Consider the following 54,208-nt stretch of genomic DNA (forward strand, 5'->3'; position numbering starts at 1 on the left):
TTCATCCGTTCAACAGGGAAGTACCGAACGCCTACTTCTATAGAAGATAAACAAAACTGACAGGAGTAAGGGCAGCCACGGCTAGTTTCAACATATGTTACACGACGGCCAAGCTCCGCTCGGTCTTCTTCAAAGCGAAATGGAGATGGAATATCACTTAATGAGAGCTTAGTGGCTGGAGGGTTGATATGATTCTTACCGTCTTTTCGAAAAGCGATCCCCTTCACTTTTTCAGGCGTTTTTCCCTTTTCAATCGATTGAAGAAGCTCTTTAAACGTAACTTCACCTTCGCCCATGACGATATAATCGACTTCCTGGATACGATCAAGCCACTCATACACATCGTACGAAACTTCGGGTCCTCCCAAAACAATTTTCAGTGATGGATTTACCTTTTTTAGCATTTCAATAACAGGGATGGTTTCTTCGATATTCCATATATAACAGCTAAATCCTAGTACATCTGGTTTCATGCTGTGAAGATCGCTAACGATATTCATAAGAGGGTCTTTGATCGTATATTCAGCCATCTTCACATCAAATTCTGGAGCTGCAGATGCTTTTAGATACCTTAAAGCAAGACATGTATGAATATATTTGGCGTTCAGCGTACTAACAATAACGTTCATTTTTCCAACTCCTGCATAATTAATCTTTATAATTATAGCACCTCTCTATCGAAAGTAATCAGTGAAATAGAAGATTTGTTGTTGGATTATTCAGAAAAATAGTTGAAGCGAAAAACGCTCCGTGAGATGATAAATGAAAAACGAGGAGGAACTGTATTGGAAATCGCTTCTGTTACGAGGGAACACCCGTTTACAGAACAGGACCTTGAGTACACGGCGCTTTTACCACAGTATCGAGTCGATTTGCGGAATGCGAAGGATGAAAGGTTAGACCGCTTTTTCAATGCCAATATGGTCAGTGATTGGTCCGAGCTTTCCTGGGATAAGGTTGGAAGACCGTTCGAAGTGAAGAAACTAGCAAAGGAGCGCGTCGATTGGGAAAGTGAACATGGACAAGCGATGCCTGTTAAGACCTCCTGGGAGCATTTTAATCGATCGTTTCACAGTCTGTTCATGCAGGACGTCCCGGCAGAACAGTACCGACTCAAAGCAACGTTGAAAAATAGTTTCAAAGGTTTAAGGTTGCAGGATGTGAAGCACGGACTCGGTGAGATGGTTCGTTTATCCCTTTGGAATTACGTTCATCGGATTGAAGACGGAATCTGGGACCCTCGAGGGAAGCGAGCGTTGTTTAAAGGACTCGATGTCACGAACCCTAGAATCCTATTTCTGGGAGCAGCTGAAGGGTATGAAGCGATGCAGCTTCATGCGATGTATCCAGGTGGAGAAGTCGTGATGGTCGATTATGATGAATTTTGTAAGACCGATCGTTTCGGTCATTTTCCTGAAACGTATCCATTTCTAGGCACAAATCCCGAAACAGGTGGAACAAAAGTCTGGTACAAAGACCAGATGAACATTACGTATCTTGTAAAAGATATTCGAGATCTCGATTTTCATAACGAGTTTGATATCGTGTTAAGTGTCGGTTTACTAGAACACGTTCCTGATGAACATAAGCCTGCCATACTAGATTGGCATCGGAAATTTGTTAAACAGAACGGTTACGTCATCATGACGACTCCTCGAAATCAAGTGAAATCGAAACTGTATTATCACATCATGGCAGATATGATGAACCATACGTATCGCGAATTGATGGATATCAGGCAGATGGGGCTGTACGCATATGAAAACGGGTTTGATATTCTTCGGCATGGCTACATTAAAGTGCATAATGGAATCGTCGCAAGAGCACGCTGAGATTGGTGATTCTCTCACATTTGTGGTACATGTTAAATGAGAGTAACCAATAGGAGGGGTAGTATGACTGTACATTCATTCACTGTAGAAACGATTAAAGGGGAAGAAATTCCATTATCTGAGTATGATGGGAAAGTGCTTCTAATCGTTAATACCGCAAGTAAATGCGGACTAACACCTCAGTATGAGGGACTTCAAGACCTCTATTATTCGCTAAGAGATCGTCCATTCGAGATCTTAGGATTTCCGTGTAATCAATTTGGTGCACAAGAACCAGGTTCAGAAAAGGATATCGAAGAGTTTTGTTCTCTTAACTATGGCGTAAGCTTTCCAATGTTCTCAAAAGTTGATGTGAACGGTGAAACTGCACACCCACTTTACAAATACTTAACTCATCATGCGCCTGGAGTAGAACATAAAGATATTCCATGGAACTTCACTAAGTTTCTAGTCGACAAGGAAGGGAACGTAATCAAGCGTTATTCTCCAGAAACAGATCCACAAGATTTGAAGAAAGATGTCGAAGAAATGCTCTAAATAGGTTCAATAATTGACGAATCTGGGTATATCACCTTTGAGGTGATATCAAAATGAAATGGTGGATTCCGTTTTGCTATATGATAGGCACGTTTTCAGGAGCGATGCTCAGTGGCTGGGGCATGGATCGAGAATGGGATGTGTTTCCTTCATTTGCAATGGCAATTACAGCATTCTTCATTAGTGTTTTATACATGGTCATTCGAGACATCGTTCCGAAAGTTTTTCAAGAAACCCTGCGAAACGAATAAAGCGCGGGGTTTTTATGATGAATATAGAGTACAATCTACTACCTCTAAAGAGGACTTTATAAGGATGCCAAGGCACCATACAAAGAGTAAGCTTACATTAAATCCAATAAAATGAGGTGCTTTTAATGAAAAAGTTGTTGCTCAGTATAGTGGTTATCTTTATGATCGCAGGCTCAGGTATCAAAGGAGATTCTGCAGAGGCAACTAGTGCGAATGAGTCATTAAAAAAGAACCCAACTCTCAACAAAATGGATGTAAGTGAATTTTTCAATGATCGAGAAGGGACATTTATTTTCAAAGATATTAAGAAAGAAAAAACCTACATATATAATGAAAAATTATCAAAAGTTCGCGAGACGCCGGAATCTACTTTCAAAATTGCTAATGCATTAATAGGTCTTCAGGTAGGCGTGGTGGAAGATGAGTATGATATTAAGCGATGGGACGGTGTTAAAAGAGAGTTTGATAGTTGGAATCAGGATCATACGCTCGGATCGGCAATGAGAGATTCCGCAATCTGGTATTACCAGGAAGTTGCACGTGATATCGGATCTGACTCTATGAACTTGTGGCTTGATAAACTATCATATGGAAACGGTGATAGTAGTGGAGGTATCGATCAATTCTGGTTAGATAGTACACTTAAAATATCGCCTTTGGAACAAGCAAACTTTGTCGAACGTTTATATAAAGAGAATCTACCTCTTGACCAAGCTACAATGAAAACAGTAAAAAGAATGATGATTCAAGATGAGAAAAACACATATACACTCCACGGGAAGACAGGCACACGCTTATCCGACTTCGGCCTTGGTTGGTTCGTTGGTTATTTAGAAACAGAGGATAACTCATATGTATTCGTGACCCAGATTAATGGCTCTGGATCGAGGGCTAAAGCAATAACGACTGATATATTAAATAAATACGGGTTCATCAAAGAGTAAAAGGATGATACCAAAAGGCCCTGCGAGTTTGCAGGGCCTTTTTAAGTGTATGAATTGGCAGTGGATGTGATTCTTGACGTCATTTCATGTAGTAGTGAACGTTCATTACCACTTCTGTGCAACTCGAGTAACTGGTCTGCTGTTGCATAATCGACTTGATAAGTCAGTCCTGTGTGGTAGTCGATTAGAAAATACGCTTTTTCACCGTTGTGATATCCTGACAGTAGCTCATACTTCTCATACTCGTAATACACTTCTGTACCGTGTTGCGTCTTTTCTAAATACGTTTCGAATGGTGCAATCGTAAACACCGCTTTCTTGATCATCATACTTCCTCCTCTATATGAACTAAACTTATTTGCTAGTTTGTCCAGAGGATACTATTTTTATACATAAAAAAATAGATTAAGAGAATATTTAGTAACCGCCTGACTTAACAACTGATCTCAAATGGATGAATCGGTGGCTCAGGCGGAAACGAGAATGAAGCTTTTCCATGATGCCACTTCCATGCCGCATACGCTGCTAGACAAGCATCGAACGAATGTGTCGATTGAAGCGTGTGTTCTGGAATATCTATGACTCTCTCATTTTCTAAAAAAGTGTGTATCGCCTTTCTTGCAGCTATGTCAAATTTATAGGTTAGTACCGAGTTGATGTCGGACAATCTAAGCCCAACTGCTGCTCCAGGGTGAACTTCTACGATACTAGCAGAAGTCGTTGCAAGCCCTCTTGATAATGAGATACCTCTTAATGTGAGATAGACCATGCGCGTCATCGTTGGTGTCATGATCGATCCACTCTTCATTCCAGCTTCTTTTATGCAATTCCTCATTGCTCGATCTCCAGGGCGATCGCCTCCACCAGGTTGATAAGAGAGGGGTGCATCGATTCCGATGACCATAACTTCTTGTTCGTTCTCAACTCGTCTGTAGATGTCGTGGTCAGACGCTCCCTCCATCAATTCCTTAAAATGCATTTCTTCTTGATTTCCAGAAAAGATGGCGACAGAAGTGTCTTTCGTATTCGAGGGACCAGACAGGTCGACGCCAATATAGAGTGTCATCACGTTCCTCCTTATGCTTGATAAAGTAAGAGTAAGCGCATAGCTTGTTTATGTAAACTCTTGTGTACGATATAATGATTGTACAGAAATGGACTGATTAATGATGAATAACCTTAAACAAAAGTTATTTAAATTTGTAGGCGGACGGATATTAAAAACGGGTTTAGCCGCATTTATTACGGCTTGGATTTGTGATGCGCTTGGGCTACCCGTACTTTTTGCTGTCATTACAGCGATTGTCACCGTCGAGCCTACCGCTTCTGACTCCATAAAAAAGGGAATCGTTCGTTTTCCAGCAGCTGCGATCGGCGCTGGCTTTGCCCTTCTCTTCGGCTCGTTTCTCCACCAATCTCCTTTTACATATGCACTTGCAGCAACACTCACACTCATCGCCTGCCACAAGCTCCATCTTGACTCGGGGATGCTTGTTGCAACATTAACTGCTGTTGCCATGATTCCTGATATGACAGGTGATTATATGACCACTTTTCTGATTAGGTTGAGTACCACGTTAATTGGTATCCTTGTTTCAACCGCTGTAAACTACTTTGTCATGCCGCCTAAATTTCATCCGATGATCAATCAGAGCGTCGAAGGACTTTACCATAGCGCAGGAGATCTGCTTGATCAGATTATGAGAGACCTTCCACATGCAAGGAAACAAAACCTTGTATACCAACGCGTAAGTCGAGAACTTGAGCGAACGTATAAGTTAATCGAATACCAAAGAGAAGAGTGGAAGTATCGACGCCACAGCATGCAGGAAGTAAGGAGCTTTTCTGTCGTTCTTAAGAAGCTTGAGTATCTGCAGAAAATTCTCTACCACTTAGGAAACATGCTTTACGTCGACACGAAGAAAGGTTTCGAAGAAAAAGATTATGACACGATTATTCAGGCTGGATGCTCGATTTCAAATGCGTTTCATAACCCAACAAACCAGACAAGAGAAGAGCACCTCGAAAAAATCGAACAGCTTGATCAGCTTTTCCATGACCTCGATGATACGAGAACAACCTCGTCGAAGTCGCGGCATCACTTTGACGATAAGATGATCATCATCTTTGAGCTTCTATCATTGAATGATGTGCTAGATGATCTTTATATGCTTGAGCAAAAAGAACTTCGTCATTACAAAAGGAGTCCATACAATGACGCTGAAATTTGAACATAAATGGCAGAAGACGATTTCTTCGAAAGATCGAAAGCTCATTATCCAAACCTATATGCACAATCCAATTCAAGAAGAGACAGTGTTATTTGCACCCGTTAGAGCTGCACGTAACCATAGGGGAGATCTCCTTGCTACAGTGTTGATCGTAAACGGATATCAATCCGAATGGAAGCTACACGAGAGGATCCTTCACTATTACGAAAAAGGTATAAGGGTTGCAGAAAATAAGTTTACACACCCGTCTCTCATCATTCCACCTCAATGTGCGATGCCGTGGACGTTTATTTTTCATTCTAATTCACTAAAAAAAATCCCCATTTTGGCTGATTGGCAGATAATTTTTTTGTAAAAAGGAAATGCTTAAGTAGGAAATAGAGGTAGTGTGTTAGAACAGTATAGAACAAGGCTTCTGTACCATAAGCCTGTACCAAAAACAGTACAAATGTGTTACAATTGTTTTTGGAATGTGTCTAAAATTACAAAAAGGGGGACAAATGAATGGCGAAGAAAAGAATATTCAGTTTGTTCGTAGCATTATTATCGATTTCAGTGGTTCTTGGAGCATGTGGATCAGGAGGTGGCGATGGAGCTAGTGGTTCACCTAAAGAATTAAGCCTGTTAACAGGTGGTACTGGTGGTACATATTTCCCGCTCGGTGGTGAAATCGCTACTTCGATTCAAGAAAACACTGACATTGAAAGCGCTAACGCTCAGTCTTCTGGAGCTTCTGTAGAAAACATGCAAACACTTCAGAGTGGAGATGCTGACGTGGCATTTACTCAAACAGATATCGCAGCTTATGCGACAAAGGGCGAGCTAATGTTTGAAGATGGTAAGGTTGATAATGTACAAGCGATCGGAACGCTTTATCCTGAAACAATTCAGGTTGTTACACTGAAGGAAAGTGGCATTTCTTCAATCGAAGACCTTAAAGGCAAGAAGGTATCTGTTGGAGCACCTGGTAGTGGAACATATGCGAACGCTGAGCAAGTTCTTGAAGTTCATGGAATTACAATGGATGATATCGATGCGCAGCACCTTGCATTCGATGAGTCTACTGAAGGTATCCAGGATGGTAACATCGACGCAGCATTCATTACTTCTGGAACACCAACTGGTGCGGTAGAAGGACTGTCTGCAGTGAAGCCTGTTAACGTACTACCGATCGAGCAAGATATGATCGATAAGCTGATTGAGAAGTACCCTTATTATGCAAAAGACACGATTAAGAGCGGTACTTATGGACTTGAAGAAGATACGACAACCGTTGCTGTACTTGCAATGCTTGTAGCTCGTTCTGACCTTGATGAAGAGTATGTTTATAACATCACGAAATCTATTTTCGACAACGCAGATAAAATTACACATGCTAAAGGTGAATTCATCACAGCTGATAGCGCACTTAATGGTGTAGGAATCGACCTTCACCCAGGTGCAAAGAAGTATTTCGATGAAAAAGGAATCAAAAGCGAGTAAGCTTCTTTATAATCTATTTAAAAAGGATGTGATGGACGCAGGCTGCTAGCAGCCTGCGTCTTCTTACAATGATATTATCAACCTCAACCAGACAATTTCTGTTTCACACAAGTTTGGCGCTCGTTCTGATTATGGTTGTTTTTACTTATCCCTTTTTTACGGTGATGGGTCTTGAGAATGGGAAGACTGGTAAATTTCTAGCCTATGTTCCGATCGATTCTGCCCCAGAAAGCTTTGATATACGTTACACGCATTCTGTTCACCGCACGCCAGTCCTAGAATCCTACTACATTTCAGAAAACGGCACTATTATTCAATATGAACTTTCATATGAAAACTTTGCAGTTGGAATGCCGGCGAATGCAGGTGAAGGAGAGCGATTCATTCAGGATGAAGAGGGCTATAAAATTAAAGACATGAACCGTGAGCTACCGTCGATCGACTTGCGTACAGGTCAGGTTGTGGCTGATCATACACTCCTCGTGCAGAATGAAGAAGTGAAGTTAAGCAAGGTTATTGAACCTGGCTCATGGCTTCATATCGAATCAGGTACAATAAGTTTGTGGAAGTGGATGAAAGGAGTTAATTTGCTTGAGTGACAAAGATAAAGATAAACCAGTAGATCATGAAGAACATGAAGAATTTACAGAAGAACAATCGAAGGACTTAATGGCGAAATTTGATCCTGAAGCGAGTCACCGAACGTTGACTGGCGTGCTGGGATGGATTTCAGTTATTGGACTCGTAGGATTCTCTGTATTCCAACTGTATACAGCAATATTTGGAGTATTTACCGCTCAGCTACAGCGTTCAATCCACTTAGCTTTTGCGCTTGGACTGATCTTCTTACTGTTTCCTGCTTCAAAGAAGCGAGTGAAGGATAAAAAAAGAAGGTTTCAAGTTGCCTGGTATGATGGACTGCTTGCGCTAGTTGGTGTTTATGTCGGTATGTACTGGCCACTAAACTTCGAAGAGCTTGTCTTTCGTGTTGGGCGTTTGACGACACTCGATTTAATCGTAGGTTTCCTAGCCATCGTGCTTGTGCTTGAAGCCACAAGACGTGTCGTTGGATTGCCAATCACGATCATTACATCGATCTTCCTTCTTTATGCTTATCTCGGCCCTTATATGCCTGGGTTCTTACAGCATAGAGGACTTAGCATCGATCGTATTATTCGTTCGATGTATTTTACAACAGAAGGAATACTCGGTACGCCGCTCGGAGTGTCGGCAACCTTTATCTTCCTGTTCCTCCTGTTTGGAGCTTTTCTCGTCAAAACCGGTGTTGGTCAGTATTTCAATGACCTTGCACTGGTGATTGCTGGGAAACGAGTAGGTGGACCAGCGAAAGTTGCGATTTTCTCTAGTGCATTACAGGGAACAATCAGCGGAAGCTCGGTTGCGAACGTTGTTACTTCAGGTTCCTTTACGATTCCGATGATGAAACGTCTCGGTTACAAGAAGGAGTTTGCTGGTGGGGTCGAGGCAGCGGCTTCAACAGGTGGACAACTTATGCCACCGATCATGGGTGCCGCCGCCTTCTTAATGGTAGAATTTATTGGTGGAGGCATCACGTACTGGGAGATTGCAAAGGCTGCAACAATCCCAGCAGCTCTTTATTTCACAGGTATTTGGATCATGACCCACTTTGAAGCAAAACGAATCGGACTACGTGGTCTATCAGAAGATGAAATGCCAAATCGTAAACAGGTACTGATGAAAATCTACCTCTTGCTTCCGATCGCAGCAGTTATCTTCTTCTTGATGTCAGGAACGTCCGTAACGAGAGCAGCGCTCTATGCGATTCTAACATCGATCATCGTAGGTGCGATCAATAAGGAAACAAGAATGGGTATCGGTGATTTCATCGATGCGCTAGCAAATGGTGCACGAACTGCGCTAGGTGTAGCAGCTGCAACTGCAGCTGCAGGTATGATCGTAGGCGTCGTAACGTTAACAGGACTTGGGTTAAAGCTTGCGAACAGTCTCGTGTCATTGTCAGGTGAGAACATCTTGCTCACATTGTTCTTTACAATGATCGCCTCACTCATCCTTGGTATGGGATCACCGACGACGGCGAACTACGTTATCACGTCAACGATCGCAGCGCCAGCACTCATCGTGCTTTCAGTACCTGAGCTGTCAGCTCATATGTTTGTGTTCTACTTTGGTATTGTGGCAGACATTACACCACCAGTAGCGCTTGCGGCCTTCGCAGCAGCAGGTGTGTCTGGGGGTGAACCGCTCCGAACCGGGGTCAATTCAGCCAAACTCGCGATCGCCGCGTTTATCATTCCATACATCTTCGTTCTTTCGCCGGAACTGATGATGATCGATACAACGTGGCAAGAACTTCTTTGGGTACTGTTCACATCACTCACTGGTATGATCAGTATCGGTGCTGGTATGATCGGTTACTGGTACAGAAGAACGTATGCGATCGAACGGGTTGCCGGTGTAGCAGCTGGTATCATGCTGATTTATCCTGAAGGATCAACTGATCTTTACGGACTAGGTCTTTTCATCGCACTACTCGTTCTACAATTTGTTATCAAAAGAGATGACCAAGATAAAAAGCAAGTCGCAAACGCGTAATAAGAAAAGCCGCTCTGATTCGAGCGGCTTTTTTGTATGTAAAAAGTACGATAACGCTGAAAAAATATGATATGATGAAAGCGTCGTCATCAAATGGGAGAAGGATTAGCCTTCTTTTTATGGAAGTGAAACTTGTTAGTTTTTTACTTAAAGGAGGATCACAATGGACTATAGAATTGAACGCGACTCAATCGGAGAAATAAAAGTACCTAGCGACAAAATGTGGGGTGCTCAGACGCAGCGAAGCAAAGAGAACTTCAAAATCGGCAACGAAAAGATGCCGTCTGAAGTTGTAAAAGCATTCGCTATTCTAAAAAAGGGTGCTGCTCTTGCGAACCAACGTCTCGGAAAGCTTGAGGACGAGAAAGCCGAAGCGATCGTACAAGCTGCTAACGAAGTGATCAACGAAGAACATAACGAGCACTTCCCACTAGTTGTTTGGCAAACAGGAAGCGGTACGCAGTCAAATATGAATATGAACGAAGTCATCGCATTTCGTGCGAATGAAATATTGAAAGAAAAGGGTAGTGACGCTACTGTTCACCCGAACGATGATGTGAATAAATCACAATCATCTAACGATACATTCCCTACAGCTCTTCACGTCGCAGCTGTATTGGCAGTAGAAGATCATCTTTATCCGAATTTGATCGAATTAAAAGAAACGCTCTATCAAAAGATGCAGGATTTCGATCACATTATCAAAATCGGTCGTACGCACTTGCAGGATGCAACGCCACTTACGCTTGGACAGGAAATCAGTGGCTGGCATCGCATGCTTGTGAAATGTGAAAACATGCTACTTGAAAGCGTGAAGTACATGAAGGAGCTTGCGATTGGTGGGACGGCAGTTGGTACGGGACTTAACGCTCATCCTGATTTTGGAGACATGGTAGCTGAAGAGATCAGCAAAATGACTGATCGCACGTTCAGCTCTGCTCTGAACAAATTCCATGCCCTTACGAGTCATGATGAAATCGTCCACGTACATGGGACGCTCAAAGCGCTTGCTGCTGATCTAATGAAGATCGCAAACGATGTACGCTGGTTAGCGAGTGGTCCACGTTGCGGTATTGGCGAAGTGACGATCCCAGCAAATGAGCCGGGTAGTTCCATCATGCCAGGTAAAGTAAATCCAACTCAAAGTGAAGCACTTACGATGGTTTCCGCTCAAGTTATGGGTAACGACGCGACGATCGGTTTCTCAGCAAGTCAAGGTAACTTTGAACTTAACGTGTTCAAACCGGTCATCATCTATAACTTCCTTCAATCTGCAAGATTGCTTGCGGACGGTATGAAGTCATTCAACGATAAATGTGCAGTAGGAATCGAACCGAATGAGGAAGTAATCGGTGAATACTTAAAGAATTCATTGATGCTCGTTACGGCACTTAACCCTCACATCGGGTATGAGAATGCCGCGGCAATTGCGAAGAAGGCTCACCAAGAGGGGACGACACTTCGTGAAGCTGCTCTTGAAAGTGGTCATCTTACAGCTGAGCAGTTCGATGATATCGTACGCCCAGAAGAAATGATTTCACCTAAATAAGCACGAAAAAGCGGGATCGCCTATGATCCCGCTTTTTTCTTTCTCTTTCAAAACCAGGAAAGCGCTTACGATTTTGACGGAAGAACAGCCCTGATGCCTTTGTAGATCAACACAAGTGCAAATAGCAGCGCCGCTAAGTATCCAACAACTTCGAATACCGGATTCAGACTCGATAGGAAAGAATCAGCCTCAGATAATCGAAGCATTGCAAAACCAGCAATCATAGCAGCTACGAAAAGCAATGTACGATCCAACATAATCAGCACTCCCTTTGAAAGAAGAATTTTTTATTGCCCTACAAATATATGCAGAGACAGGAGTGGGCAGACCGTAATTGTCCTAAATCTTGAAGAAATTTTTTGTGGAGGGGGTCAGGTAGGGGCCAGACCCGTTCCAGGCCCGTTCCAGGTACGTACCTGGAACTACAAGAAAAAACGAGGTCAGTCACCAGACTGACCCCGCCATTCATTTATTTCCACTGTGCTACCTTATCTGTATCTGTCACAAACATGAAGATCTTCCCTTTGTCCATTTCAGATTCATAACGCTCCGCTTCCTCTTTCGAAAAGCCGATTTCTTTCATCTTGGTACGCAGTTCGTCACCTTTTCTGCTAAATACGTTCTTCAGGGTGCTTAAGCCCATTTCTTTTCTATCGATCGTGTTGGCATCAACGCCGTCAGCTACGCGCTCCGTGCGATCATCGTCGTGAGAGAGGACATAAATATCGTCCTTCGATACACCGATGTTACTTAGCTCTTCAATGTCAGCCTTTAGTTTCTCATCGTTCTGATATTCTCGGACTAATGGTCTACTCATAACAAAATGCCTCCTTAAATATCTGATTTCATAGGTAATATAGACGCTAGAAGGGAAGATTAAACGTATGTTTATTCGTGGATGTGCAGATTCAATGTGTACATGATGTGCATAATCCGTTCGAAAAGGGTATAACAAAGAGGAGACGGTAAAAGGAGGCGAATGACATGAGTAAAGAGCAATTAGGTGTGAAAGATGGAAAGTTAGCTCCTTGTCCAAATAAGCCAAACTGTGTGTCGACACAGAGTACAGATGAGAAAAATAAAATGGAGTCTTATTCATATAGTGGGACAGAAGGAGAAGCGCTTGCAAAGCTAAAAGAAATTTTATCGAACAGAAAACGTACGAAAATCGTGAAGGAAGAGGAAAACTACATAAGAGCTGAAGAAACTTCGAAGCTTCTAAAGTTTGTAGACGATATCGAATTCTATCTCGATGAACAATCAAAAACAGTCCACTTTCGTTCTGCTTCTCGTACTGGTTATTCAGATTTGGGCGTGAATAAGAAAAGGATGGAAGAAATCAGAGAGGCGTTTTTAAACTAAAGAAACAGGTGCCAGGCGGCACCTGTTTCTTTCGTATTTAGTAATCCTTCGCTTCTTCACTTTCTTCTTCTAGCGTATCTTCGTTCTCATCTTCACGTTCGGTCTCTTCTCGTTCAGAGGATAAGAACCATCCTCCTAGTGCGATTGCGACAAGGACGCCCCAGAATGTTATCTTCCAGCCTGGTTCTTTTGGAAAGGATTCTTCAAGAACACCAAGGTTAGGGTGAGCGAGAGTATAAACGGCGAGCTTTATACCGACCCAACCAACGATGAGGAATGCAGCCGTTTCAAGTCCTGGTTTACGGTGAAGCAGTTTTACGAAATAGTTCGCTGCAAAACGCATGATGATCAGACCGATAATTCCACCTGTAAGGATAACGGCAAATTGAGCACCATCGAGTCCACCGACTTTTGGAAAGTTTGTTGCGGGCAGTGTGAGTGCGAGCGCAACTGCAGCCAGAATGGAATCGACTGCAAACGCAATATCTGCTAACTCAACTTTCAATACGGTTGTCCAGAATCCTGAGCCTTCACTGCTTGGCTTTTTCTCTTTTTTGGTTTTTTTCTTATCGTCACTCAACATGAATTTCTTCACGACGTGATTAATACTTAAGAATAAAAGGTAGAGAGCACCAATCGCCTGTACCTGCCAAATATCAACTAAGAAGGAAATGATGAAGAGTGAACCAAAACGGAAAACAAAAGCACCACCAAGACCATAAAATAGCGCTTTTTTGCGTTTTTTTGGTTCAAGATGCTTGACCATAATGGCCATAACAAGAGCGTTATCTGCTGCGAGTATGCCTTCGAGTCCAATCAGGACAAGAAGTACCCATGCGTATTCAAGTAGTAGACCAGCATCCATGATTATCTCTCCTTTAATGCTATATAGTCTTCCCAATTCCTAAGACCTTACTATGGCCATTAGGTTTGTCCATATCTCTCTAACCACATTCCTAAAGGTATGTACGAAGCATGGTAAAAAATACGCTTTGAGGGAATGCTTACATTATCTTTTTAATACCCTCATTTATTTCCAAGAAACCAGACGTTTTGAAATAAACGCAAAATGGGTTATCGTAAAAGACGGAGGTGAAAGCATGCGTTTATCTAATAAAAAAGTAATTAGTCTCGTTCATCATGAATTTGAGGACCTTGAGTTAACGTATCCTTACTACCGCTTGATCGAAGAAGGTGCGACCGTTCATTATGTAGGTGAAAAAGCAGGAGAGAAGTATATCGGAAAGTACGGCGTTCCTGTCGTTTCCGATTATGCGTACGGCGACATCAACCCTAGAGACTACGATGCGATTCTCGTGCCTGGTGGTTGGGCGCCTGATAAGATTCGTCGTTTCCCTGAGGTAATAAATATGGTGAAACATATGGAAGAGAACAAGAAGCCGATTGGCCAGATTTGTCATGCAGGTTGGGTGTTGATCTCAGCACGTATTCTAGAAGGGAAAAAAGTAACGAGTACACCTGGTATTCGTGACGACATGGAGAATGCAGGTGCAACGTGGATCGATGAACCGGTTGTTGTTGATGGTCATCTTGTGTCAGCAAGACGTCCGCCAGACCTACCGCCTTATGGGAAAGCATTCGCAGATCTATTGGCATCACAATAAGAAAAAGCTCACTCGATCGAGTGAGCTTTTTCTTATGAAAGGTTATTCTTCTACAAGATCTAGCTTTCCAGTCTTTGGATCGATCACCAATCCGTGAACGGGCGTGCCTTCTGGTAGAAGAGGATGATTTTTGATGGTAGCGACACTTTGGCGAACGCCATCCTGAACGGTCGAAAAACCTTGGAGCCAATCCTCGATATCGATCCCAGCATGTTCGAGTGTTGAAACGACTTCTTTCGAAACGTTGCTCGCCATTTTTTCACGAAGTTTGGAAGGATCAACTTTCCCCATTCCGCAATCATGATGTCCAATAACGAGAACAGCGTCAGCCTGAAGTTCGTAAACTCCTACAAGGATAGAGCGTACAACAGTGTCAAACGGATCTGTGACGAAAGCCCCTGCGTTTTTAACCATCTTAACATCGCCGTTTTTTAAGTTCATCGCACGTGGAAGCAACTCGACTAAACGAGTATCCATACAAGAGAGGATTACCATGCGTTTTTCAGGAAGACCTGAAGTTATGTATGGTTCATAATCCTTGTTCTCAACAAATTTCTCATTAAATTCTAGAATGTCACTTAATGTTTCCATTAGATAAACTCCTCCTACATTGATAATTTTTTCATTTCCCATTTGTTCTGGTACACTAAAAGCACGAAATCCCTTCTTAACGAAAAAGGAGTATGCATAAATGAAGGATATCCCTATTGAACAGCTAGTTCAACAGATGAATAGCAAAATGAAGCAGCTTACTTATAATGTTGAAGAAAATGATGCCGATGTCAATGGCATTCGAGAAGATTTGATCGCGATTAAAACGTATTGCGATATGTTGCTGCAGGCTTCAGAAGGTGTGAAGCCTAGCCCCAAACATTCTCCAAAGCAACCAGCCTACTCGGCTCCAGTGCAGCCAACGCCGATCTCATCCCCATCAAAGCCAATGGAAGATGATGATGCGAATGAAGATTCGATCTTTGATTTCTGAAAGCGTATGTCCCATGGGACATGCGTTTTTTTATATGCCAAAGGAAGTGGGATAGCGAACGTGCCCCTTCTTTAGCGCGTCTTTCTTTAGTTCTTTTACCATGAACGCATCTCCTGCATCATCAAATGGACCTGTAACATTTTTTTCAGAAGCTGGTACAAAACCAAATCTTGAATAATAACGGTTGTCACCAAGCACCACAACGTGACGATAGCCAAGTGCAGTCGCCCTCATAAGTCCATCTCTTATCATCATGCTGCCAATTCCTTCGTTTTGTAACTCTGGAACGACAGAAACGGGTGCGAGAGCAAGTGATGGAAGTGTCTCGTCGTCAGTCTCGATGGTTATCTTACTAAACATGATGTAACCGACAGGCGTGCTCTGATTATGTAGAGCGATAAGAGATAATTCTGGAATGTAATTCGGTGATTTTCTAATGCGGTGAATCAAAGAAACTTCGTCTTCCCCATCGAAAGCTCTTCTTACGATGTCATCAATTTCCTCATCTTCACTCGCTGCCTCTTCACGTAATTCAATCAAGCGATTTCCTCCTTTCATAGCCAGCTTTCTCGTGCCTAAGCAATATAATTCGTGCAGTGGATGCAGCGCTTAGTGAAAGTTTTCCAACATAAAAAAAGTCTGACGGGACAAATTTATAGTAATCCCAAAGAAAGGAGGGAGACAGAATGCCGGATCTATATCCATATTCTTCGGATGATTCTATAAATAACGGACACGAGAGCTACAATGTGTATGTGAATGATAATTATATCGGCAATAAAATTTTGGTCTCTCAGCAAGAAAACATTCAAGATGTAAGCGACTATTTAAATAACAAAGGCTTCTATAATTTCCAGGCGGAGGTTGAAGGCGATCACTATCGTCTCCAAATGGCAGAGCTAGATCAAGGTGAGCTTGTGATCGATGAGCTTCACAGTTACCTTGGCGCTAACGAACAATCCTTTCCCATATCCTAAAGATTCGTTCCTGATCGATGGCGAGCTCCTGAGCTTCTTCAACACTAATTTCCTTGAAACGAATCGTACCGCCTGGTGGCATTTGAGCAATCAGTGGAAGGTCTGGGCCGATCACGGTGCCGATACGAGTGTAACCTCCTGTTGTTTGACGATCAGCAAGGAGAATGATCGGCTCCCCGTTTGCTGGCAACTGGATGCCGCCAAGAGGAACAGCATCAGATATAATATCGCCTTCATGATCTGTTTTGATTCCGTCGCTCACTAAACGGTATCCCATTCGATTCGATTGAGGGGACACCTCGTGAGGAGTCGTAAAGAATTGCTCTAACACGTCAGAGCTAAGCTTGTGATCGTGAGGTCCTTTTATAACGCGAACTTCAACCTCGCGCCCATATGCAGGAATCTCGGTATGGAAGAGCCCGATTCCTGTTATTTGATTTTGAGGATTACCATTTAGCTCATCTCCAGCTTCTAACTTCCGTCCAAGACCTGCAGGTTCATAAACCGACTTGCTCCCCATGTATTCTTCTGCTTCAAAGCCACCATTTACGGTTAAATACGCACGGACCCCAACGTTAGGTCGACCAAATTCAAGAACTTGTCCTTTTCTTATTGTCTGAGACTTCCACATATGAATACGTTCACCGTTGATCATTGGAGATAAATCTGCACCTGTAATCGCAATAACACAGTCGACTTCTGCCACGAGCTCTGGCCCCTGCATCGTTATTTCTAGTCCTACAGTATTCCTTTGATTACCAACAAGGATGTTCCCTACCTGAAGTGCAAAGCGGTCGAGTGCACCTGAAGCAGGAACTCCGTACTTTAAATAGCCTGTTCTTCCAAGATCTTGAAATGTTGTATATACGCCTGGTTTTTCTACTGAAAATAACTTCAACGGTTTCCGATCCTTTCCATCGTGATATTTTCTGCTTTAAATCTTTTTCTTAATGATTGAATAAAGGCGAGCGCTGAAGGCTCATCGCCGTGAACACATACTGTATCTGCTTCGATCGCGATTTCTGATCCATCCACCGCTGTCACAGTGCCGTGTTTAATCATCGAGATCACTTGATCGATCGCGGCATTCTCATCCGTTATTATCGCATGTTTTTCCGTTCGTGGAGTAAGGGTTCCATCAGGCTGATATGTACGGTCAGCAAACACTTCAGAAGCATACCGAACGCCAGCGAGTTTCGCAGCTTGAATAAGCTCAGAATTCGCAAGGCCGAACAAAATCAACTCTGAATCAAAGTCCTTCACAGCTTGCGCGATTGCGTTTGCAAGCTCCGCGTCCTTCGATGCCATGTTATAAAGCGCGCCATGAGGCTTAACGTGCTGTAGCTCAACTTCGTGAGCACTGCAAAACGCATGCAGTGCACCGATCTGATAAAGCACAAGCGTATAAGCTTCTTCAGGTGAGATGATCATTTTTCTTCTCCCAAATCCAGTTAGGTCAGGAAAACCAGGATGAGCACCAATGCCTACGTGATGCTCTTTTGCCCATTTGACTGTCCTGTTCATGATGCGTGGGTCACCTGCATGAAAACCACACGCTACGTTTGCTGATGAAACAAGCTCAAGTACTTTTTCGTCCTGTCCAATTGAATACGCACCAAAGCTTTCACCAAGATCACAGTTAAGATCGATTATTGTTGTCACATCGATACCTCCTCACGTTGCACCTCATATGAACCTTTTTCAACTTCCTCTAAAATATGCTCAAATTCTTCCTCCGTAACCGATCGAAAACGAAGATAATCTCCTTGATTTAGTAAAAATGATTCATCTTTTTCGGGCTGAAACAGTTGGAGTGGCGTACGACCGATAATGTTCCATCCCCCAGGAGATTCAAGAGGGTAAACGCCAGTCTGCGCTTCAGCGATTCCAACCGATCCAGCAGGAACCTTCTGCCTTGGATTATCAAGACGAGGTGCCGCGATTCGTTCATCCAGACCGCTGAGATATGGAAAACCAGGTAAAAAGCCAATCATGTTTACGAGATAGTCTTCGTTTGTATGTATCTTTATGATGTCCTCATGCTGCATCCTTTTTTGTTTTGCAAGATCTTCAAGGTCTGGTCCGTATTCACCCCCATATAGCGTTGGAATGGTCACAATCATTTTCTTATGTGATTCCTCTATCGCAACAGCTGTGATATCTTCTAGTATTTCAGTAAGCTCAGCATACGTGTGCGTCCACGGTTCGTAGTAAACAGTAACGGAATCGTAAGCAGGCACCCATTCTGTAATCCCGTCTATGTTTATGGATGCAAGCTCACGGCAAAAAGCCTGAATCCGACTCGTAAGAGAGGGTGATACTTCTTCATTGTAGGAAAGCTTTACTGCAGCTTCCCCGAGCGGGTGGAAGGTGATGTTCATAGAAATCGACTCCTTTCATAATTACAGGAACAGTTCTAGTATTCCGAGTGAATGAAGCGCAAGAACGAGTGTGACAAGTAGGACGATCCCACCTAGAATATTGGATAGTGTGCGATTAACGTATTCGCCAAGTAGCTCTTTGTTGTTCATAACATATAGCAAGAAAATCGAGATGATCGGAAGCATCAAGCCGTTTGCATACTGTGCAAACAAAATGACCGTAGTAGGGCTCATGCCGAGAGCTGATCCGACGATTCCGATTAAAATAACGGCCCCCCAGATCACACGGAACTTTGTTGCCTTCATGTCCATCGACCATCCGAACACACCACTGATCGCGTAAGCCGCTGCAAGCGGGGCAGAGATAGATGATGTGATCCCAGCTGATAATAATCCGATCGCAAAAAAGATTTTCGCCCATGAACCAAGGAGAGGTTCTAACTGAATGGCCATCTCAGAAGCATCCGTAATGTTTGTACCGAGTGGAAAGGCAACGGCCGCTGATACGACGATCGCAAGTGAGATCAATCCTCCTACGATAATCGAGAAAACAGTATCGAATCGACTTTCTTTTAACCCCTCTTTTCCTCGCCAGTGTTCCTGGACAGTAGAAGAATGAAGAAAGATATTATACGGTACGACCGTAGTTCCAATTAAAGCGATCGCAAATAACGTACCACCACTAGGAAACGTTGGGACAAATGCGCCTTTAAGCATTGCGCCAAGATCAGGCTTAATCACGATTGCAGTAGCTACAAAGCAAACGCTCATGACGAGGACGAGAACAACAAAAACTTTTTCAATCGCTTTGTAGTTTCCTGAGTATAGAAGCAGTGCTGCTGTAATTCCGATGACTGGACCCCAAATGTTTACGGATATGCCTGTCATCGTAGCAAGTCCAAGCGCACCGCCGAGAATGTTACCTGTTTCGTATGCGGCCGTTCCAACCCCAATCGCGGCAAGGACAAGAATGATACTGAGCCCTTTCATAACCGGATTGCTGAACTGTTTTCTCATTGCTTCACCAAGCTGCATTCTAGCAGTGATACCAAGACGTGCTGACATTTCATGTAGCGTAATCGTCGCAAGTATCGAAAAGACGAGTGCCCACATCAACGCAAATCCAAATCCAGCCCCTGCCTGCGTCGCGGTCGTGACGGTTCCAGGTCCGATGAAAGCAGCGGCAACGATAGCCCCAGGTCCTACGCTTTTAAGTTTCTTTAGAAACGTGTTTTGATCGCTCATAAGCTCCTCCTTTAAGTGTATCGAATTTTAAAATTTTCAACAAATTCAACCTGTTAAAAGACGACAAAAGACTTATAATGAGGATAGACTTTTACAGATAAAGGAGTTTTTTCTATGAAAATCCTCACGACCCGCTTCGGTGAACTAGAAGTGAATGAAGAGAGCCTCATCACATTTACGAACGGAATCCCCGGACTTGAACAATACACGACATATTGTCTATTACCCGCTGATGAAGAGAATGAGTCGCCGTTTTTCTTTTTGCAATCAACGGAGGAAAGCAGTTTGTGCTTTATACTAGCTGATTCATTTTCCTTCTACCCGGACTATGAAATACATCTGGAAGAAAACTTACTGAAAGAGTTATCAATCGAAGAGCCAAGGGACGCGATGGTACTTTCCGTTCTCACCGTTCAAGGATCATTACAAGATGCAACGATGAATTTAAAAGCCCCAATCATCCTTAATCTTTCGAGCGGAAAAGGGAAGCAAATCGTACTCAGTAAGGATTTTCAAATTAAAGCGCCATTGGTGAGTGCGGTAGAGGGAGGCAGATAAGATGCTTGTACTCGGACGGAAAAAAGATCAGTCGATCATCATTAATGATGAGATCGAATTAAAGGTCATCAGTATTGAAGGCGATACGGTAAAGCTTGGGGTGGAGGCTCCGAAAAACATCAGCATACATAGAAAAGAAGTGTACGTAGAGATTCAAGAGGAGAATAAGCTAGCATCCTCACAAGAAATCAGTCTAAACGAATTAAAAGGTTTCCAATTGAACCGCTAGGCAAAGAACCGCTATTAAGCACATAGCGGTTCTTTTTAATTTATTTTTCAAAAAACTATAAACAACTGAAATTTCCAGCCGATAATGAAAATATCAGGAAGTCCAAACGGATGTGGACTTTCTAGAAAACACATTACACGGAGGTAATTTAGAATGAGAATTAACCATAATATTAGTGCTATGAACACGTACAGACAGATGGGTGTTAACCAAGGGGCAGCAAGTAATGCCATGGAAAAGCTATCTTCTGGACTAAGAATTAACAAAGCAGCAGATGATGCAGCTGGTTTAGCAATCTCTGAAAAAATGCGTGGTCAAATTCGTGGATTGGACCAAGCTAGCCGAAACGCTCAGGATGGAATTTCACTTATCCAAACTGCTGAAGGTGCATTAGGTGAAACACAATCTATTTTGCAACGTATGCGTGAGTTGGCAGTACAATCTTCAAACGGTACTTCTACAGACTCTGATAGAAAGCAGATTCAAGAAGAAATCAACCAACTATCTCAAGAAATTTCTAGAATTGGTGAAACGACACAATTTAATACACAGAATTTACTAAAAGGTGATTTTTCAAGCAAGCTTCAAATCGGTGCTAATGAAAATCAAAACTTAAGTATTTCAGTTGGAGATATGAGAGGCACTGCTTTAGGTGTTGCAGATGATATTTCTTTAACTGCATCTGGCACGTACACTGGAAGTGATGGTACGGTGGCTAATAGTATTGTAAATGGTAATTACACGGTTAATGAAAATGGTGGAAATTACGAATTAGTGAATGGTGCAGGGAGCGTAGTGGCAACAAGTACTGATGGGCTTACCTATGTTGGAGATGGTGAAAATAGTGGTGGTGCAGCTGGTGACGAAACGCTTGTTTTTGATGAAGCTGTTACTTCAGGAGAAGTCGTAGTAGACACTGGTGGGACCTCAACTGGCACAGCTAAAATTACAAATAATGGTCTAGAAGCAGGAAATTACACAGTGAAAAATAATGATTTATTAGATAGTAATGGACAAGTCGTAGCAACTCATGATGGTTCTACAGGCTACTTGAATACTGATGGGACGAATGTACTTGCGACAAATGCAGCATTAACTTCTGACGTCAGTGTAAAAGGGATAGATATTTCCACTCAAGACGCAGCGGGTAAAGCTATAACTACTATAAATAATGCAATCGATACAGTATCTACAGAGCGCTCAAAGTTAGGTGCTAATCAAAACCGCCTTGAACACACTATCAACAACCTAAACGCTTCTTCTGAAAACCTAACAGCGGCTGAATCACGCATCCGAGACGTAGACATGGCAAAAGAAATGATGCAAATGACGAAAGAAAACATCAAGTCTCAGGCAGCTCAAGCGATGCTTGCACAGGCTAACCAGAATCCACAGCAAGTACTTCAACTTCTTCGTTAATTTAGCTTAACGAAAGGTCTTAGATCTCTCATCTAAGGCCTTTTTCTTTGAAGGGAGTGACTTATTATGGATATTGCTGCGCTTTCAATGGTGTTGAATCAAGCAAAGGTTCAGCAGCAGGTTAGTGTGTCCTTAACAAAAACCGCTATGAACCAAGCTCAGGAGAATTCTAACAGCCTCGTGAAGATGATGGAGCAAGCCGCACAACCGCATCTTGGTGGCTCAATCGATATTAAGAAATAAATCTCATTAGAGGTCGGGTTTTACGTAACTCTTATTGAAGGGGATCGGACCATGGAAATAAAGACAATTTCAAATCAACTACCTGGTATAGGGAAGCAAGTTCAACAGCCCGTTGAAGGTAAAGAAGTAAAGGAATTAAAAGAAGAGAAGAAGGAACAGAAAGATAAGGTTCACACAAAAGAACAGGTCGTTCAACAGATCGATCAGCTGAATGATTTTATCATGCCAGTGAAAACGAACCTTAAATTTCAGCTGCACGATAAGTTGAATGAGTTCTATGTTCAGATTGTAGATAGCACGAGTGATGAAGTGATCAGAGAGATTCCGTCGAAGGATTTTCTCGATCGGTATGCAGCAACTGCTGAACTACTTGGTTTTATGGTGGATCAAAAAATATAGAGTCTTTGAGAACCTTCTACAATGAGGGTTCTCTTTTTATAGTACTATTTACATCTTAAAAAGTAGTGGATCTTTGCCGATAGTAAGTGTATGAGTGATGAACGGAGGAGATGTTCATGAGGATTTCCGGGATGGCATCGGGAATGGATATCGATCAGATGGTGAAAGATCTGATGAGAGCGGAACGGATACCGCTCGATAAATTATCACAACAAAAACAAACGGTTGAATGGCAAAAAGACTCGTATCGTGAATTGAATACGATGATGTCTGATATGAGAGGCGCGGCTTCTAAGTTAAGACTCCAGTCAACCTTTAACGCATATAAAGCAGGTTCATCGAACGATAATGCCGTTACTGCAGAAGCTACCCCTAATGCGGCGCCTGGATCTTATTCTGTTGTCGTGAACGGGCTTGCTGAGAGCGCCAAGTTAACATCAGCTCAAGGGATCAAGACTGAAGCGGGGGCTGCTGCAAAAGGAACTGATAAAGTCCTTCACACAGGTGATACAGAAACAACGTTTACCCTTACGAACGGAAAAGGACAGGAAGCAACCATTACGATAGCCTCTGCAGACACATTTAAGAGTCTAGCCACGAAGATCGCTGAGGCAACAGACGATACAACCGGTGAAACGCTTGGTATGAGAGCGAATTTCGATGATACGACATCACGGTTTTTCCTCTCGACAAAAGCGATGGGTGCAGATGAATCGATTACCCTTTCAAATTTCAGTGATGCCACTGTCGAGAACAGACTCTTTGGAGGAGCGACTACTGCGAGTGGTGCGTACGGTTCGGTCACATTCGATGGCATTACGGTCAATGATCTAAAAAAGAACGAAACGACGATTAATAATATCAAGCTTAGCCTTGCAGAGAAGGGAACATCGACGGTTTCGATTCAAAGTAACCCTGATGCCCCTTTTGAAAGCATTAAGTCCTTCGTTGAAAAATATAACGATCTTGTTGAGAAAACACAGGGGCTACTTACTGAAAAGCGCCACAGAGATTTTCCTCCTTTAACTGATGCGCAGCGAGAGGACCTTTCTGATAAAGAAATCGAGCTCTGGGAAGAGAAAGCGAAGAGTGGATTACTTCAAAGCGATGCAACGGTGAGAGGCATCGCGAGCGATCTTCGAAGTGCTTGGATGAATCCTGTGAGCGGTATACCAGCTGGGGAGCTCTCAATGCTTTCAGAAATCGGCATCAATACTGGCTCTTATCGTGACGGCGGAAAGCTTTTTATCGATGACGCGAAACTGAAAAATGCCATCTCACAAAAGCCAGAAGAAGTGATGAACCTTTTTACAAAAGGGGACGCAGGAATTGGAGACCGCATCTACGAGAAGGTGAATGAAGGAATTGATCGTCTTGGAAAAAAGGCAGGCACACCTGGCGTGCTTGTGGACACTAGTTTTCTATCGAAACGGTTGGATAACATTAACGAACAGATGGATCGCTGGGAAGATAAGCTCGGCTCTATCGAAGATCGGTATTGGAAGCAATTTACCGCGCTAGAAACCGCGATGGATCGCATGAATCAACAAAGCTTGTGGGTACAACAAAACTTACTTGGTGGGATGTAAACATGAAAAGAATTGATGCCTTGAATCAAATGCATGTCGTGACGAATCAAATCGTAAAGTCGCTCGATGAGCTAAAGCCTTCTATGGATGAGAACGGCCCTGAAGATCTTGATGGAATCAACAATATGATTACACGTCGTGAAGAAACGATTCAACTTCTAGATAAGGCGATGAAGCAAGAAGGAACTGTATGGTCAGAGGAAGAGCAGGTAATGCTTCAGCAGTTGAATAAGCTTGAAGGAAAAATCCAACCGCGACTATCTGATCTTTATGCAGCGTTTTCTGAGCAGATGAGACGCTTGCAGCAAGGAAAGACGGCAGCTTCTAAATACAATACCGGACAAGCTTACACAGACGGCGCATTTTTCGATAAGAGAAAATAGGAGGAACGTTCGATGGCTATGCAAAATCCTTATCAAACCTATCAGCAAAATTCAGTCACTACTTCATCTCCACAGGAACTAACACTAATGCTGTATAACGGCTGTCTCAAGTTTATTCGTATGGCAGCGATCGCGATGAAAAAAGGAAATGTTGAAGGCAAGCATACAAACATTATGAAAGCACAAAACATTCTAGAAGAGCTACGTGCAACGTTAAATATGGATATGGAGCTTTCAAAATCGATGGATTCCCTTTATGAGTTCATGATTGGTCAGCTTGTATCTGCGAATATCAACAATAGTATCGAGACCCTACAAGGAGTAGAAGAGTTAGCTGAAGAATTTCGGAATACTTGGAAAGAAGCTATGGAACAGAAATAAGCGCTAAACAAAGAGGGTGAAAGCATTGGAAAAAACATCTCTGTTCGGATTATTGCTCGGATTTTTCGTCCTCGTTGGCGGATTGATTTTGAAGGGAGCCAATCCAGCTGCTCTACTTAATCCAGCTGCCCTCGTTATCATTTTTGTTGGGACAGCTGCAGCGCTGTTGATCGGTTTTCCATTTTATGAGATTAAGAAATTTCCGGTTTTATTAAAAATCATTTTTACAAACCAAAAGTTAGTATCACCAAAAGAAATCATTCCAATGTTTCGTGAATGGGCGACGGTCGCTCGTCGGGATGGTTTGTTGTCACTAGAAGATAAACTTGAAAACCTTGAAGATGACTTTCTGAAAAGAGGCTTTCAGATGGTCATAGATGGTCATTCAAGGGAAATAATCGAAGAGATATTAATTGAAGATATTGAAGCGATGAAGGAACGTCATCGTGCAGGAGCGGGAATCTTCACACAAGCAGGGACATATGCACCTACGCTAGGTGTACTTGGCGCGGTTGTAGGACTTGTTGCAGCGCTTAGTCACCTCGGTGATATGGAGTTGTTAGGTAAATCGATCGCAGCCGCATTCATTGCAACCCTATTTGGTATTTTTACAGGGTATGTCCTTTGGCACCCATTCGCTAATAAGCTGAAAAGAAAGTCTAACGCAGAAGCGAAGATTAAGATGATTATGCTTGAAGGGTTACTAGCCGTACAGTCAGGGGCAACACCTACGATGGTCGAAGATAAACTACTCGTCTATCTTCCTGAGAAAGAGCGAAATCTTGATGAAGTTAAGAAATCAGGTGACGTCAAAGTCGGAGAAGGAGTAGGAGCCGATGCGTAAGAAAAGGCATGAAGAGCATGAAGAACACGTCGATGAAAGCTGGCTTATTCCTTATGCCGATATGCTAACGTTGCTTCTTGCTCTTTTCATCGTTTTATTTGCAGCGAGCACGGTCGATGCAAAGAAATACGAAGCGATCACTAGGTCTTTTGAAGAAGTGTTGAACGGTGGTACTGGCGTGCTTGAAAGTGAGCCTTCTGTCATGCAGCCTGAGGATGGCTCGTTCGTTGGATTATCAGAAGAAGAGCAAGACAACAACAGTGAAGAAGAATCAGAGAATCTCGATGGTAATGACGCTGAGGAAGAAAAAGAAGAAGAAGATTTAGAGGAAGACCTTAATAATTTGCAAGAATTAAAGGAACGAATCGATCAATACATCTCAAAGCAGAGTCTTGATTCGTACTTGAAAACGGATTTAACGGAAGAAGGCTTATTGATCACGATCAAGGAAGCTGCTCTTTTTAATAGCGGGAAAGCCAACTTAACGAGTGATGCAAAAGGACTAGCTAGTGAAATTTCGAGTTTCCTCGTAACAGATCCTGCGAGAAACATTACTGTAACAGGACATACAGATAACAACCCGATTAAGACTTCTCAGTATCCGTCAAACTGGCACCTTAGCTCAGATCGAGCGCTGAACTTCATGACGGAGCTTTTAAAGAATAGTAAGCTAGATCCAAAGCTTTTTAGTTTCACAGGTTATGGAGAGTACCGTCCGGTCGCCTCGAATGATAGTGAAAAAGGCAGAACAAAGAATAGACGCGTTGAAGTGTTGATTCTGCCTTATGATGTTGAAAATTAACGTTAGAGGTGTATAGATGAAACGTATACTATTGATTATTTTAGCAACCCTTGGTGTGGTTGGAGGGGGAGCCTTTGCAGCAGTGTTTTTCTTAGATATCGATCTTGGAAAAGTACTCGCTCAGGAGGAGAAAGAGCCGACTGCAGAAGAACTTGCAGCAAGAAGTTATAGCATGGAGCCGATTACGACGAACCTTCTGTCTGATCATTATGCTGTCGTTCAGCTGAATTTACTCGCAGACGGGGAAAAAAGCTACCATGAACTTGAAGTCCGTAACCCCGAACTAAAGTCGATCGTTATATCGACCTTAGCAAATTTATCTAGAAGCGATTTAAAGGGTGCAGAAGGTCTCAAAACGTTTGAGGAGAGCATTAGAAAACAAATCAATGACGTACTTCAAGATGGGGACATAGAGAGAGTATTAGTCATAGATTTCAAAATTCAGTAAAAATTTATAAAGAATTTTCCGATATTAACGGTAAGATGCTCAAAATAGGGTACGAATAATAGAATAAGGAGTAGTATTACTATTATCGGAGAGGGGTGAACGGATTGAACGTTAATAAACCGTCAGCACCGCCATTTGTTAACCCTTACAAAAAGCACAATCCTGTTACGAAAGTCGAGCAAGCAAAAAAAGCTCCTCGTGAAGATGAGCTGCAAATCTCAAGCAAAGCGAGAGAACTATACACTATGAAGGCAGAAGAGAAGCGGGAAGCCAAGATAAATTCAATTCAGAAGCAAATTGATGAAGGAACGTATAGAATCGACAGTAAGAAAACAGCCGAAAAACTGTTTGATCAGTTGTTTTAACAGGAGGAAGCAAGATGGGGCAACAATTACTGGCTACAATGAGCAACATGATAACTCTGCATGAGAAACTAATGTCGCTCGGAGAGTTAAAGAAAGAGGCGCTCATCGAGCGAGATGTGAACAGCTTGTCAGAGATGATGAAGAATGAAAGAGAACTCCTACAAGCTCTAAGCGTTGAGGAAGAAAAGCGGCAGGAGCTTGTGGAGAGGCTTGGTGGATCAGGTCAAACGCTTAAAGAGGTGCTCACAAAGCTTAGCCCTGCTGTAAGAAGAATGATCGAAAGCCGAGCAATTACCTTAAAGGAGAAAGCGGAAGCCTTGCGTACACTAAATGAACAGAATGATGTTCTATTGAAAGATGCGATGGCTTTCGTACATCATATGATCGGACATCTGACAGCTTCACCAGAACAATCTCTTACATACACAAGGCCAAACCAAAAACCAGCCTCATCGACACCGAGAGGGTACTTCGACACAAAAGCATAGGCTTTAGAAAGGAACGTGACAGTATGACGTCTACATTTCATGGGTTAGAAATCGGAAGGAGAAGTTTGTATACGCAGCAAACGGCACTATCGACTACAGGTCACAATATCGCGAATGCAAACACTCCGGGTTATTCCAGACAGCGTGTGAATATGGAGGCGACGTCATCCGTCACGAATCCTTATCAAACCGGTGGCTCATCGTCTGAACTTGGAACTGGAGTTAGCGTTGAATCCATCGAGCGAATTCGTTCAGAGTATCTAGATACACAGTATCGTGGTCGAAACGCTACGCTAGGTTCTGAGTCTATGAAGCTAGAAACGCTACAGCAGATCGAGATGATGTCAGCAGAACCTGGCGAGAACGGACTGAATGCGTCACTAAACAAACTCTGGTCTGCTTTCGAAGATCTCTCGGCTAACCCAGATAGCCTTGCAGCACGTTCTGTCGTCGTTTCACGAGCAGAAGAAGTATTGGATAAAGGGAAGGCGTTTAATAAAGACCTTAAGAATCTATCAGAAAGCCTACAATCACAAACTGATGCAGTACTGAAAGATATCGAGTCTCTTTCGAAGCAGATCGATGAATTAAACAAGGAAGTCGTTCGTACGAAGGGCTCCAATGATATTAAGGACAAACGCGACATGCTGATCGATGAACTTTCTAGTCTCGTAGACGTAGAAGTGAAAGAGAAGAGTAACGGTGAACTAGAGGTCAAATACGATATTGCAGATGCAAAGGCAGGTAAGCTCAAGGGTCTCAGAGATTCAGCAGAGCTTACAGAAAATGTTCAAGAAAATCTTAACGCTGTATTTGAAAAACTAGCTCCTGAGATCAATAAACTTGCCGAATCTGGTTACTCTCTCGTGAAAGTAGACGGCGCGATGCAAACAGGAAAACCTCTTTTTGATGTAACGGAGGGTGAGGAAAGCTACCTCGAGCGCATCAGTGTTAACGAAGAGGTCAAGTCGAACCCCGCTAATCTAGCAGCTTCTTCTACACAAGGCACAGTAAGTAACGGTGACCTCGCTGCAAAGATCAGTGGCTTGAAAAACACATCACTATCCTTCGATCTAGCTGGATCAAATGACAAAGTAGATGCGACGACAAACGATTTCTACAGCATGCTCATCTCAGATATCGGTTCAAAAGCACAGTCTGCAGAACGTACTGTTGCGAACAATGATACCGTGCTTCAGTCGATTGAATCAAACCGTCTTTCAATCAGCGGTGTATCGCTCGATGAAGAGATGGCGAACCTCGTTCAGTTTCAGCACGCGTATAATGCGGCTGCACGGTATGTAAGTACAACAGACGAAATCTTAGATGTCATCATCAACCGAATGGGCGTCTAACGGGAAAAGGAGTAAGATGATGAGAATCACACAACAAATGTTAACTCAAAATGTTACGAATCAGATGAATCGAAACTTGACCCGCTTAGAACGAGCGAATGAAGAAGTATCAACAGGGAAGCGTATCAACAAGCCTTCTGACGATCCGATGGGAACTGAAAAATCGTTGAAGCTCTCCTCTGAGCTTGAGAATAACGTACAGTTCGAGCGAAATGCTGACTACGCACAATCCTGGTTAGAAGTAACCGAACAGTCACTTAGCAGTGTTTCTAATCTTCTTCAACGAGCGAATGAGGTTGGACTTCAAGGAGCAAACGGAATTAATTCTCCTGATGAGTTGAATAATCTTGGAAAAGAAATCGATCAGCTTCGTGATGAACTTGAGAATCTAGCAAATACAAAACTCGACGGTAAATATATATTTAATGGCCAGAAAACAGACCAGCCGATTGAAATTAGCCAAAACGGCGACATAATGTATGATGACCAGCCTCTCAAACAGCGGTTATCACCTTTCAGTTCAATGACGATCAATGTTCACGCTGGTGATGTGTTTGGTGGAGAAAACAACTTGTTTAAGTCACTCGATGATTTATCTCGAGCACTTAAAAGTGGAGATAAAAGTGGTCTTAGTGATGTGATCGGTAGAATCGAAAAAGGGTCTGATCAAGTGCTTAACAAGTGGACATCTCTTGGAGCGAAACAATCGAGGGTGGAGAGCTTGTCACAGAGACTGAAAGAAGAAAACGTGTCGCTACAAAAGCTCGTCTCAAAAAATGAAGATGTAGATATCGCTGAAGCGATTATGAAGCTGAAGTCTGAAGAAAGTGTGTATCAAGCTTCACTTGCATCGAGCGCAAAGATTATACAGCCTTCTTTAATGGATTTTCTTAGATAAAAAACACTCATCCAACGTGGATGAGTGTTTTTTTGCTATCGTTTAATCGTATTCGCAAGGCCCATCATTTCATCAGCCATCTTCATCGCTCTACTTTGGAACTGGAGAAGGCGCTGCGTTGTGAGCATTTCTGTCGTTTCATTTGCAAGATCAACGTTGGACATTTCAAGGAATCCTTGTTTCACCTTATAACCAGAATCTACGGTTTCACCTTCGCCTTCACGTAATCGGAATTCATTTCCGCCTTCGTTAAGTAGGGACTGAGGACGGTCGATTCTAGCTACGCTCAACTCGAAAGTTGCTTCGTTATCACCACTAACTCTGATTTCACCAGAATCAGAGATCACAATCTTGGAAGGTTCACTATCAAAAGAAATTACTTCACCATTTTTATCGAGGACATTGCTACCGTTACTAGTTACAAGGTTGACTCTGCCATTCTCGGTATTTTGAAGTTGAAATGCACCGTCTCTCGTGTAATGGGTAGTGTCACCGTTTAGCACGCGAAAATACACATTTTCTCCCTCAAGCATCACATCGAGGTTTCGCCCCGTTTCATTTGCTGCGCCTTGGTCAGTTCGGAGGTTTGTCATCGCGACTTTTGCACCGAAACCAACTCGTAAGTTATCGGGAGTTAGTCTACCTGGTTCTTGTGTTTCACCAGTATTATTCTGATATTGCTGGGTTAATAGGTTCTGAAAGCTTGCTTCACGTCGTTTATATCCAGCTGTGTTTACGTTTGCGATATTATTTGCGATCGAATCCATTTTCTTTTGCGTCTGGCTCAATGATGAAGATGCAATATTCATCTGGATGTTCATTCAAAACCCTCCTAATACACTCTACCAATGTCATTAACAGATTTGTCGATACTTTGATCGTAGGTTTGGAGAACGCGTTGGTTCGCTTCGTACATTCTGTAAGTGTTGAGCATATCTGTCATCGTAGTCGTTAAATCTACATTCGAACCTTCAAGAAATCCTTGCTCAACAGTATACTGAGTAAACTCCGTAGTACGGATGTCACGCGGAGCATTATTATCATCACCAGCCCATTCGAAAACACCGTTTCCACGCTGAGTTAAGCCCTCAGGATTCCCCGTATACCCAATCCAAATGTCTTGCTCATTTCCGTTCGCTTCGGTTAGCTTTCCGTCCTTAACCGAAAATTCCTCACTCGAAAGTTGAATGGGTTCGAGATTCGTGTTCAACACACGATAGCCTTCACTAGTAGTTAGGAACCCTTCGTCGCTTAGTGTGAAATTGCCGTTTCTCGTATATCGGATACCGTCATCATCTGTCCGAACACCAAAAAGTGCAATGCCTTTTTGTCCTGTCTCTTCATCTGTCGGGAGACTCTCATCAAGAAGAGCAAGATCTGTGGTATTGCCAGTTTCCTTTAACGTGCCGCTAGAAAAAAGCGGAATGCCTTCTTGAGTATAGACACCGTGAGAAAGTTCTCCGACTTTCTTGTCACTTTGTGGTGATGTCGTATTTCGTTCTTTTAATAAGTATTCAGGAAATGAACGAATGACAGCTTGATCTTGTTTAAAGCCAGGAGTCTGTGCATTTGATAAATTATTTGTGAGGTATTGCTGCTTTCGTTCACTCGCCATCATTCCCGAGGTTGCAGTGTACATTCCTCTAAACATATTTTCCTCCTCGATAGTCCCTTTTAACTATAATTATTGGATTAATTCTCATTATAACGTTGAAAATTGGAAAAAATAAGTGTAAAAAGTAGTTTATTAGGTTAAAACTCTCATTTACTATTAATTTTGACAGTGCTATGCTAACAACAGAGAAAATATTGTCGAATGAAGATTAATATGGAACCAATACCATTTATTTACAAAAATAATATTAGTTCATGAGGAGTGTGAAATGCTTCGTGAAGGTATTTCAATCGATAAATCCGCTACAAAATGCTTTGAACGCGTCGATGACTCAGCAGCGGACGATCACATCAAATATCTCAAATGTTGATACCTCTAATTACAAACGGAAAACCGTTTCGTTCCAGGAAAACCTACAGGAGGCCGTAAGCCAGCGCTTCCAAAGCTACAAATCAAACCCCAACCATGTGTCTTTTAGTACAGAACAGAAATCGCCAGCAAACGTCACAGTGAAAACTGACAATAATACCTTAAGTAAATCAAACAAGAACAATGTTGATATGGATGTTGAGATGGCAGAGCTCGCTAAAAATCAGCTCTGGTATAATTCGATGATTGAAAAAACAAACAGCCAGTTTCGTGATCTGCAAACTGCTATTCGAGGGAGCTAAACGAGATGAAATTGTTTAATGGATTCAATACAAGTGCTTCGGGCCTTACCGCAAATCGTTTACGAATGGACGTCGTTTCTTCCAACATCGCCAATGCTGAAACGACAAGGTCAGAGTTAGTTGATGGAGAGTGGCAACCATATAAGAGAAAAGTCGTACAACTTCAGGAAAATTCTTTTGAAAACCAGCTTCAAGCTGCGATGGGGAAAGGGAAATCATCTTCTTCAGGAGTGAAAGTTTCTGAGATAACCGAGGATCGTGCACCGAATAAGCTCGTCTACCAACCTACTCATCCAGATGCAAATGAAGATGGGTATGTAGAAATGCCGAACGTTGATATGGTAAAAGAAATGGCCGATCTCATGTCTGCTTCACGATCATATGAAGCAAATGTGACGGCACTTAATGCGACAAAAAGTATGTATATGAAAGCCCTTGAACTTGGGAAGTAGGTTAATAGCCTTTTGGGAGGAAAAACATGAACACGATTAATGCGCTTCAAAGCACACCGCTTCAAACAGCTAAATCATCTCAACCAAAAGAAGCTACAGGGGATTTTGGCAATATGTTAAAAGATGCAATTCAGCAGGTGAACAAAACTCAGGTCGAATCTGAGCAAATGTCACAAAAGCTCGTAACGGGTGAAGTACAGAACGTTCATGAAGTGATGATCGCAGCTAAAAAAGCTTCGCTCTCACTCAATTTAACAGTAGAGGTTCGAAACAAGGTGATCGAATCTTATCAAGAAATCATGCGTATGCAAATGTAGTTCTTCAGGGATGGATGGCAGATGAATGAACAATTACAAAAAATAAAAAGCCGCTGGGGCGAAACATGGACTAGTTATTCCGCTAAGACGAAATGGCTAATAGGTGGAACCTTTTTAGCAACGCTACTAATCCTTCTATTCCTTGTTTTCTGGATGTCTAAACCAAATTTGACACCTATTTATTCCAATCTCACACCAACTGAGGCTGGAGAGATCAAGGGTGCGATCGAGCAAAAAGGGATTGCAGTAGAAGTTTCAGCAGATGGCACGACCATTAGTGTCCCAAAAGCGGAGGCTTCTGATTTAAAAGTGAGTCTAGCAGCAGAGGGAATCCCTAAAAGCGGTAATGTTAACTATAGTATCTTTAGCGAAAACATGGGGATGGGAATGACAGATAAGCATTTTGATGTCGTTGAACGTGATGCGATGCAGAATGAGCTTAGCTATCTCATCGAGCAGATCGATGGCATTCAGCAATCCAAAGTCATGATCACCCTTCCGAAAGAAAGTGTTTGGTTAAATGAAGAGGGCGATGTTGCGACTGCTTCGGTTGTGGTAACGAGAGAACCTGGGTTTAGTCTCGATCAGTCCCAAGTGAACGGACTTTATCACGTTATTAGTAAAAGTGTACCGAACCTTCCAATTGAAAACATCGTTGTGATGGATCAGAACGGTTCCTCATTTGATTATGGTGAAAATAAGTTAGATACGACGTTATCGGCTTATCAGCAACAGGAACAAATTCGTCGTGATATCGAAAAAGATATGCAAAAAGACCTTCAGCAGATGCTTGGCTTACTTCTTGGTCAAGACAAAGTAGTCGTGTCTGTCATGACCAGTGTCGATTTCACTAAAGAGAAAAGAGTCGAAGATTTAGTTGAACCTGTCGATGAAGAAACTGGAGAAGGTATTGATATAAGTGTTGAAAAAATCATGGAAACCTACTCCGGTTATCCTAATGCCGCTATTGATGGCACTGGTACGGCAGAGGGAGAAATTCCAAATTACAACGCTGATGACCCAAATTACGAAGGCGACGGTTCATACGAGAAGGTCGAAGAACGCATCAATCGAGAAGTCAATCGAATTCATAAAGAGATAGAAGAAAGTCCCTATGTGATTGATGATATTACGATCAATGTAGGTGTTGAACCTCCGATTGCCGACGACGTAACGTCTTTAACAGCAGCTCATGTAGAAGATATTCGCACTGTACTAAAAAATGTTGTCCGTACGTCTTTAAGTGGAAGTGACGTACCTCTTGAAGATGCAGATCTAGAAGATCGCATCTCTGTATTTCCGAATGAGTTCAGAGGAAAACCTGGTTACGTAGCACCAGAAAAGAGTTTCTTCTCTAGTACTCTCGATACGCTTCCGATGTGGGTCATTTATGCAGCAGGAGCAGGTGTCGGAATTCTTCTCATAACAGGTACGATGCTTCTTTTCAGAAGAAAAGGTAAGCGTGAGGAAGAGTATGAAGAATTTGAAAGAACCTATACACCTAGCGAGTCAGAAGACCATTATCTTCCTCGCGAAGAAGAAGTAAAAGAAGTCGATCTTACTCCTGATGTGATACCAGGTAGAGATCAAATTGAGAAACTAGCAAAAGAAAATCCAGAGGATTTTGTTAAATTACTAAGGTTATGGATGAACGAAGACTAGGAGGGGCTATCTATGGTGAGTAAAACAAAGGAAATATCGGGCACGCAAAAAGCAGCAATTTTACTTACATCTCTTGGCCCCGATCTATCGATTCAAACGTTCAAGCATCTGACTGAGAAGGAAATCGATAAGCTTGCGCTTGGGATTTCAAAACTTAGTAGGGTAGAGACTGAGGATCGTGAAAACATTATGGATGAGTTTATTCAGATGGTTAAAGCAAAGGACTATATTGCTGCAGGTGGGATAGACTTTGCTAGACACGTGTTGGTCGAAGCGCTTGGACCTAAGAAAGCAGAGGAAATTCTAGCTAGATTACAGTCCAGTACCCAGACGAAGCCATTTGCATTTGCTAGAAAAGCAGATCCAGAGCAGATTCTTAACATCGTTCAACAAGAGCATCCTCAAACGATCGCACTTATTCTTTCTTATTTAGATTCACAGCAGGCTTCAAAGATCTTGTCCTCACTTCCTCAAGAGCGACAGGCGGATGTTGCTAGACGGATCGCCTTGATGGAAAGTACTTCACCAGAAGTAATAAGCAAGCTAGAGGACATCATCGAAAGAAAATTAAATGCCAGCGGCTCACAGGATTATACGTTTACGGGAGGAGTAGAATCGATCGTAGAAGTACTGAGCGGTGTTGACCGAAGTACAGAAAGAACGATACTCAGTTCACTCGAGAAGGACGACCCGAAGCTTGCTGAAGAAATTAAGCAGCGTATGTTTGTATTCGAAGATATTGTACTACTAGATGATCGTTCGATTCGTCTTGTGATCAGTGAAGTGAAGGATGATGATCTATCGATCGCGCTTAAGGTAGCTAGTGAAGAAGTGAAAGACCTTATCTTCAGGAATATGTCGAACCGCCGTGTTGAAACAGTGAAAGAAGAACTCGAGTTGATGGGACCACTCCGCCTTAGTGAAGTTGAAGAAGCTCAAACAAGAGTCGTCTCTGTCATCCGTTACCTCGAAGATACTGGAGAGATCGTGATCGCACGTGGTGGAGGAGATGATGTGATTGTCTAATATCATTCCGAAGGCTTACAAAAGTACAGGTGATGGACCAAAAGTACTCGGTCAAAGAGAGATTGTGGAACCTAAGAAACAACGAGTTTTACAATCTCGAACAGGAACGATTGAAGAAAAGAAATCGCACTTGCTTCAACAGATGATCCGGCTCGAAGATCAATACCATACGATCCGAACTCGGCTGCAGAATGAGGAAGATCGCGTTTTATCAAGTCTTGAACAGCGGCAGCAACAAAAAGAGCAAGAGTGGAAACAGCTTGCTGAACAGAAGTATAGAGAAGCCGAAGACAAAGGTTTTGAAGCTGGGTATCAGGCTGGACTTCAGCAAGTACAATTTGAGTTTGAAGATAAACGAAAAGAGATGGAATTAATTTTAACCGGTGCATATGAGAAGAAAGAAGAATTGATCGAAAGTGCTGAACCGTTCCTTCTCTCGCTGAGTACCGAGATTGCAAAGAAGATAATGTTAAGTGAATTGAAACAACATCCTGAAACGTTTTCTCAGATGGTCCGCCAAACATTGCAAAGCGTCCAAGATCGCGGTGAAGTTGTTCTTCACGTTTCAGTTGAAGATTACACCCATATTACCCCGATGGTAGAGGAGCTTGAGAAGCAGCTTGATGGCCATGCAAGCCTGAAACTCGTTCCGATGAGTGATTTACCTCCTGGGTCAGGAATGATACACACCCCGAGCGGTAGTTATGATATTTCGATTCACAATCAGCTAAAAGAAATCAAAAAGCAGCTATTTGCACTTTATGAGGAGAATGGAAGCGATGAGCATTAAGGTAGATCGTTATCTGTCGCGGCTCAACTCGATCCAATCTGTGCAAAAGTATGGAAAAGTTACGCAAGTTATCGGGTTAACGATTGAATCGATGGGTCCTGAGGTGAAGATGGGTGAGCTATGCTATTTAGATCCTGGTCACGGCCATACACCTATCGAAGCAGAAGTCGTAGGTTTTCGAGAAAACCGCGTCCTGCTTATGCCGATGGACGATCTTTCAGAAATTGGCCCAGGTTGCCTCGTTGTGGCAACAGGAAAGCCGCTAGAAGTGAAGGTAGGATACTCGATTCTAGGCAGTATTCTTGATGGCAGAGGAAAGCCACTTGATGAAACTTTTTTACCAGGAGGACTGAAATCAGTCACGACACACAGACAGCCACCTAATCCGATGACAAGACCAAGAATCTCAACGCCTTTTCAGCTAGGTGTACGTGCGATCGATGGTTTATTAACGGTCGGGCATGGTCAGAGAATCGGTATATTTGCCGGAAGCGGCGTCGGGAAGAGTACGCTCATGGGAATGGCGGCTCGAAACTCAGAAGCTGATGTGAACGTGATCGCCCTTATCGGTGAACGAGGAAGAGAGGTCAGAGATTTCATCGAACGAGATCTCGGTGAAGAAGGTTTGAAGAAATCCGTTATCGTCGTAGCGACTTCTGATCAATCACCACTCCAAAGGATAAAAGGCGCACTAACCGCAACATCGATCGCTGAATATTTTCGTGATGAAGGTAAGAACGTCATGCTTATGATGGATTCTGTCACGCGTTTTGCGATGGCGCAACGTGAAGTTGGACTAGCGATCGGAGAACCGCCTACAAGTAAGGGTTATACACCAAGCGTTTTTGCATTATTACCAAAATTATTAGAACGATCCGGAACGTCACATCATGGTTCGATCACTGCTTTTTATACTGTTCTCGTCGATGGTGACGATATGAACGAACCGATTGCAGATGCTGTTCGTGGGATACTTGATGGTCATATTGTTCTCGACCGAAAACTTGCTCAGAAAGGGCAGTACCCTGCGATTAATGTCTCTCAAAGTGTTAGCCGGGTGATGAAAGAAATTGTATCTCATGAACATATAGAGGCAGCGAATGAGTTAAAACGACTTCTAGCTGTTTACAATTCTTCTGAGGATCTAATCAATATTGGTGCGTATAAATCAGGAACAAATAGCAATATCGATAAAGCAATCGCAAGTCATTCAGAGATCGAGCGATATATCAAACAAGGAACAGATGAACAAGCGTCGTTTCAGGATAGCCAGGAGTGGCTTCTATCAAAGTTTGGAAAGGATGAGTAGTCATCGCACGTTACCAATTTCCATTTCAGCGTATTCTCGATGTGAAAGAAAACGAAAAAGAACAAGCGCAGCTTGAAATGGCTGAGACATTGAAAGTTCAGAGCGATTTAGAACAAGAAATAACAAAGCTCGAACAAAAATTGAATACGATGCGAGAATCCCTCGAGCAACGGCAGTTCGAAGGTCTTTCCATAACAGAACTTATAAAAGAAGAAGCTCATCTTTCCTTTTTGGATCAGAAGCTCAGTGAGAAAAAAGCGCATCTTAATCAGTTAAACGAACGAGTTTCTGGTCACCAAGAGAATTTGGCAGAGAAGGTACGAGAAGAAAAAACGTGGCAATCGATCAAGGAAAAAAGACGTGAAGAACACAATCGAGAAATCCAGATTATCGAACAAAACGAACTCGACAGCTTCAATACGGTTAGAGCTTATTTGGAACTAAAGAATGGATAGTGTGTAGGAAGGGTGAAGAAGGTGCGAAAGAAGCGGAATCATACATCGATTAAGGAAGTACTCATACACAACATTCTTCTACCGCTTACTTTCGTAGTGACGGTATTGCTGATCATTCTCCCGTTCATGGGGTATGACCTCATGGCGATCGCATCTAATGTTAGTGAAAAACCTATAACATTTATTCAGAATACGTTCGCGGCAGAGCTAGAAGATGAAATCGAGGAAGCGCCTGACTTTGAACGGAAAGCTAAAGATCAGGAAAAAGAGATCTATAGACTTACGAAGGTGGTTGAGGAGCAAAAAAGCGAACTTGCACAATACAAGACAGAAACCGAAAAGCTTAAGCAAGAAATAGAGCAAGACTTGAAAGACCGAGAGGAACGGGAGCAAAAACAACAAAATCTCGCGACGATGTACGAAGGAATGACCCCATCTAAATCAGCCGCAATCATTGAAAAGCTAACCTTAAATGAAGCTGCTCTCCTGCTCGATAAGATGGGGAGTACGGAACAAGCCGCAATCCTTGGAAAAATGAACAGTGCAGTCGCTGCTGATATTACGATTGCACTAAGAGATCTTGATAAAGCAGAACAACCAGAAGTAGCAGCTATGCAAGAAAGACTTACGTTGTTGATGAATGCGATCGAACGAAAAGATAGCTCGATCGCTGTCGAAGATCTTGCGAAACAGATTAGTGAGATGGAAGAAAAGAAAGCAGCAGGAATTTTAGAAGCGATGAGCGGAGATAAGGAAGAGAAGAAAGTTGGTATTGGAATCCTTTCAGCGCTCGATGAATCAAAGCGAACGCTTATCCTAGCAGAAATGGATGAATCTGTTTCTTCTAATTACGTAGCAGAGTTAGCTAATTGACGTAAAAGGAGGTGATCATGTGAGTAAGACGATTCAACCCCTGGCTAAAGGAACGCAAAGTGCGCCCGCGAAAGCAGAGACACCTAAAGGCAATTCTGGGTTTGAGAAGCTACTAACAAAGCTTGCCGATGGAGAAGGGTCTAAAAAGAAAGACGTTAAGGAGCTTCAAACAGAGGAAGTTACTGAAGGTGCAACAGAAGAGTTGCCAGCAAATGCTGCTTCCCCTTTGCAAGTGATGGTCGAAAAGCTTGGAATTAGCGCAAAGCAACTTCTTTTGACCAATCCAAAAGGGGAGGGGTCTTCTGATGTAGAGGTTCATGGTTTTACGAAGGACGAGTTATTGAAACTTGATCCTGGACAGCAACTTAAACTGAAGCAATCGCTCGTTGATCCTACGGTGAAAGTAAGTGAAGAAGGCAATCTGAAACCAAGTGAAGTTCAGCTGAAAGTATTGAAAATGGCTGAACAAATCGAGCCATTGTTAGGAAAACAACAGCAGTCGGACCTTCAAGCTTTATTGAAACGAAATGGGATCGACCTACCCCCTAGCTCTATGACTGGAAAAGGACTCGTTCAGGATCTAGCGGTTTCAGTCGAGACAGCTACAGTTCAAACACCTGAAGAAAATGAGCAAGTTCAACCAAAACCGTTGGCAGAACCTCTTCTGCAAACATCAGTAAAAGAAGAGTTGCCAGTTGTACGAGCACGCCAACTCACACATGATTTCAGTCAGCTGTTAGAACGAATGCAAGTAATGAAAAACGGTAAAGAATCGCAGCTTAGAATCAAACTAGCACCAGAGAACCTTGGACAGTTAGATATACGCTTAACAACAGTTGAAGGAAAAGTGACTGCTTATATTGCCACAACGACTGCAGCAGCGAAAGAAATGATCGAAGGACAGCTTAACCAGCTCCGACAAACATTTGTGCAACAGGGCATCCAACTCGACAAAGTAGAGGTCGTTCAGCAATCAAGTCAATCGCTTTTGCAAGACCACCAAAGTCATCAGCAAGGACAACAGCAGTTTGGACAGGGAAAACATCGCCGTGAGAAATCTTCTGGTCAATATGAAGTTGAAGAAAACCCTGTTGTAACCCATGAACATGAGCAAGAAGAAACGATAGGAATTAATTATTCCGTTTAGGAGGGGTGATATGAATACAGGTTCAGTTACAAATACAGGTGTTGCAAATGGAACAGCGCAGCGTCCACAATTGCCAGGACAACTTGGAAAAGACGACTTTCTTAAAATTCTAGTAGCACAGTTAGGGAATCAGGATCCTATGAAGCCGATGCAGGATACTGAATTCATTGGACAGATGGCACAATTTAGTTCGCTTGAGCAAATGACGAATATGAACAGTTCACTGACTCAATTTGTGAATAACCAGCTCCAAGATTCGATAACAGATCATGCTCATTTAATCGGTAAACAGGTGAAGTGGCGTGAGAATGATGAGCTTCAAGCTGGGAAAGTATCAGCAGTCGTTTATAAAGAAGGCACTGTTCTAGCAGAGCTTGAAGGTGGAAAACAAGTGAATATCGCCTTGTTAGAACGTATCGAAACGGGGGAGTAAGATGACGAACCTGCACATCCATGAAAGGTACCATCCAAACCAACCGCTCGTAGCAGCTAAAAAGAAGCCAACGCATGCATTTGCTGAACAGCTGAAGCAAACCTTACAAAAACCAGTCTCCTTCAGTCAACATGCAGAGCAACGATTGGCACAGCAAGGAATCTTACTCACTGACGTTCAGCTAAAGAAGCTGAATGATGGTGTTGAAACAGCTCGCGAAAAGGGTTCACAAGATTCACTTCTACTTATGAAAGACCTAGCGTTTGTTGTAAGTATAAAGAACAACAAGGTCATAACCGCGATGAAGCAAGAGCGAATGGAAAATCAAATCGTAACGAAGATCGATTCAGCGTTAATTTTATAACGTAATAGGCTGGACCATTAGATGGAGGCCTACCGCTGTGGACCGATTGAAGCAGCGACTTATAACCAAGGGGGAAAACACATGCTACGTTCTATGTACTCAGGTGTATCGGGAATGAAGGGTTTTAATACAAAGCTAGACGTCATCGGAAATAACATCGCCAATGTGAACACTGTAGGATTTAAGAAAAGCCGGGTAATGTTTCAGGACTTGCTCAGTCAGAACATGGGTGACAGACAGGTGAATTCGACTCAGGTTGGTCTTGGGGTAACGGAGGGCTCAATCGATACCCTTCACACGACGGGATCATTTATGACGACTGGGGTTCAAAGTGACCTTTCGATTGAAGGTGATGGCTACTTCAGAGTACAACGAGAAATAACCACAGACAATGGCACAACAAAAACCCCGCTATTAACAAGGTCAGGTAATTTTTACGTGAATAACGATAGTGAACTCGTAACGTCCCAGGGGTATTTCGTCCTTGATGAAGCAGGCGAGAAAATTAAGCTAGATGAACCTTATACGATCAATAGACAAGGTGAAATAAGCAAGATAAACGCAGACGGTGAACCTGTCTTTTATACAAAAATCAGTATGGGGACCGTAAGCAATCCTTCAGGATTAACAAAAGATGGAGGATCTATGTACGAGGAAACTACAAAATCAGGAGTGTTCAAGCAGGGTTTACCCGAATCATCACGCGTCGTATCCGGTCAGCTTGAAATGTCGAACGTTGATCTTACAGAAGAGTTCACCGAAATGATCGTTGCACAAAGAGGGTTCCAAGCTAACTCAAGAGTAATTACAACCTCAGATGAAATCCTTCAAGAAATCGTCAACTTAAAACGATAGGGGGTAGGAGCTGAGGAAGAGTGATCTTTCTCGGCTCATTCTGTTCTTATGATTACACTAACGAAATTAAACAAAGAACCATTTACTCTAAATGCAGTTTATATCGAAAAAATAGAAGCAACACCAGATACGATGATTTTCCTAACGAACGGAAAACATTACGTAGTGCTTGAGCCCGTTGAAGAAGTTAAAAGAAGAGTAACGGAATTTTACCAGGAAATTCAACTGTTGAAATAGTGGCTAGTAGAAGGAACGGGGGTGACAACTTTGTCTGATATGCTATCTCCAGCAACTGTCGATGCATTGTTATCAGCAATCGATGATAAACCACAAAAGCCTGATCCGCTAGAAGGAAGGCAAGTCCGAACGTATGATTTCAAACGTGCGCTTCGCTTTTCTCAGGATCATATTCGGATTCTAACAAGAATCCATGAAAATTATGCGCGACTCATGACTACGTACTCTTCTGCTCAGCTGCGGTCGATCGTACAAGCTTCTGTTGAGTCTGTAGATCAAATGTCGTTTGAGGAATTTGTGAAATCTCTTACAGACCAATCGATCTTGAGTCTATTTATCGCAAAGCCGCTTTCGGGTCAAATGGTACTTGAAGTATCGCCTGATCTCGCGTTTGCCATGCTTGACCGGATGTTAGGTGGAATGGGGCTTCAGCCAGATAAGCTTTCTCACTTAACGGAAATCGAAACGATGGTGATGGAGCGTATTTTCAGTAAGATACTCGAGAGTTTTCAAGATGCCTGGAATTCGGTATTGAAGCTGAATACTGAATTGAAAGAACTTGAGGTGAATCCTCATTTTCTTCAAATCGTATCACCGAACGAGACGGTTGTCACAGTTACGATCAATGTGAGCGTTGGTGATGTGGAAGGAACGATTCGTGTTTGTTTACCACATGTCGTACTTGAGCCGATCATGCCAAGGCTATCGGCACATCACTGGCTATCCAATCAGAAGAAAGATCCTGAACCACTGGAGAGTGAAGCACTGCAAAAGCGTTTAAGGAAGACGGATCTTACAATCGTTGCGGAATTAGGTAATTCAGAGGTAACGATCGAGGAGTTCTTGAACCTCGAAATTGGAGATGTGATACGACTGAACGAAAATGTCTCAGATCCGCTCACCGTAAAAGTCGATGATCAAGAAAAGTTTCAGGGTTATCCAGGAACTTCTAAAGGCCGGATGGCTATCCAAATAACAGAAGTTAAGGAAGAGGAGGACAGGAGCAATGACGGATGATCGCCTTTCGCAAGAGGAACTAAATGCGCTTTTCCAAGAAACCGCCGCAGGTAAGGAAGGGTCTACATTACCATTTCAAGCAGTTGAAATAGAAGCATTGAACGAGTTGTTCAGCGTCTCTTTAGGAACGCTTTCTACATCACTTTCTTCTATCTTTATGGAGGAAGTTCATGTATCAAACATCCATACCAAAGTACTTACAGATGAAAACATAACGGAACAGGTACCTTTTCCATATGTAGAAGCGTCCACTCGCTATGAAGGAGCTGCGTCTGGAGAATCGGGATTTATGTTAAACCCTCCTGATGCACAGGATATTGCAGACATTTGGGCTGTTGTAAGTGGAGATGAGAATGAAGATAACGTTGATAAAAGCTTAACCTCAGTAGTCACGCATATTATGGAAAGCTTACATAAAGGGCTCAGTATGGCTTCTGGATCATCTTTTTCCGGAACATTCTTGAATCTGCAAGTGGTATCGGAGTGGAGTAACTCTGCGTTAAGACATGCAGACTCGATGATCGATATTTCATTCGACCTATCGATCGGATCGATCATTCAAACAACCGTTCACCACGTACTGCCTGCACCGATCGGTAAGCAAATTACAGAATTGCTCGTAAGTGAAGAAGACCTTCGCCAATCAACAACAGATGAGGTCGCCGATGAACCACCTCTCACAGAACGAACACAAAGAAGCGAATGGAAGGAGCCTGAGCGTTCTTATGATGAACCAGTGAAACAGCCTGAACCAGCAAGATCTGAACCGGCAATTCAGAACGTACAGTTTACAAACTTTAATCAAAAGCAAAACCCATATTCAGAAGAGCGTAACCTTAATATGCTTCTCGATATCCCTCTCCAAGTGACGGTAGAACTCGGTCGCACGAAGCGCATCGTCAAAGATATTTTAGAGTTATCACACGGATCGATCCTTGAGCTCGATAAACTTGCAGGTGAACCTGTCGACATCCTTATCAATCAAAAGCTTATTGCTAAAGGAGAAGTCGTCGTCATCGATGAGAACTTCGGTGTGCGTGTGACAGATATATTAAGTGCAGCAGAACGGTTATCAAAGTTGCGGTAAAACAAGGAGTGTTAGAGAGTGAGACAGCGTTACTTAGGCATCATGGCACTCATGCTGCTGCTTAGTTTTTTTGTTACACCACATCACGTAGAAGCGGTTAACGGTAGCGTAACAGATTGGCTTACGGAAGATGGAGAGAAGCCCGCTGAAGAAAAGGAAGAACAGCCAGCTGTAGAAACAAAGAACTCAAATATATTTGTTCTCTTATTGAAGCTTGTATTCTACACGGTTGTCGTCGTCGGTCTAATCTATCTTCTAATCCGTTTTCTAGCGAAGCGTCAGCAAAAGATGCAGCAGCATTCGATCTTCACCCCGCTTGGAGGTACTCCGCTTGGAAACAATAAATCAGTCCAAATGATCAAAGCAGGCAACTCCGTTTATATGCTCGGTGTTGGTGAAGATATCAATCTATTAAAAGAAATTAAGGATGAAGAAGAAATGAAAGTCATCATGGCTCATGCTGAAGAACAGAAGACTGTTCCTTTTCTAAATCGAAAGCAGTCAGAAGACTTGAAGGATATGTTTCAATCCAGTCTGAACCGACAGCGGTCAAGACGCTCGAAATGGCAGCAGGACATGGATAATAACGACCCAGATAAGAGAGATCGTCTATGATGGATTTGTTAATAGGCTTAACGGTACCTGGACTTGATTTTGGTTCGAATGCGCCAGAAGATGTATCGGTAACCGTCCAACTCATCCTGTTACTTACGGTTCTTTCTATTGCGCCTGCTATTCTCGTACTCATGACCTGTTTTACTAGAATCGTAGTTGTCCTATCGTTTGTACGATCTGCCCTTGCGACACAATCGATGCCACCTAACCAGGTGCTGATCGGTCTTGCCTTGTTCTTAACATTCTTCGTCATGTCACCTGTACTATCAGAAATTAACGCAGAAGCCTTGCAGCCATATATGAACGAAGAAATTGGGCAGGAAGAGGCACTAGATGCAGCCGAAATGCCAATCAAAGAATTTATGGCCGAGCATACGCGTGAAAAAGACTTAGCGCTGTTTTACAAGTATGCGAATCTCGAAAAACCCGAATCGATTGAAGATGTAAGATTAACCGCACTTGTCCCTGCCTTTGCTATATCGGAATTAAAGACAGCTTTTCAAATAGGTTTTGTCATTTTTATTCCTTTTCTTATTATCGATATGGTTGTTGCTTCCACGCTGATGGCGATGGGGATGATGATGTTACCGCCCGTTATGATTTCTTTACCTTTTAAAATATTGCTGTTTGTGCTCGTCGATGGCTGGTATCTAGTCGTCGAGTCACTTCTATTAAGTTTCTGAGGAGGACGACATGTCACCGGATTTGGTTATTTCAATTGCCGAAGACGCTGTGTACACGGTCATCATTATCTCCGCACCACTTCTGCTTATCGCACTTGGGGTCGGTTTGATCGTCAGCGTATTTCAAGCAATGACTCAAATACAAGAGCAGACTCTCGCATTTATACCTAAAATCATTGCGGTACTGCTGACCATCGTTCTCTTCGGACCGTGGATGTTAACGATGTTGCTAGATTATACAACGAATCTCTATCAAAACCTCTATAGGTTCATCGGGTAAGGTAAATGGAAAATATCTTAAACGCCCTGCCACTGTTTTTATTAATATTCATGAGGGCGACCTCTTTCTTCATTATTGCGCCTGTCTTCTCTACAAGAAGCGTGCCGGCGCGTTTCAAAGTAAGTCTCGGGTTTTTCATCGCGCTTCTCGTAACGGCAGGGATCGGTTCAGTAGAAAGTATGCCGCTAGATTTCGCTTTTCTATTATTGATCTTCAAAGAGTTATTTATCGGTTTATCTCTTGGTTTTATCGCCACGCTAATTTTATACACGGTGCAGGTTGCTGGCGCATTCATCGATTTCCAAATGGGCTTCGTGATGGCGAATGTAATCGATCCCCAAACGCGCACTCAAGTGCCGATCATCGGTAACTTTAAGTACATGCTCGCGTTGTTATTTCTCGTATCTGTCGATGGCCATCATATGATGCTCGATGGTTTAGTCAAAAGCTATGAACTTCTTCCGGCAGAAGCGCTCCTAGCACAGGCTGAGAGTAACTCGGTTGCTAGATTTATTGCAGAAGTATTTTCTGCCATGTTCTACTCGGCGTTTCAGCTTGCGCTACCGATCGTCGCCTCCTTATTTCTTGTCGATGTTGCCCTTGGTCTATTAGCTAGAGCCGTTCCGCAAGTTAATATTTTTGTAGTTGGGCTTCCGTTAAAGATCTTTGTCGGGTTCGTATTGATCTTAGTAACGATACCCACGTTTTTCTTTCTACTCAGAGGAGTGTTTAGAGAAATGATCGATACGATGGGGCAGCTTATTCAAATTCTGGGTGGTTAATGCAATGAGTACATATCGTATGAAAATGAATCTCCAGTTTTTTTCTCAAGAAAAGACCGAAAAAGCGACCCCACAGAAGAAGCAGGATTCTAGAAAGAAGGGTCAAGTCGCAAGAAGTGCAGAGATTCCCTCAGCACTAATGATGGTCGGAGTCTTCTTGTTCATGTCTTTTGTCGGTGGTTGGATGGTCGAAAGCCTTCAAGCAATGATTCGAGGTAACATCATGAGGATACCAGATTGGAAGTTAACCGAACAAAACCTTGATCTTATGATGAAGGAGAATGTGTGGCAAGCTGCAGTGATCGCAGCGCCATTGATGGGCATCTCGCTCGTCATGGGTGTGATAGGAAACTATATGCAAGTTGGGTTTCTAGTAGCTACAGATCCTCTAAAAGCAAAGCTTGAGAGAATCAATCCGATAAAAGGTGCGAAAAGAATATTCTCGGCCCGTACGCTTGTCGAACTATTAAAATCACTGATTAAAATAAGCTTTATCACCTCCGTCACGTTCATCGTGCTTTGGAGAAAGCGAGAAGAGATGATGGTCATCTCTCAGATTTCGATGGGAGATGCGCTAGGATTAATCGGTTCGTTAATCATTCAAACGGGGTTGGCAGTAGCGATTCTCCTTCTGTTCCTGTCCATTCTTGATTACGTCTACCAAAAATATGACTTTGAAAAAAACATCCGGATGTCAAAGCAAGACATTAAGGATGAACATAAAAAGAGTGAAGGTGACCCACTCATTAAATCACGGATTAAAGAAAAGCAGCGGGAGCTAGGAATGAACCGCATGATTTCAGAAATACCAAAAGCGGATGTGGTCATTACGAACCCAACCCACTTCGCCGTAGCACTACGGTATGATCCTGAAGAAATGGATGTACCAACCGTCGTTGCAAAGGGTATGGACTATGTTGCCCTCAAAATTAAAGAATCAGCGAAAGAACATGATATCGTGATGTCGGAAAATGTCCCCTTAGCACGTGCTCTTTATCATCAAGTAGAGATAGGGGACGGTGTGCCAGAGGATTTGTTTAAAGCAGTAGCTGAGATACTTGCCTATGTATACAGCATTAAAGGCTATCCGGGAGGAGGAAATTAACCATGAAACTAAAGGATTTTGCAGTTCTCGTATCTGTCATCATGATCGTCGTTATGATGGTTATTCCGTTTCCTCCATTATTGCTAGATTTCCTCATCATGATGAATATAAGCTTAGCCTTAACGATTATTCTCGTTGCAATGAATACGAAAGAAGCGCTGCAATTTTCTATTTTCCCCTCCTTGTTATTGCTTACAACCCTATTCAGGTTGGGACTTAACGTATCGACAACGCGGTCTATTTTGACGAACAAAACTGGCGGCCAAGTCATTGAGACGTTTGGATCATTTGTGGTTGGAGGAAGTGTCGTAATAGGACTCCTTGTTTTCCTTATTCTAGTCATTATTCAATTTATTGTCATTACAAAGGGGTCCGAACGTGTAGCTGAAGTAGCAGCACGCTTTACGCTAGACGCGATGCCAGGTAAGCAAATGAGTATCGACGCAGATTTAAATGCCGGAATGATTTCAGACCAAGACGCTCGTGAACGCCGGCAAAAGATTGAGCGGGAGGCAGACTTCTACGGTGCGATGGACGGTGCGAGTAAGTTTGTAAAAGGAGATGCAATCGCAGGAATCGTTATCACACTGATCAATATTATCGGGGGACTCATCATCGGGATGGTTGTCCACGGAATGCCTGTTGGAGATGCCGCGACGACGTTTACACTCTTATCGATAGGCGACGGTCTTGTGAGTCAAATACCAGCACTATTGATTTCGACGGCTACAGGTATCGTCGTAACGCGCGCAGCTTCAGACGGAAACCTTGGAACGGATATCACAGGTCAGATCTTTGCTTACCCGAAACTGTTATACATTGTTGGAGCAGTTATTGCGCTTCTCGGGATCGCAACGCCAATCAATCCACTATTAACCTTTCCGATCGCGGGTTTACTGATTTATTCAGGTTGGATGATGCAGAAGAATCTTGATACCACTGCAGAAGAGGTAGAGACCGCTGCTGGGGATGAGGAAGCGGAAGAAATGAAAAGTCCTGAAAGCGTTACTGGACTTCTTCATGTTGATCCGATCGAGTTTGAATTCGGATATGGGCTTATTCCGCTCGCAGATCAAAAGCAAGGCGGCGATTTGTTAGACCGAGTCATCATGATTCGTCGTCAGATTGCGCTAGAACTTGGAATCGTGGTGCCTGTCATCCGAATCCGAGACAACATCCAGCTACAGCCTAATGAATATGTGGTCAAAATTAAAGGCAACCGTGTTGCGGGTGGAGAGCTATTACTAAATCAGTATCTTGCTATGAGTAGCGGAGTGGAAGATGAAACGATCACTGGGATCGAAACCGTCGAACCTGCCTTTGGCCTCCCAGCACTTTGGGTGACTGAAGAAATGAAAGATCGAGCAGAGCTTTCAGGTTATACCATCGTCGATCCGCCATCAGTTGTTTCCACCCATTTAACAGAAGTGATCAAAAAGCACGCTCACGAGCTATTGAGTCGCCAGGAAGTGAAGAACCTACTAGATAACGTGAGAGAAACATCGCCTGCTGTTCTAGAGGAGCTCATACCGAATGTACTCACGATCGGTGACGTTCAAAAAGTTCTGATGAGGTTACTAAAAGAGAAAGTGTCGATCAGGTCACTCGATATGATCCTTGAATCACTCGCTGATAATGGAATTCGAACAAAAGACACGGATGTGTTAGCAGAATATGCAAGACAGACGCTATCAAGGCAGATTACGGCTCAAATCGCAGCGCCTGGTGAAGCGATCAAAGTACTGACAGCTGGCGCAAGACTTGAAAAGCGCTTTGCAGAGTCAGTGCAGCAATCTGATCAGGGAAGCTATCTAGCACTTGACCCAGAAACGTCCCAGACGATCTATCAAGAGGTCTTGCAGCAAGTAAATCGACTCCAGCAATCTGGAATACAGCCGATCTTGCTTACTTCTCCTGCAATTCGAATGTATATAAGACAATTTCTTGAGCGATATATGCCTGACTTAACAATCCTATCTTATAGTGAATTAGAACCTGATGTTGAAGTCCAGAGTGTAGGGGTGATTAATCTGCCATGAAAATAAAACGCTATACGGTGAACCACCTGAGAGAAGCTATGCCGATGATACGGAAGGATCTTGGGAAAGACGCCGTCATCTTAAATACGAAAAAGATAAAAGTTGGAGGGTTTCTCGGTTTTTTTCAAAAGACCAAGCTCGAAGTCCTCGCTGTATTAGATGAAGATAAAGCTGCACAGGAAAAAAAGGATGAATTCGCAACGCTTCTCGAATCAGAAAAGAAGCGACGAGAGCAAGCTCCAAAACCTAAACTAGAGGAGCTTCCAGAACCTGAACCACAGCCGGTACAAGAGGAAGAGTATCATGTTATGGGCGAATTAAAGTCTATGAAGGAAATGATGATGCAGATGATGGAGACAGAAAGGTTGCCGGTGCATTTGAAACCCGTCAACGCCTTTTTGGAAGACCATGAATTCTCTAAATCGATCCGCTCATCCGTCATGGCAGACTTACTCATGAAAGCGAAGCTATCTCCTGGATTTTCAAGAGAAGATGCGTTCATCTGGATGCGACAGGGGCTGCAAAAGCGCACACAAGAATACCCTGACATGACGACACCTGCTAAAAAGATCCGATGCTTTGTTGGTCCAACTGGCGTAGGCAAAACGACGACGATCGCAAAACTTGCCGGAGATATTATTTTGAATGAACGAAAATCAGTAGGATTGATCACGTCGGATACGTACCGAATTGCTGCGGTCGATCAGCTTCGGACATATGCAGATATTCTTGGAATTCCATTAGAGGTCGTTCAATCACCTGATGACCTGTCATTTGCAATTGAAAAACTCTCTGAATGTGACACGATTCTGATGGATACAGCAGGACGGAATTACCAGCAGTACAAGTATATTTCACAACTTGAAGATCTTGTTTCGAAGAATGACATTGCTATCAGTCTCGTTCTTAGCCTGACTCATCGGTATAACGATTTAAAAGTTATTACAGATAATTTTCAGAGCGTTGGTGTGACAGAAGTCATTTTGACGAAGATGGATGAAACGAAAGCTCGAGGGCCTGTTTTTAACTTAATGGAAGATTACAAGCTTCCAGTGACCCTCATTACGAATGGACAGAACGTGCCTGATGATATGGTGAGGACCACGCAAGGTCCCCTTGTGGATTTAGTAATGGAGGATAAGATGTATGACAGATCAAGCTAACAAACTACGAGAGAAGGTCACGAGTCGCGCTGAGTCTTCCCCTCGAGACAGAAAGACCAAGGTTATCGCAATAACGAGCGGTAAAGGCGGGGTCGGTAAGTCCAATGTTTGTTTGAATCTAGCATTAAGTATGGAAGCTCTTGATAAAAAAGTAATGATTCTAGACCTTGATATCGGAATGGCGAACGTTGATGTCCTTATGGGCGTAACACCAAAAGAAACGTTGCTTTCGATGCTTAAAAAAAACCTCTCACTTGATGAAGTATTAGAAACAGGTGTGAATGGTCTCACGTATATTGCTGGGGGCAATGGTATCGGTACTGTTTTCTCAATGACTGATGATCAGCTTCACCATTTCTTCAATGAGTTTAGTAGCCTACAAGGTAAAGTCGATTACATTATTTTAGACACGGGTGCAGGCCTTACTCCTGAGAGTATGAGATTTCTTCAAGCTGCAGATGACATCTTTATCGTTCTCAACCCAGAACCTCCGTCAATTACGGATGCTTATGCTGTATTAAAAGCGCTTCATAGCAAGAATGCGAATCTACCGGTCAAGCTAATCGTCAATCGTACTGTTAGCGATCAAGAGGGAGAACAAGCTTCAGCTAACTTTTTGCGGGCTTCAGAGCAGCTTCTCAATAAACCGATTGAGGTCCTTGGGTATATCCCAGACGATGACGCAGTAAGGAAAGCGGTTATGGAACAAACGCCATTTCTTTTGCAGTACCCGCGTTCAAAAGCTTCTCTAGCCATTAATCAAATCGCAAGAACTTACCTTGAACTTCCTACCCAGTACAAGCTAGGAGTGAAAGGGTTCCTAATGAAAACGTTGTTTCATAAATAAATGGAAGACATAATCAGGTGGTGAATCCCATGAAATCCAAAATGGATCAACAGACAATTGAATATTGGAAAGCATGGAAGAGTGAGAAAAACGAAGAAGCCGGTAACTATCTAGTTTCCTTCTATCGACCACTTGTTGATTATGCTGTGAAACGTTATGTGGCTACATTACCTTCTTCTGTTCATCCGGATGATATTAGTAGTTTTGCATTCAATGGTTTGCTAGATGCGATCGATAAGTTTGAACTAGAACGTGACCTTAAATTCGAAACATATGCGAACTGGCGTATCAAAGGTTCGATCATAGATGGTTTGAGACAGAATGACTGGGTGCCACGATCTGTAAGAGATAAAGCGCGCAAAATCGAAGAAGCGTATGCGTTGTTAGAGCAAGAACATCAAAAGTCTTGTACAGATGAAGAAGTAGCGAAGCACCTTGGTATGACAGTAGCAGAAGTTCAACAAACGATGCAGGATGCTTCTCTTTCAATCATGATTTCAGTTGATGAACCAGTGTATGAAGAAGATCAACAGCAGATCGAACGGTATAACGTCATTGAGAATGAACGAGCGGATCTCCCAGAAAAGCATATCCATGAGCATTTTATTAAGGAAATTCTGACCGAAACGATCGATCGCCTTCCAGAAAAAGAAAAACTAGTTATTTCGCTCGTCTATTTTGAAGAGCTTACCTTGACTGAAATTGCGAGAATTCTCAAGCTGTCTACAAGTCGAGTCTCTCAACTTCATTCAAAAGCACTACTGCGAATGAAAGGTGCCCTTCGAGCGAATAAAGAACATGTCCAATCCATGTAATCGGAGTGAATTGAATGGTAATCTTCATTTTTATCAGCATAGCTTTACATCTAGTTAGCTTCTTGTGTATCGTACTTCTATTTCTCAAGCAGTCCAAAGGATCCAATTTAAAAGAAGAAGTACGAGAAAGTATGCAGTCCTATATCGAACAGCTCGAACATGAGAATGATCAGTTGATCGATCGCGTGAAGACACTTGTTGAAAAGCGAGAGAGTCAAATCGATTTACGACTGCGCGTGCTTGAGCAATCAAGAGACAAGGCGCCACAGGAAAGCGTGAGGCCGTCGCAGCCTCCAAAAGAGGTACAGCAACACCAGAAACCTGGATCGGTCGTTCTTCAACACCCTTCAGTAAGAAATGATCGGAAGCAGCAAGCTCTCAGGTTGTATAAAGAAGGGTTTACGATGAATGAGATCGCTAAATTTCTGAACTGCGGTGTTGGAGAGGTCGAACTTATCGTGAATATTCACGGAAGGTCACAACAGCTATGAAAATTCAACAATCAAGTCAACTGATGCTTGATTCAGTAAAGAAAGATACAACGAAGCCATCATCTAAAAACGCATTTAACAACGTGATCAATGAAGCAGCAAAAGAGTTAAAAGGTTCTGCACTTCAAAGGCTGCTTCATCAGATCGAAGACCAAGGAAAGCTTTTGGGAAGAGAAAAAACGCTTCAAAACTTAACAGCATATAAACGGTTAGTAAAGCAATTTCTTGAAGAAGCAGTAGGCCAAGGTCTCTCATTATCTGAAAAGAACAGCACAGACCCACATGGAAGAAATCGAACGTATAAACTCGTTGAAACAGTTGAAGAAAAGCTTGTAGAGCTTCAAGAGGAAATTCTAGCAAAAGAAAAGTCCGGTGTGCGCGTTCTATCGCTCGTTGGTGAAATTAAAGGACTGTTAGTGGATTTCATGCTCTAGGTCATTTATACTAGAAAAAATAGGAAGTTTATGCTCATGTGGGAACGCATGAGTTTTTCTATAATTAAAATAAGAACATACGTTCGAATTTGTGGTTGTGATTTTCGTACGTTAGGATACTTTCTATCCTACACAAAGAGAAGGGAGAGGTGAGGATGATGCAAAGGTGTCCATATTCTATGATAAAGGGTGGTCATGGTGAGCTTATGAAAAACCCCCTTTTCCGGTCATTTATGGAAGACGAGGA

71 protein-coding genes (2 of these 71 cut by a window edge) are annotated in these 54,208 nt (G+C 42.8%); 57 read left to right on the top strand and 14 right to left on the bottom strand.

The genetic code is table 11. The features are described 5' to 3' along the window. Nucleotides 1-629, bottom strand: partial view of a B12-binding domain-containing radical SAM protein gene (locus LCM09_RS16310; protein ID WP_224884102.1) — the 5' end (the start) only. The gene continues 1,102 nt to the left of window position 1, outside the view; 629 of the gene's 1,731 nt are visible here — the first part of the coding sequence; the start codon lies at nt 627-629; its stop codon lies beyond the left edge, outside the window. 156 nt (nt 630-785) lie between these two features. Between LCM09_RS16310 and LCM09_RS16315 the strand changes: the two genes are divergently transcribed. The 4 genes from LCM09_RS16315 (at nt 786) to blaOXA (ending at nt 3,564) form a co-directional block, all read left to right on the top strand. Then, on the top strand, nt 786-1,832 hold the full coding sequence (locus LCM09_RS16315) for a class I SAM-dependent methyltransferase (protein WP_224884104.1): 1,047 nt from the start codon (nt 786-788) through the stop codon (nt 1,830-1,832). A gap of 63 nt (nt 1,833-1,895) precedes the next feature. Beyond that, nucleotides 1,896-2,369: a glutathione peroxidase gene (locus tag LCM09_RS16320; RefSeq protein ID WP_224884106.1), complete on the top strand. Its 474-nt coding sequence runs from the start codon at nt 1,896-1,898 to the stop codon at nt 2,367-2,369. Nucleotides 2,370-2,422: 53 nt separating this feature from the next. Continuing rightward, nucleotides 2,423-2,620 carry a hypothetical protein gene (locus LCM09_RS16325; protein ID WP_224884108.1) on the top strand — a complete coding sequence of 66 codons (198 nt, stop codon included), beginning with the start codon at nt 2,423-2,425 and terminating at the stop codon, nt 2,618-2,620. Between the two features lie 125 nt (nt 2,621-2,745). Continuing rightward, nucleotides 2,746-3,564: a class D beta-lactamase gene (blaOXA, locus tag LCM09_RS16330; protein WP_224884110.1), complete on the top strand. Its 819-nt coding sequence runs from the start codon at nt 2,746-2,748 to the stop codon at nt 3,562-3,564. A 41-nt stretch (nt 3,565-3,605) separates the two neighbouring features. Here blaOXA and LCM09_RS16335 read toward each other — a convergent pair whose 3' ends face one another. After that, nucleotides 3,606-3,893 (bottom strand): hypothetical protein, encoded by a 288-nt coding sequence (locus LCM09_RS16335; protein WP_224884112.1) that lies wholly within the window; start codon nt 3,891-3,893, stop codon nt 3,606-3,608. Between the two features lie 104 nt (nt 3,894-3,997). Then, nucleotides 3,998-4,630, bottom strand: coding sequence for a DUF429 domain-containing protein (locus LCM09_RS16340; RefSeq protein ID WP_224884114.1), 633 nt, complete (start codon nt 4,628-4,630; stop codon nt 3,998-4,000). A gap of 100 nt (nt 4,631-4,730) precedes the next feature. On the opposite strand from LCM09_RS16340, the gene LCM09_RS16345 reads away from it, so the two are divergent. The 6 genes from LCM09_RS16345 to fumC all read left to right on the top strand — a co-directional run bounded on the left by LCM09_RS16345 (nt 4,731) and on the right by fumC (nt 11,421). Next, on the top strand, nt 4,731-5,795 hold the full coding sequence (locus tag LCM09_RS16345; RefSeq protein ID WP_224884115.1) for an FUSC family protein: 1,065 nt from the start codon (nt 4,731-4,733) through the stop codon (nt 5,793-5,795). After that, entirely contained in the window at nt 5,779-6,150 is a 372-nt protein-coding gene (locus LCM09_RS16350) for an SLAP domain-containing protein (RefSeq protein WP_224884117.1), read from the top strand. The genes LCM09_RS16345 and LCM09_RS16350 overlap by 17 nt, the downstream gene beginning before the upstream one ends. A gap of 149 nt (nt 6,151-6,299) precedes the next feature. Continuing rightward, nucleotides 6,300-7,277: a TAXI family TRAP transporter solute-binding subunit gene (locus LCM09_RS16355; protein ID WP_224884119.1), complete on the top strand. Its 978-nt coding sequence runs from the start codon at nt 6,300-6,302 to the stop codon at nt 7,275-7,277. Nucleotides 7,278-7,345: 68 nt separating this feature from the next. Next, on the top strand, nt 7,346-7,876 hold the full coding sequence (locus tag LCM09_RS16360; RefSeq protein ID WP_224884121.1) for a DUF1850 domain-containing protein: 531 nt from the start codon (nt 7,346-7,348) through the stop codon (nt 7,874-7,876). Between the two features lie 70 nt (nt 7,877-7,946). Next, nucleotides 7,947-9,872 (top strand): TRAP transporter permease, encoded by a 1,926-nt coding sequence (locus LCM09_RS16365; protein WP_224884408.1) that lies wholly within the window; start codon nt 7,947-7,949, stop codon nt 9,870-9,872. Nucleotides 9,873-10,035: 163 nt separating this feature from the next. Then, nucleotides 10,036-11,421 (top strand): class II fumarate hydratase, encoded by a 1,386-nt coding sequence (gene fumC, locus LCM09_RS16370; protein WP_224884123.1) that lies wholly within the window; start codon nt 10,036-10,038, stop codon nt 11,419-11,421. Nucleotides 11,422-11,486: 65 nt separating this feature from the next. Here the strand turns inward: fumC and LCM09_RS16375 are convergent, their stop codons facing one another. Together LCM09_RS16375 and LCM09_RS16380 are read right to left on the bottom strand one after the other, a co-directional pair. Then, nucleotides 11,487-11,678 (bottom strand): hypothetical protein, encoded by a 192-nt coding sequence (locus LCM09_RS16375; RefSeq protein ID WP_224884125.1) that lies wholly within the window; start codon nt 11,676-11,678, stop codon nt 11,487-11,489. Nucleotides 11,679-11,890: 212 nt separating this feature from the next. Then, the gene (locus LCM09_RS16380) at nt 11,891-12,238 is read right to left on the bottom strand and encodes a YflT domain-containing protein (RefSeq protein ID WP_224884127.1); all 348 of its coding nucleotides are present in this window, start codon (nt 12,236-12,238) and stop codon (nt 11,891-11,893) included. Between the two features lie 167 nt (nt 12,239-12,405). On the opposite strand from LCM09_RS16380, the gene LCM09_RS16385 reads away from it, so the two are divergent. After that, on the top strand, nt 12,406-12,783 hold the full coding sequence (locus tag LCM09_RS16385; RefSeq protein ID WP_224884129.1) for a DUF1499 domain-containing protein: 378 nt from the start codon (nt 12,406-12,408) through the stop codon (nt 12,781-12,783). Between the two features lie 37 nt (nt 12,784-12,820). On the opposite strand, the gene LCM09_RS16390 is transcribed toward LCM09_RS16385, so the two are convergent. Further along, nucleotides 12,821-13,648 (bottom strand): TerC family protein, encoded by an 828-nt coding sequence (locus tag LCM09_RS16390; RefSeq protein ID WP_224884131.1) that lies wholly within the window; start codon nt 13,646-13,648, stop codon nt 12,821-12,823. A gap of 235 nt (nt 13,649-13,883) precedes the next feature. Here LCM09_RS16390 and LCM09_RS16395 point away from each other — a divergent pair, with 235 nt between their 5' ends. Further along, nucleotides 13,884-14,408, top strand: coding sequence for a type 1 glutamine amidotransferase domain-containing protein (locus LCM09_RS16395; RefSeq protein WP_224884133.1), 525 nt, complete (start codon nt 13,884-13,886; stop codon nt 14,406-14,408). A gap of 42 nt (nt 14,409-14,450) precedes the next feature. Here LCM09_RS16395 and LCM09_RS16400 read toward each other — a convergent pair whose 3' ends face one another. After that, nucleotides 14,451-14,999: a beta-class carbonic anhydrase gene (locus LCM09_RS16400; RefSeq protein WP_224884135.1), complete on the bottom strand. Its 549-nt coding sequence runs from the start codon at nt 14,997-14,999 to the stop codon at nt 14,451-14,453. A gap of 100 nt (nt 15,000-15,099) precedes the next feature. On the opposite strand from LCM09_RS16400, the gene LCM09_RS16405 reads away from it, so the two are divergent. Further along, nucleotides 15,100-15,393, top strand: a complete 294-nt coding sequence (locus tag LCM09_RS16405; protein WP_224884137.1) for a YwdI family protein — start codon at nt 15,100-15,102, stop codon at nt 15,391-15,393. Nucleotides 15,394-15,423: 30 nt separating this feature from the next. On the opposite strand, the gene LCM09_RS16410 is transcribed toward LCM09_RS16405, so the two are convergent. Beyond that, on the bottom strand, nt 15,424-15,933 hold the full coding sequence (locus LCM09_RS16410) for a GNAT family N-acetyltransferase (protein ID WP_224884139.1): 510 nt from the start codon (nt 15,931-15,933) through the stop codon (nt 15,424-15,426). A gap of 146 nt (nt 15,934-16,079) precedes the next feature. Here LCM09_RS16410 and LCM09_RS16415 point away from each other — a divergent pair, with 146 nt between their 5' ends. After that, a complete protein-coding gene (locus tag LCM09_RS16415) occupies nt 16,080-16,370 on the top strand; it encodes a hypothetical protein (protein WP_224884141.1) in 291 nt (96 codons plus the stop codon). Here the strand turns inward: LCM09_RS16415 and LCM09_RS16420 are convergent. From LCM09_RS16420 to LCM09_RS16435, 4 genes are read right to left on the bottom strand one after another with little or no spacing between them, the layout of a single operon-like run. Next, nucleotides 16,342-17,268 carry a 5-oxoprolinase subunit C family protein gene (locus tag LCM09_RS16420; protein ID WP_224884142.1) on the bottom strand — a complete coding sequence of 309 codons (927 nt, stop codon included), beginning with the start codon at nt 17,266-17,268 and terminating at the stop codon, nt 16,342-16,344. The two genes, LCM09_RS16415 and LCM09_RS16420, sit on opposite strands and share 29 nt — an antisense overlap. Then, nucleotides 17,265-18,032 carry a LamB/YcsF family protein gene (locus tag LCM09_RS16425; RefSeq protein WP_224884144.1) on the bottom strand — a complete coding sequence of 256 codons (768 nt, stop codon included), beginning with the start codon at nt 18,030-18,032 and terminating at the stop codon, nt 17,265-17,267. Before LCM09_RS16425 ends, LCM09_RS16420 begins: the two co-directional genes overlap by 4 nt. Then, nucleotides 18,029-18,751 (bottom strand): 5-oxoprolinase subunit PxpB, encoded by a 723-nt coding sequence (gene pxpB, locus LCM09_RS16430; RefSeq protein WP_224884146.1) that lies wholly within the window; start codon nt 18,749-18,751, stop codon nt 18,029-18,031. The genes LCM09_RS16425 and pxpB overlap by 4 nt, the downstream gene beginning before the upstream one ends. A 21-nt stretch (nt 18,752-18,772) precedes the next feature. Further along, complete coding sequence (locus LCM09_RS16435) at nt 18,773-19,996, bottom strand: Nramp family divalent metal transporter (protein WP_224884148.1); 1,224 nt, start codon at nt 19,994-19,996, stop codon at nt 18,773-18,775. A 114-nt stretch (nt 19,997-20,110) separates the two neighbouring features. Between LCM09_RS16435 and fliW the strand changes: the two genes are divergently transcribed. From fliW to flgL, 15 genes are all read left to right on the top strand, one after another. Then, entirely contained in the window at nt 20,111-20,554 is a 444-nt protein-coding gene (gene fliW / locus LCM09_RS16440; protein ID WP_224884150.1) for a flagellar assembly protein FliW, read from the top strand. A 1-nt stretch (nt 20,555) separates the two neighbouring features. Beyond that, entirely contained in the window at nt 20,556-20,783 is a 228-nt protein-coding gene (gene csrA, locus LCM09_RS16445) for a carbon storage regulator CsrA (protein WP_224884151.1), read from the top strand. Nucleotides 20,784-20,936: 153 nt separating this feature from the next. Then, nucleotides 20,937-22,202, top strand: coding sequence for a flagellin N-terminal helical domain-containing protein (locus tag LCM09_RS16450; RefSeq protein WP_224884153.1), 1,266 nt, complete (start codon nt 20,937-20,939; stop codon nt 22,200-22,202). A 66-nt stretch (nt 22,203-22,268) separates the two neighbouring features. Further along, entirely contained in the window at nt 22,269-22,445 is a 177-nt protein-coding gene (locus LCM09_RS16455) for a YjfB family protein (RefSeq protein WP_224884155.1), read from the top strand. 51 nt (nt 22,446-22,496) lie between these two features. Continuing rightward, nucleotides 22,497-22,844: a flagellar protein FlaG gene (gene flaG / locus LCM09_RS16460; RefSeq protein WP_224884157.1), complete on the top strand. Its 348-nt coding sequence runs from the start codon at nt 22,497-22,499 to the stop codon at nt 22,842-22,844. Between the two features lie 116 nt (nt 22,845-22,960). After that, nucleotides 22,961-24,433 carry a flagellar filament capping protein FliD gene (gene fliD, locus LCM09_RS16465; RefSeq protein ID WP_224884159.1) on the top strand — a complete coding sequence of 491 codons (1,473 nt, stop codon included), beginning with the start codon at nt 22,961-22,963 and terminating at the stop codon, nt 24,431-24,433. Between the two features lie 2 nt (nt 24,434-24,435). Then, nucleotides 24,436-24,816 carry a flagellar protein FliT gene (fliT, locus tag LCM09_RS16470; protein WP_224884161.1) on the top strand — a complete coding sequence of 127 codons (381 nt, stop codon included), beginning with the start codon at nt 24,436-24,438 and terminating at the stop codon, nt 24,814-24,816. Between the two features lie 12 nt (nt 24,817-24,828). Further along, nucleotides 24,829-25,197 (top strand): flagellar export chaperone FliS, encoded by a 369-nt coding sequence (gene fliS / locus LCM09_RS16475; RefSeq protein ID WP_224884163.1) that lies wholly within the window; start codon nt 24,829-24,831, stop codon nt 25,195-25,197. Nucleotides 25,198-25,222: 25 nt separating this feature from the next. Beyond that, complete coding sequence (gene motA, locus LCM09_RS16480) at nt 25,223-26,041, top strand: flagellar motor stator protein MotA (protein ID WP_224884165.1); 819 nt, start codon at nt 25,223-25,225, stop codon at nt 26,039-26,041. After that, complete coding sequence (motB, locus tag LCM09_RS16485) at nt 26,034-26,843, top strand: flagellar motor protein MotB (RefSeq protein WP_224884167.1); 810 nt, start codon at nt 26,034-26,036, stop codon at nt 26,841-26,843. Before motA ends, motB begins: the two co-directional genes overlap by 8 nt. Before the next feature lie 16 nt (nt 26,844-26,859). Continuing rightward, nucleotides 26,860-27,291 carry a flagellar basal body-associated FliL family protein gene (locus LCM09_RS16490; protein WP_224884169.1) on the top strand — a complete coding sequence of 144 codons (432 nt, stop codon included), beginning with the start codon at nt 26,860-26,862 and terminating at the stop codon, nt 27,289-27,291. Nucleotides 27,292-27,395: 104 nt separating this feature from the next. Beyond that, entirely contained in the window at nt 27,396-27,656 is a 261-nt protein-coding gene (gene flgM, locus LCM09_RS16495) for a flagellar biosynthesis anti-sigma factor FlgM (RefSeq protein WP_224884172.1), read from the top strand. Between the two features lie 14 nt (nt 27,657-27,670). Further along, a complete protein-coding gene (locus LCM09_RS16500) occupies nt 27,671-28,144 on the top strand; it encodes a flagellar protein FlgN (RefSeq protein ID WP_224884174.1) in 474 nt (157 codons plus the stop codon). A 23-nt stretch (nt 28,145-28,167) separates the two neighbouring features. After that, nucleotides 28,168-29,499, top strand: coding sequence for a flagellar hook-associated protein FlgK (gene flgK / locus LCM09_RS16505; protein ID WP_224884176.1), 1,332 nt, complete (start codon nt 28,168-28,170; stop codon nt 29,497-29,499). A 16-nt stretch (nt 29,500-29,515) separates the two neighbouring features. Then, complete coding sequence (gene flgL / locus LCM09_RS16510) at nt 29,516-30,397, top strand: flagellar hook-associated protein FlgL (protein ID WP_224884178.1); 882 nt, start codon at nt 29,516-29,518, stop codon at nt 30,395-30,397. A gap of 35 nt (nt 30,398-30,432) precedes the next feature. Here the strand turns inward: flgL and LCM09_RS16515 are convergent, their stop codons facing one another. Both LCM09_RS16515 and LCM09_RS16520 read right to left on the bottom strand, forming a co-directional pair. Further along, the gene (locus LCM09_RS16515; RefSeq protein ID WP_224884180.1) at nt 30,433-31,218 is read right to left on the bottom strand and encodes a flagellar hook-basal body protein; all 786 of its coding nucleotides are present in this window, start codon (nt 31,216-31,218) and stop codon (nt 30,433-30,435) included. Nucleotides 31,219-31,229: 11 nt separating this feature from the next. Next, nucleotides 31,230-32,048 (bottom strand): flagellar hook-basal body protein, encoded by an 819-nt coding sequence (locus LCM09_RS16520; protein WP_224884182.1) that lies wholly within the window; start codon nt 32,046-32,048, stop codon nt 31,230-31,232. Nucleotides 32,049-32,287: 239 nt separating this feature from the next. On the opposite strand from LCM09_RS16520, the gene flgB reads away from it, so the two are divergent. The 28 genes from flgB to LCM09_RS16660 form a co-directional block, all read left to right on the top strand. Next, on the top strand, nt 32,288-32,683 hold the full coding sequence (gene flgB, locus LCM09_RS16525; protein ID WP_224884184.1) for a flagellar basal body rod protein FlgB: 396 nt from the start codon (nt 32,288-32,290) through the stop codon (nt 32,681-32,683). Between the two features lie 5 nt (nt 32,684-32,688). Beyond that, nucleotides 32,689-33,135 (top strand): flagellar basal body rod protein FlgC, encoded by a 447-nt coding sequence (gene flgC, locus LCM09_RS16530; protein ID WP_224884186.1) that lies wholly within the window; start codon nt 32,689-32,691, stop codon nt 33,133-33,135. Nucleotides 33,136-33,161: 26 nt separating this feature from the next. Further along, on the top strand, nt 33,162-33,452 hold the full coding sequence (fliE, locus tag LCM09_RS16535; protein WP_224884188.1) for a flagellar hook-basal body complex protein FliE: 291 nt from the start codon (nt 33,162-33,164) through the stop codon (nt 33,450-33,452). A gap of 21 nt (nt 33,453-33,473) precedes the next feature. Continuing rightward, complete coding sequence (gene fliF, locus LCM09_RS16540) at nt 33,474-35,114, top strand: flagellar basal-body MS-ring/collar protein FliF (protein ID WP_224884190.1); 1,641 nt, start codon at nt 33,474-33,476, stop codon at nt 35,112-35,114. Nucleotides 35,115-35,126: 12 nt separating this feature from the next. After that, nucleotides 35,127-36,140: a flagellar motor switch protein FliG gene (gene fliG, locus LCM09_RS16545; protein ID WP_224884192.1), complete on the top strand. Its 1,014-nt coding sequence runs from the start codon at nt 35,127-35,129 to the stop codon at nt 36,138-36,140. After that, nucleotides 36,133-36,930 (top strand): FliH/SctL family protein, encoded by a 798-nt coding sequence (locus LCM09_RS16550; RefSeq protein ID WP_224884194.1) that lies wholly within the window; start codon nt 36,133-36,135, stop codon nt 36,928-36,930. The genes fliG and LCM09_RS16550 overlap by 8 nt, the downstream gene beginning before the upstream one ends. After that, complete coding sequence (gene fliI / locus LCM09_RS16555; protein ID WP_224884196.1) at nt 36,920-38,239, top strand: flagellar protein export ATPase FliI; 1,320 nt, start codon at nt 36,920-36,922, stop codon at nt 38,237-38,239. Before LCM09_RS16550 ends, fliI begins: the two co-directional genes overlap by 11 nt. 2 nt (nt 38,240-38,241) lie before the next feature. Further along, nucleotides 38,242-38,694 carry a flagellar export protein FliJ gene (fliJ, locus tag LCM09_RS16560; RefSeq protein ID WP_224884410.1) on the top strand — a complete coding sequence of 151 codons (453 nt, stop codon included), beginning with the start codon at nt 38,242-38,244 and terminating at the stop codon, nt 38,692-38,694. 21 nt (nt 38,695-38,715) lie between these two features. Beyond that, entirely contained in the window at nt 38,716-39,567 is an 852-nt protein-coding gene (locus tag LCM09_RS16565) for a MotE family protein (protein ID WP_224884198.1), read from the top strand. A 19-nt stretch (nt 39,568-39,586) separates the two neighbouring features. Then, complete coding sequence (locus tag LCM09_RS20940; RefSeq protein WP_224884200.1) at nt 39,587-40,714, top strand: flagellar hook-length control protein FliK; 1,128 nt, start codon at nt 39,587-39,589, stop codon at nt 40,712-40,714. A gap of 10 nt (nt 40,715-40,724) precedes the next feature. Further along, nucleotides 40,725-41,147: a flagellar hook assembly protein FlgD gene (gene flgD, locus LCM09_RS16575; protein WP_224884201.1), complete on the top strand. Its 423-nt coding sequence runs from the start codon at nt 40,725-40,727 to the stop codon at nt 41,145-41,147. Between the two features lies 1 nt (nt 41,148). Continuing rightward, entirely contained in the window at nt 41,149-41,511 is a 363-nt protein-coding gene (locus tag LCM09_RS16580; protein WP_224884203.1) for a TIGR02530 family flagellar biosynthesis protein, read from the top strand. Nucleotides 41,512-41,592: 81 nt separating this feature from the next. Next, nucleotides 41,593-42,366 (top strand): flagellar hook-basal body complex protein, encoded by a 774-nt coding sequence (locus LCM09_RS16585; RefSeq protein WP_224884205.1) that lies wholly within the window; start codon nt 41,593-41,595, stop codon nt 42,364-42,366. Nucleotides 42,367-42,414: 48 nt separating this feature from the next. Continuing rightward, the gene (locus LCM09_RS16590) at nt 42,415-42,603 is read left to right on the top strand and encodes a flagellar FlbD family protein (protein WP_224884207.1); all 189 of its coding nucleotides are present in this window, start codon (nt 42,415-42,417) and stop codon (nt 42,601-42,603) included. A 30-nt stretch (nt 42,604-42,633) separates the two neighbouring features. Next, the gene (fliM, locus tag LCM09_RS16595; protein ID WP_224884209.1) at nt 42,634-43,620 is read left to right on the top strand and encodes a flagellar motor switch protein FliM; all 987 of its coding nucleotides are present in this window, start codon (nt 42,634-42,636) and stop codon (nt 43,618-43,620) included. Then, nucleotides 43,610-44,707 (top strand): flagellar motor switch phosphatase FliY, encoded by a 1,098-nt coding sequence (fliY, locus tag LCM09_RS16600; protein WP_224884212.1) that lies wholly within the window; start codon nt 43,610-43,612, stop codon nt 44,705-44,707. The genes fliM and fliY overlap by 11 nt, the downstream gene beginning before the upstream one ends. 18 nt (nt 44,708-44,725) lie before the next feature. Then, nucleotides 44,726-45,322: a flagellar biosynthetic protein FliO gene (locus tag LCM09_RS16605; RefSeq protein WP_224884214.1), complete on the top strand. Its 597-nt coding sequence runs from the start codon at nt 44,726-44,728 to the stop codon at nt 45,320-45,322. Further along, complete coding sequence (fliP, locus tag LCM09_RS16610; protein ID WP_224884412.1) at nt 45,322-46,005, top strand: flagellar type III secretion system pore protein FliP; 684 nt, start codon at nt 45,322-45,324, stop codon at nt 46,003-46,005. Before LCM09_RS16605 ends, fliP begins: the two co-directional genes overlap by 1 nt. 10 nt (nt 46,006-46,015) lie before the next feature. Then, the gene (fliQ, locus tag LCM09_RS16615) at nt 46,016-46,285 is read left to right on the top strand and encodes a flagellar biosynthesis protein FliQ (RefSeq protein ID WP_224884216.1); all 270 of its coding nucleotides are present in this window, start codon (nt 46,016-46,018) and stop codon (nt 46,283-46,285) included. 5 nt (nt 46,286-46,290) lie between these two features. Beyond that, entirely contained in the window at nt 46,291-47,067 is a 777-nt protein-coding gene (gene fliR / locus LCM09_RS16620) for a flagellar biosynthetic protein FliR (protein WP_224884218.1), read from the top strand. Between the two features lie 4 nt (nt 47,068-47,071). Further along, nucleotides 47,072-48,172, top strand: a complete 1,101-nt coding sequence (gene flhB, locus LCM09_RS16625) for a flagellar biosynthesis protein FlhB (protein WP_224884219.1) — start codon at nt 47,072-47,074, stop codon at nt 48,170-48,172. A gap of 2 nt (nt 48,173-48,174) precedes the next feature. Then, entirely contained in the window at nt 48,175-50,211 is a 2,037-nt protein-coding gene (gene flhA / locus LCM09_RS16630) for a flagellar biosynthesis protein FlhA (protein WP_224884221.1), read from the top strand. After that, nucleotides 50,208-51,374, top strand: coding sequence for a flagellar biosynthesis GTPase FlhF (flhF, locus tag LCM09_RS16635; protein ID WP_224884223.1), 1,167 nt, complete (start codon nt 50,208-50,210; stop codon nt 51,372-51,374). The genes flhA and flhF overlap by 4 nt, the downstream gene beginning before the upstream one ends. After that, nucleotides 51,358-52,221: a MinD/ParA family protein gene (locus LCM09_RS16640; protein ID WP_224884225.1), complete on the top strand. Its 864-nt coding sequence runs from the start codon at nt 51,358-51,360 to the stop codon at nt 52,219-52,221. The genes flhF and LCM09_RS16640 overlap by 17 nt, the downstream gene beginning before the upstream one ends. A gap of 29 nt (nt 52,222-52,250) precedes the next feature. Continuing rightward, nucleotides 52,251-53,036 carry a FliA/WhiG family RNA polymerase sigma factor gene (locus LCM09_RS16645; RefSeq protein WP_224884227.1) on the top strand — a complete coding sequence of 262 codons (786 nt, stop codon included), beginning with the start codon at nt 52,251-52,253 and terminating at the stop codon, nt 53,034-53,036. Between the two features lie 14 nt (nt 53,037-53,050). After that, a complete protein-coding gene (locus LCM09_RS16650) occupies nt 53,051-53,527 on the top strand; it encodes a DUF6115 domain-containing protein (protein WP_224884229.1) in 477 nt (158 codons plus the stop codon). Next, complete coding sequence (locus tag LCM09_RS16655; protein ID WP_224884231.1) at nt 53,524-53,961, top strand: YaaR family protein; 438 nt, start codon at nt 53,524-53,526, stop codon at nt 53,959-53,961. The genes LCM09_RS16650 and LCM09_RS16655 overlap by 4 nt, the downstream gene beginning before the upstream one ends. 155 nt (nt 53,962-54,116) lie before the next feature. Then, nucleotides 54,117-54,208: the 5' portion of a sigma-70 family RNA polymerase sigma factor gene (locus LCM09_RS16660; protein WP_224884233.1), read on the top strand. Its footprint extends 478 nt past the window's final position; only the first 92 of its 570 coding nucleotides appear in the window; the start codon lies at nt 54,117-54,119; its stop codon lies beyond the right edge, outside the window.

Origin of the sequence: Guptibacillus algicola, assembly GCF_020171805.1 — a bacterium.
In the GTDB taxonomy this organism is placed as follows: Bacteria; Bacillota; Bacilli; order Bacillales; family Guptibacillaceae; genus Guptibacillus; species Guptibacillus algicola.

What these genes read in the sequence shown, in the direction of transcription:
- LCM09_RS16320 (WP_224884106.1), top strand. Translation starts at nt 1,896, where the DNA reads ATGACTGTACATTCATTCACTGTAGAAACGATTAAAGGGGAAGAAATT.
- LCM09_RS16325 (WP_224884108.1), top strand. Translation starts at nt 2,423, where the DNA reads ATGAAATGGTGGATTCCGTTTTGCTATATGATAGGCACGTTTTCAGGA.
- blaOXA (WP_224884110.1), top strand. Translation starts at nt 2,746, where the DNA reads ATGAAAAAGTTGTTGCTCAGTATAGTGGTTATCTTTATGATCGCAGGC.
- LCM09_RS16335 (WP_224884112.1), bottom strand. Translation starts at nt 3,893, where the DNA reads ATGATGATCAAGAAAGCGGTGTTTACGATTGCACCATTCGAAACGTAT.
- LCM09_RS16340 (WP_224884114.1), bottom strand. Translation starts at nt 4,630, where the DNA reads ATGACACTCTATATTGGCGTCGACCTGTCTGGTCCCTCGAATACGAAA.
- LCM09_RS16345 (WP_224884115.1), top strand. Translation starts at nt 4,731, where the DNA reads ATGATGAATAACCTTAAACAAAAGTTATTTAAATTTGTAGGCGGACGG.
- LCM09_RS16350 (WP_224884117.1), top strand. Translation starts at nt 5,779, where the DNA reads ATGACGCTGAAATTTGAACATAAATGGCAGAAGACGATTTCTTCGAAA.
- LCM09_RS16355 (WP_224884119.1), top strand. Translation starts at nt 6,300, where the DNA reads ATGGCGAAGAAAAGAATATTCAGTTTGTTCGTAGCATTATTATCGATT.
- LCM09_RS16360 (WP_224884121.1), top strand. Translation starts at nt 7,346, where the DNA reads ATGATATTATCAACCTCAACCAGACAATTTCTGTTTCACACAAGTTTG.
- LCM09_RS16365 (WP_224884408.1), top strand. Translation starts at nt 7,947, where the DNA reads ATGGCGAAATTTGATCCTGAAGCGAGTCACCGAACGTTGACTGGCGTG.
- fumC (WP_224884123.1), top strand. Translation starts at nt 10,036, where the DNA reads ATGGACTATAGAATTGAACGCGACTCAATCGGAGAAATAAAAGTACCT.
- LCM09_RS16375 (WP_224884125.1), bottom strand. Translation starts at nt 11,678, where the DNA reads ATGTTGGATCGTACATTGCTTTTCGTAGCTGCTATGATTGCTGGTTTT.
- LCM09_RS16380 (WP_224884127.1), bottom strand. Translation starts at nt 12,238, where the DNA reads ATGAGTAGACCATTAGTCCGAGAATATCAGAACGATGAGAAACTAAAG.
- LCM09_RS16385 (WP_224884129.1), top strand. Translation starts at nt 12,406, where the DNA reads ATGAGTAAAGAGCAATTAGGTGTGAAAGATGGAAAGTTAGCTCCTTGT.
- LCM09_RS16390 (WP_224884131.1), bottom strand. Translation starts at nt 13,648, where the DNA reads ATGGATGCTGGTCTACTACTTGAATACGCATGGGTACTTCTTGTCCTG.
- LCM09_RS16395 (WP_224884133.1), top strand. Translation starts at nt 13,884, where the DNA reads ATGCGTTTATCTAATAAAAAAGTAATTAGTCTCGTTCATCATGAATTT.
- LCM09_RS16400 (WP_224884135.1), bottom strand. Translation starts at nt 14,999, where the DNA reads ATGGAAACATTAAGTGACATTCTAGAATTTAATGAGAAATTTGTTGAG.
- LCM09_RS16405 (WP_224884137.1), top strand. Translation starts at nt 15,100, where the DNA reads ATGAAGGATATCCCTATTGAACAGCTAGTTCAACAGATGAATAGCAAA.
- LCM09_RS16415 (WP_224884141.1), top strand. Translation starts at nt 16,080, where the DNA reads ATGCCGGATCTATATCCATATTCTTCGGATGATTCTATAAATAACGGA.
- pxpB (WP_224884146.1), bottom strand. Translation starts at nt 18,751, where the DNA reads ATGAACATCACCTTCCACCCGCTCGGGGAAGCTGCAGTAAAGCTTTCC.
- LCM09_RS16435 (WP_224884148.1), bottom strand. Translation starts at nt 19,996, where the DNA reads ATGAGCGATCAAAACACGTTTCTAAAGAAACTTAAAAGCGTAGGACCT.
- fliW (WP_224884150.1), top strand. Translation starts at nt 20,111, where the DNA reads ATGAAAATCCTCACGACCCGCTTCGGTGAACTAGAAGTGAATGAAGAG.
- csrA (WP_224884151.1), top strand. Translation starts at nt 20,556, where the DNA reads ATGCTTGTACTCGGACGGAAAAAAGATCAGTCGATCATCATTAATGAT.
- LCM09_RS16450 (WP_224884153.1), top strand. Translation starts at nt 20,937, where the DNA reads ATGAGAATTAACCATAATATTAGTGCTATGAACACGTACAGACAGATG.
- LCM09_RS16455 (WP_224884155.1), top strand. Translation starts at nt 22,269, where the DNA reads ATGGATATTGCTGCGCTTTCAATGGTGTTGAATCAAGCAAAGGTTCAG.
- flaG (WP_224884157.1), top strand. Translation starts at nt 22,497, where the DNA reads ATGGAAATAAAGACAATTTCAAATCAACTACCTGGTATAGGGAAGCAA.
- fliD (WP_224884159.1), top strand. Translation starts at nt 22,961, where the DNA reads ATGAGGATTTCCGGGATGGCATCGGGAATGGATATCGATCAGATGGTG.
- fliT (WP_224884161.1), top strand. Translation starts at nt 24,436, where the DNA reads ATGAAAAGAATTGATGCCTTGAATCAAATGCATGTCGTGACGAATCAA.
- fliS (WP_224884163.1), top strand. Translation starts at nt 24,829, where the DNA reads ATGGCTATGCAAAATCCTTATCAAACCTATCAGCAAAATTCAGTCACT.
- motB (WP_224884167.1), top strand. Translation starts at nt 26,034, where the DNA reads ATGCGTAAGAAAAGGCATGAAGAGCATGAAGAACACGTCGATGAAAGC.
- LCM09_RS16490 (WP_224884169.1), top strand. Translation starts at nt 26,860, where the DNA reads ATGAAACGTATACTATTGATTATTTTAGCAACCCTTGGTGTGGTTGGA.
- LCM09_RS16500 (WP_224884174.1), top strand. Translation starts at nt 27,671, where the DNA reads ATGGGGCAACAATTACTGGCTACAATGAGCAACATGATAACTCTGCAT.
- flgK (WP_224884176.1), top strand. Translation starts at nt 28,168, where the DNA reads ATGACGTCTACATTTCATGGGTTAGAAATCGGAAGGAGAAGTTTGTAT.
- flgL (WP_224884178.1), top strand. Translation starts at nt 29,516, where the DNA reads ATGATGAGAATCACACAACAAATGTTAACTCAAAATGTTACGAATCAG.
- LCM09_RS16515 (WP_224884180.1), bottom strand. Translation starts at nt 31,218, where the DNA reads ATGAACATCCAGATGAATATTGCATCTTCATCATTGAGCCAGACGCAA.
- LCM09_RS16520 (WP_224884182.1), bottom strand. Translation starts at nt 32,048, where the DNA reads ATGTTTAGAGGAATGTACACTGCAACCTCGGGAATGATGGCGAGTGAA.
- flgC (WP_224884186.1), top strand. Translation starts at nt 32,689, where the DNA reads ATGAAATTGTTTAATGGATTCAATACAAGTGCTTCGGGCCTTACCGCA.
- fliE (WP_224884188.1), top strand. Translation starts at nt 33,162, where the DNA reads ATGAACACGATTAATGCGCTTCAAAGCACACCGCTTCAAACAGCTAAA.
- fliF (WP_224884190.1), top strand. Translation starts at nt 33,474, where the DNA reads ATGAATGAACAATTACAAAAAATAAAAAGCCGCTGGGGCGAAACATGG.
- fliG (WP_224884192.1), top strand. Translation starts at nt 35,127, where the DNA reads ATGGTGAGTAAAACAAAGGAAATATCGGGCACGCAAAAAGCAGCAATT.
- fliI (WP_224884196.1), top strand. Translation starts at nt 36,920, where the DNA reads ATGAGCATTAAGGTAGATCGTTATCTGTCGCGGCTCAACTCGATCCAA.
- flgD (WP_224884201.1), top strand. Translation starts at nt 40,725, where the DNA reads ATGAATACAGGTTCAGTTACAAATACAGGTGTTGCAAATGGAACAGCG.
- LCM09_RS16580 (WP_224884203.1), top strand. Translation starts at nt 41,149, where the DNA reads ATGACGAACCTGCACATCCATGAAAGGTACCATCCAAACCAACCGCTC.
- LCM09_RS16585 (WP_224884205.1), top strand. Translation starts at nt 41,593, where the DNA reads ATGCTACGTTCTATGTACTCAGGTGTATCGGGAATGAAGGGTTTTAAT.
- LCM09_RS16590 (WP_224884207.1), top strand. Translation starts at nt 42,415, where the DNA reads ATGATTACACTAACGAAATTAAACAAAGAACCATTTACTCTAAATGCA.
- fliY (WP_224884212.1), top strand. Translation starts at nt 43,610, where the DNA reads ATGACGGATGATCGCCTTTCGCAAGAGGAACTAAATGCGCTTTTCCAA.
- fliP (WP_224884412.1), top strand. Translation starts at nt 45,322, where the DNA reads ATGGATTTGTTAATAGGCTTAACGGTACCTGGACTTGATTTTGGTTCG.
- fliQ (WP_224884216.1), top strand. Translation starts at nt 46,016, where the DNA reads ATGTCACCGGATTTGGTTATTTCAATTGCCGAAGACGCTGTGTACACG.
- fliR (WP_224884218.1), top strand. Translation starts at nt 46,291, where the DNA reads ATGGAAAATATCTTAAACGCCCTGCCACTGTTTTTATTAATATTCATG.
- flhB (WP_224884219.1), top strand. Translation starts at nt 47,072, where the DNA reads ATGAGTACATATCGTATGAAAATGAATCTCCAGTTTTTTTCTCAAGAA.
- flhA (WP_224884221.1), top strand. Translation starts at nt 48,175, where the DNA reads ATGAAACTAAAGGATTTTGCAGTTCTCGTATCTGTCATCATGATCGTC.
- flhF (WP_224884223.1), top strand. Translation starts at nt 50,208, where the DNA reads ATGAAAATAAAACGCTATACGGTGAACCACCTGAGAGAAGCTATGCCG.
- LCM09_RS16640 (WP_224884225.1), top strand. Translation starts at nt 51,358, where the DNA reads ATGACAGATCAAGCTAACAAACTACGAGAGAAGGTCACGAGTCGCGCT.
- LCM09_RS16645 (WP_224884227.1), top strand. Translation starts at nt 52,251, where the DNA reads ATGAAATCCAAAATGGATCAACAGACAATTGAATATTGGAAAGCATGG.
- LCM09_RS16650 (WP_224884229.1), top strand. Translation starts at nt 53,051, where the DNA reads ATGGTAATCTTCATTTTTATCAGCATAGCTTTACATCTAGTTAGCTTC.
- LCM09_RS16655 (WP_224884231.1), top strand. Translation starts at nt 53,524, where the DNA reads ATGAAAATTCAACAATCAAGTCAACTGATGCTTGATTCAGTAAAGAAA.